The organism is Micromonospora sp. AMSO1212t, from assembly GCF_008868145.1.
GTDB lineage: Bacteria > Actinomycetota > Actinomycetes > Mycobacteriales > Micromonosporaceae > Micromonospora > Micromonospora tulbaghiae.
This window is the reverse complement of sequence record NZ_WBKS01000035.1, coordinates 1-47,662: the sequence shown is the minus strand read 5'-3', so window position 1 is coordinate 47,662 and position 47,662 is coordinate 1. Positions and strand designations below refer to the sequence as shown.

50 protein-coding genes and 1 pseudogene are annotated in these 47,662 nt (G+C 73.3%); 26 read left to right on the top strand and 25 right to left on the bottom strand.

The window, feature by feature from the left end:
• The coding region (locus F8279_RS12245; RefSeq protein ID WP_368668811.1) for a zinc-dependent alcohol dehydrogenase family protein at window positions 1-1,056 on the top strand (1,056 nt) is incomplete at its 5' end.
• 61 nt (window positions 1,057-1,117) lie between these two features.
• On the opposite strand, the gene F8279_RS12240 is transcribed toward F8279_RS12245, so the two are convergent.
• A complete protein-coding gene (locus tag F8279_RS12240) occupies window positions 1,118-4,348 on the bottom strand; it encodes an Ig-like domain-containing protein (protein ID WP_151499979.1) in 3,231 nt (1,076 codons plus the stop codon).
• Window positions 4,349-4,605: 257 nt separating this feature from the next.
• Window positions 4,606-5,157: a winged helix-turn-helix domain-containing protein gene (locus tag F8279_RS12235; protein WP_091423474.1), complete on the bottom strand. Its 552-nt coding sequence runs from the start codon at window positions 5,155-5,157 to the stop codon at window positions 4,606-4,608.
• A gap of 259 nt (window positions 5,158-5,416) precedes the next feature.
• On the opposite strand from F8279_RS12235, the gene F8279_RS12230 reads away from it, so the two are divergent.
• On the top strand, window positions 5,417-9,814 hold the full coding sequence (locus F8279_RS12230) for a S8 family serine peptidase (protein ID WP_151499978.1): 4,398 nt from the start codon (window positions 5,417-5,419) through the stop codon (window positions 9,812-9,814).
• Window positions 9,815-9,986: 172 nt separating this feature from the next.
• Here F8279_RS12230 and F8279_RS12225 read toward each other — a convergent pair whose 3' ends face one another.
• On the bottom strand, window positions 9,987-10,478 hold the full coding sequence (locus tag F8279_RS12225; protein ID WP_091423469.1) for a winged helix-turn-helix domain-containing protein: 492 nt from the start codon (window positions 10,476-10,478) through the stop codon (window positions 9,987-9,989).
• A 242-nt stretch (window positions 10,479-10,720) separates the two neighbouring features.
• Between F8279_RS12225 and F8279_RS12220 the strand changes: the two are divergent.
• Window positions 10,721-10,954: pseudogene (locus F8279_RS12220) on the top strand (hypothetical protein); the annotation flags it as partial.
• A 30-nt stretch (window positions 10,955-10,984) separates the two neighbouring features.
• Here the strand turns inward: F8279_RS12220 and F8279_RS12215 are convergent.
• Entirely contained in the window at window positions 10,985-12,019 is a 1,035-nt protein-coding gene (locus F8279_RS12215; RefSeq protein WP_091423466.1) for a sigma-70 family RNA polymerase sigma factor, read from the bottom strand.
• A gap of 96 nt (window positions 12,020-12,115) precedes the next feature.
• Here F8279_RS12215 and F8279_RS12210 point away from each other — a divergent pair, with 96 nt between their 5' ends.
• Both F8279_RS12210 and F8279_RS12205 read left to right on the top strand, forming a co-directional pair.
• Complete coding sequence (locus F8279_RS12210; RefSeq protein ID WP_151499977.1) at window positions 12,116-12,937, top strand: alpha/beta fold hydrolase; 822 nt, start codon at window positions 12,116-12,118, stop codon at window positions 12,935-12,937.
• A gap of 73 nt (window positions 12,938-13,010) precedes the next feature.
• Window positions 13,011-13,238 carry a hypothetical protein gene (locus tag F8279_RS12205; protein ID WP_091423461.1) on the top strand — a complete coding sequence of 76 codons (228 nt, stop codon included), beginning with the start codon at window positions 13,011-13,013 and terminating at the stop codon, window positions 13,236-13,238.
• Between the two features lie 52 nt (window positions 13,239-13,290).
• Here F8279_RS12205 and surE read toward each other — a convergent pair whose 3' ends face one another.
• From surE to F8279_RS12180, 5 genes are all read right to left on the bottom strand, one after another.
• On the bottom strand, window positions 13,291-14,121 hold the full coding sequence (gene surE, locus F8279_RS12200) for a 5'/3'-nucleotidase SurE (protein ID WP_091423458.1): 831 nt from the start codon (window positions 14,119-14,121) through the stop codon (window positions 13,291-13,293).
• Complete coding sequence (locus F8279_RS12195) at window positions 14,111-15,052, bottom strand: 1-phosphofructokinase family hexose kinase (protein ID WP_225853242.1); 942 nt, start codon at window positions 15,050-15,052, stop codon at window positions 14,111-14,113. Before F8279_RS12195 ends, surE begins: the two co-directional genes overlap by 11 nt.
• A gap of 42 nt (window positions 15,053-15,094) precedes the next feature.
• Window positions 15,095-15,307, bottom strand: a complete 213-nt coding sequence (locus F8279_RS12190; RefSeq protein ID WP_091423456.1) for a hypothetical protein — start codon at window positions 15,305-15,307, stop codon at window positions 15,095-15,097.
• Window positions 15,308-15,461: 154 nt separating this feature from the next.
• Window positions 15,462-16,004, bottom strand: a complete 543-nt coding sequence (locus F8279_RS12185) for a hypothetical protein (protein ID WP_151499976.1) — start codon at window positions 16,002-16,004, stop codon at window positions 15,462-15,464.
• A gap of 63 nt (window positions 16,005-16,067) precedes the next feature.
• A complete protein-coding gene (locus F8279_RS12180) occupies window positions 16,068-17,012 on the bottom strand; it encodes an FAD-dependent oxidoreductase (protein WP_151499975.1) in 945 nt (314 codons plus the stop codon).
• A 156-nt stretch (window positions 17,013-17,168) separates the two neighbouring features.
• Here F8279_RS12180 and F8279_RS12175 point away from each other — a divergent pair, with 156 nt between their 5' ends.
• Genes F8279_RS12175 through F8279_RS12150 form a run of 6 tightly spaced genes read left to right on the top strand, consistent with a single transcriptional unit; the run spans window position 17,169 to window position 20,001 of the window.
• Window positions 17,169-17,582: a YbaB/EbfC family nucleoid-associated protein gene (locus F8279_RS12175; RefSeq protein WP_091423451.1), complete on the top strand. Its 414-nt coding sequence runs from the start codon at window positions 17,169-17,171 to the stop codon at window positions 17,580-17,582.
• Complete coding sequence (locus tag F8279_RS12170; RefSeq protein ID WP_151499974.1) at window positions 17,579-17,908, top strand: hypothetical protein; 330 nt, start codon at window positions 17,579-17,581, stop codon at window positions 17,906-17,908. Before F8279_RS12175 ends, F8279_RS12170 begins: the two co-directional genes overlap by 4 nt.
• Window positions 17,909-17,911: 3 nt before the next feature.
• Window positions 17,912-18,406: a hypothetical protein gene (locus F8279_RS12165; protein WP_091423448.1), complete on the top strand. Its 495-nt coding sequence runs from the start codon at window positions 17,912-17,914 to the stop codon at window positions 18,404-18,406.
• Window positions 18,399-18,926 (top strand): endonuclease, encoded by a 528-nt coding sequence (locus F8279_RS12160; RefSeq protein WP_091423446.1) that lies wholly within the window; start codon window positions 18,399-18,401, stop codon window positions 18,924-18,926. The genes F8279_RS12165 and F8279_RS12160 overlap by 8 nt, the downstream gene beginning before the upstream one ends.
• Window positions 18,923-19,468 carry an SUKH-4 family immunity protein gene (locus F8279_RS12155; RefSeq protein ID WP_151499973.1) on the top strand — a complete coding sequence of 182 codons (546 nt, stop codon included), beginning with the start codon at window positions 18,923-18,925 and terminating at the stop codon, window positions 19,466-19,468. The genes F8279_RS12160 and F8279_RS12155 overlap by 4 nt, the downstream gene beginning before the upstream one ends.
• Window positions 19,465-20,001, top strand: a complete 537-nt coding sequence (locus F8279_RS12150) for an SUKH-4 family immunity protein (protein WP_151499972.1) — start codon at window positions 19,465-19,467, stop codon at window positions 19,999-20,001. The genes F8279_RS12155 and F8279_RS12150 overlap by 4 nt, the downstream gene beginning before the upstream one ends.
• Before the next feature lie 2 nt (window positions 20,002-20,003).
• On the opposite strand, the gene F8279_RS12145 is transcribed toward F8279_RS12150, so the two are convergent.
• The 3 genes from F8279_RS12145 to F8279_RS12135 form a co-directional block, all read right to left on the bottom strand.
• Entirely contained in the window at window positions 20,004-20,897 is an 894-nt protein-coding gene (locus tag F8279_RS12145) for a hypothetical protein (protein WP_151499971.1), read from the bottom strand.
• A 47-nt stretch (window positions 20,898-20,944) separates the two neighbouring features.
• Window positions 20,945-21,559, bottom strand: a complete 615-nt coding sequence (locus F8279_RS12140) for a dihydrofolate reductase family protein (protein ID WP_091423438.1) — start codon at window positions 21,557-21,559, stop codon at window positions 20,945-20,947.
• 82 nt (window positions 21,560-21,641) lie between these two features.
• Window positions 21,642-22,178, bottom strand: coding sequence for a DUF664 domain-containing protein (locus F8279_RS12135; RefSeq protein WP_091423436.1), 537 nt, complete (start codon window positions 22,176-22,178; stop codon window positions 21,642-21,644).
• Between the two features lie 90 nt (window positions 22,179-22,268).
• Here F8279_RS12135 and F8279_RS12130 point away from each other — a divergent pair, with 90 nt between their 5' ends.
• Complete coding sequence (locus F8279_RS12130) at window positions 22,269-22,631, top strand: hypothetical protein (protein WP_043325166.1); 363 nt, start codon at window positions 22,269-22,271, stop codon at window positions 22,629-22,631.
• Window positions 22,632-22,679: 48 nt separating this feature from the next.
• Here F8279_RS12130 and F8279_RS12125 read toward each other — a convergent pair whose 3' ends face one another.
• On the bottom strand, window positions 22,680-23,417 hold the full coding sequence (locus tag F8279_RS12125) for a VOC family protein (protein WP_151499970.1): 738 nt from the start codon (window positions 23,415-23,417) through the stop codon (window positions 22,680-22,682).
• 143 nt (window positions 23,418-23,560) lie between these two features.
• Between F8279_RS12125 and F8279_RS12120 the strand changes: the two genes are divergently transcribed.
• A complete protein-coding gene (locus F8279_RS12120; protein WP_091423431.1) occupies window positions 23,561-23,986 on the top strand; it encodes an iron chaperone in 426 nt (141 codons plus the stop codon).
• A 25-nt stretch (window positions 23,987-24,011) separates the two neighbouring features.
• Here F8279_RS12120 and F8279_RS12115 read toward each other — a convergent pair whose 3' ends face one another.
• Complete coding sequence (locus F8279_RS12115; RefSeq protein ID WP_225853241.1) at window positions 24,012-24,362, bottom strand: FAD-dependent oxidoreductase; 351 nt, start codon at window positions 24,360-24,362, stop codon at window positions 24,012-24,014.
• 310 nt (window positions 24,363-24,672) lie between these two features.
• Between F8279_RS12115 and F8279_RS12110 the strand changes: the two genes are divergently transcribed.
• Window positions 24,673-25,812, top strand: coding sequence for a zinc-dependent alcohol dehydrogenase (locus F8279_RS12110; protein ID WP_225853240.1), 1,140 nt, complete (start codon window positions 24,673-24,675; stop codon window positions 25,810-25,812).
• A gap of 18 nt (window positions 25,813-25,830) precedes the next feature.
• On the top strand, window positions 25,831-26,400 hold the full coding sequence (locus F8279_RS12105; RefSeq protein ID WP_091423426.1) for a hypothetical protein: 570 nt from the start codon (window positions 25,831-25,833) through the stop codon (window positions 26,398-26,400).
• On the opposite strand, the gene F8279_RS12100 is transcribed toward F8279_RS12105, so the two are convergent.
• Window positions 26,397-27,119, bottom strand: coding sequence for a hypothetical protein (locus tag F8279_RS12100; protein WP_091423424.1), 723 nt, complete (start codon window positions 27,117-27,119; stop codon window positions 26,397-26,399). The genes F8279_RS12105 and F8279_RS12100 overlap by 4 nt on opposite strands.
• A gap of 215 nt (window positions 27,120-27,334) precedes the next feature.
• Between F8279_RS12100 and F8279_RS12095 the strand changes: the two genes are divergently transcribed.
• Genes F8279_RS12095 through F8279_RS12085 form a run of 3 tightly spaced genes read left to right on the top strand, consistent with a single transcriptional unit; the run spans window position 27,335 to window position 28,486 of the window.
• Window positions 27,335-27,667: a helix-turn-helix transcriptional regulator gene (locus tag F8279_RS12095; RefSeq protein WP_091423421.1), complete on the top strand. Its 333-nt coding sequence runs from the start codon at window positions 27,335-27,337 to the stop codon at window positions 27,665-27,667.
• On the top strand, window positions 27,664-28,140 hold the full coding sequence (locus F8279_RS12090) for an SRPBCC domain-containing protein (protein ID WP_091423419.1): 477 nt from the start codon (window positions 27,664-27,666) through the stop codon (window positions 28,138-28,140). Before F8279_RS12095 ends, F8279_RS12090 begins: the two co-directional genes overlap by 4 nt.
• A complete protein-coding gene (locus F8279_RS12085) occupies window positions 28,118-28,486 on the top strand; it encodes a nuclear transport factor 2 family protein (RefSeq protein WP_091423416.1) in 369 nt (122 codons plus the stop codon). Before F8279_RS12090 ends, F8279_RS12085 begins: the two co-directional genes overlap by 23 nt.
• Here F8279_RS12085 and ftrA read toward each other — a convergent pair.
• On the bottom strand, window positions 28,453-29,454 hold the full coding sequence (gene ftrA, locus F8279_RS12080; RefSeq protein WP_151499968.1) for a transcriptional regulator FtrA: 1,002 nt from the start codon (window positions 29,452-29,454) through the stop codon (window positions 28,453-28,455). The two genes, F8279_RS12085 and ftrA, sit on opposite strands and share 34 nt — an antisense overlap.
• 62 nt (window positions 29,455-29,516) lie before the next feature.
• Between ftrA and F8279_RS12075 the strand changes: the two genes are divergently transcribed.
• The gene (locus F8279_RS12075; RefSeq protein WP_151499967.1) at window positions 29,517-29,981 is read left to right on the top strand and encodes a rhodanese-like domain-containing protein; all 465 of its coding nucleotides are present in this window, start codon (window positions 29,517-29,519) and stop codon (window positions 29,979-29,981) included.
• 54 nt (window positions 29,982-30,035) lie between these two features.
• Window positions 30,036-30,614 (top strand): dihydrofolate reductase family protein, encoded by a 579-nt coding sequence (locus F8279_RS12070; protein ID WP_151499966.1) that lies wholly within the window; start codon window positions 30,036-30,038, stop codon window positions 30,612-30,614.
• Here F8279_RS12070 and F8279_RS12065 read toward each other — a convergent pair.
• Window positions 30,596-31,306 carry a helix-turn-helix domain-containing protein gene (locus F8279_RS12065; protein WP_091423402.1) on the bottom strand — a complete coding sequence of 237 codons (711 nt, stop codon included), beginning with the start codon at window positions 31,304-31,306 and terminating at the stop codon, window positions 30,596-30,598. The two genes, F8279_RS12070 and F8279_RS12065, sit on opposite strands and share 19 nt — an antisense overlap.
• A gap of 151 nt (window positions 31,307-31,457) precedes the next feature.
• Here F8279_RS12065 and F8279_RS12060 point away from each other — a divergent pair, with 151 nt between their 5' ends.
• On the top strand, window positions 31,458-31,922 hold the full coding sequence (locus tag F8279_RS12060) for a glyoxalase/bleomycin resistance/extradiol dioxygenase family protein (protein WP_151499965.1): 465 nt from the start codon (window positions 31,458-31,460) through the stop codon (window positions 31,920-31,922).
• A 46-nt stretch (window positions 31,923-31,968) separates the two neighbouring features.
• Here the strand turns inward: F8279_RS12060 and F8279_RS12055 are convergent, their stop codons facing one another.
• Complete coding sequence (locus tag F8279_RS12055) at window positions 31,969-32,862, bottom strand: sulfotransferase domain-containing protein (protein ID WP_151499964.1); 894 nt, start codon at window positions 32,860-32,862, stop codon at window positions 31,969-31,971.
• A 243-nt stretch (window positions 32,863-33,105) separates the two neighbouring features.
• Here F8279_RS12055 and F8279_RS12050 point away from each other — a divergent pair, with 243 nt between their 5' ends.
• Window positions 33,106-36,378 (top strand): hypothetical protein, encoded by a 3,273-nt coding sequence (locus F8279_RS12050; protein WP_151499963.1) that lies wholly within the window; start codon window positions 33,106-33,108, stop codon window positions 36,376-36,378.
• A 45-nt stretch (window positions 36,379-36,423) separates the two neighbouring features.
• Window positions 36,424-36,849, top strand: a complete 426-nt coding sequence (locus F8279_RS12045) for a VOC family protein (protein WP_091423387.1) — start codon at window positions 36,424-36,426, stop codon at window positions 36,847-36,849.
• A 3-nt stretch (window positions 36,850-36,852) separates the two neighbouring features.
• Here the strand turns inward: F8279_RS12045 and F8279_RS12040 are convergent, their stop codons facing one another.
• The 3 genes from F8279_RS12040 to F8279_RS12030 all read right to left on the bottom strand — a co-directional run bounded on the left by F8279_RS12040 (window position 36,853) and on the right by F8279_RS12030 (window position 39,571).
• Window positions 36,853-37,842: a BtrH N-terminal domain-containing protein gene (locus tag F8279_RS12040; protein WP_151499962.1), complete on the bottom strand. Its 990-nt coding sequence runs from the start codon at window positions 37,840-37,842 to the stop codon at window positions 36,853-36,855.
• Complete coding sequence (locus tag F8279_RS12035) at window positions 37,839-38,924, bottom strand: hypothetical protein (RefSeq protein WP_151499961.1); 1,086 nt, start codon at window positions 38,922-38,924, stop codon at window positions 37,839-37,841. The genes F8279_RS12040 and F8279_RS12035 overlap by 4 nt, the downstream gene beginning before the upstream one ends.
• A gap of 77 nt (window positions 38,925-39,001) precedes the next feature.
• Window positions 39,002-39,571 carry a DUF4240 domain-containing protein gene (locus tag F8279_RS12030; RefSeq protein WP_151499960.1) on the bottom strand — a complete coding sequence of 190 codons (570 nt, stop codon included), beginning with the start codon at window positions 39,569-39,571 and terminating at the stop codon, window positions 39,002-39,004.
• A 93-nt stretch (window positions 39,572-39,664) separates the two neighbouring features.
• On the opposite strand from F8279_RS12030, the gene F8279_RS12025 reads away from it, so the two are divergent.
• A complete protein-coding gene (locus tag F8279_RS12025) occupies window positions 39,665-40,606 on the top strand; it encodes an ATP-binding cassette domain-containing protein (protein ID WP_151499959.1) in 942 nt (313 codons plus the stop codon).
• A complete protein-coding gene (locus F8279_RS12020) occupies window positions 40,603-41,349 on the top strand; it encodes an ABC transporter permease (protein ID WP_151499958.1) in 747 nt (248 codons plus the stop codon). Before F8279_RS12025 ends, F8279_RS12020 begins: the two co-directional genes overlap by 4 nt.
• Here F8279_RS12020 and F8279_RS12015 read toward each other — a convergent pair.
• The 4 genes from F8279_RS12015 to F8279_RS12000 are packed head-to-tail and all read right to left on the bottom strand — an operon-like array spanning window position 41,333 to window position 46,373.
• Window positions 41,333-44,470: a BTAD domain-containing putative transcriptional regulator gene (locus F8279_RS12015; protein WP_151499957.1), complete on the bottom strand. Its 3,138-nt coding sequence runs from the start codon at window positions 44,468-44,470 to the stop codon at window positions 41,333-41,335. The genes F8279_RS12020 and F8279_RS12015 overlap by 17 nt on opposite strands.
• Before the next feature lie 51 nt (window positions 44,471-44,521).
• A complete protein-coding gene (locus F8279_RS12010; protein ID WP_091423369.1) occupies window positions 44,522-45,208 on the bottom strand; it encodes a hypothetical protein in 687 nt (228 codons plus the stop codon).
• Complete coding sequence (locus F8279_RS12005) at window positions 45,205-46,026, bottom strand: ATP-binding cassette domain-containing protein (protein WP_091423366.1); 822 nt, start codon at window positions 46,024-46,026, stop codon at window positions 45,205-45,207. The genes F8279_RS12010 and F8279_RS12005 overlap by 4 nt, the downstream gene beginning before the upstream one ends.
• Window positions 46,023-46,373, bottom strand: coding sequence for a PadR family transcriptional regulator (locus tag F8279_RS12000; protein WP_225853239.1), 351 nt, complete (start codon window positions 46,371-46,373; stop codon window positions 46,023-46,025). The genes F8279_RS12005 and F8279_RS12000 overlap by 4 nt, the downstream gene beginning before the upstream one ends.
• 133 nt (window positions 46,374-46,506) lie before the next feature.
• On the opposite strand from F8279_RS12000, the gene F8279_RS11995 reads away from it, so the two are divergent.
• Window positions 46,507-47,457, top strand: a complete 951-nt coding sequence (locus tag F8279_RS11995) for a hypothetical protein (protein ID WP_151499956.1) — start codon at window positions 46,507-46,509, stop codon at window positions 47,455-47,457.
• Window positions 47,458-47,662: the final 205 nt, after the last annotated feature.

The window sequence follows — 47,662 nt, the reverse complement described above, 5'->3', positions numbered from 1 at the left end:
ATCGGGGGCATGCGTGCGGTGGTGTTCGAACGGTTCGGGGTGCGGCCGGAGGTCCGGGAGGTGGACGACCCGGCGCCGGCGCCGGACGGGGTGGTCGTCCGGGTCGGCGCCACCGGCCTGTGCCGCAGTGACTGGCACGGCTGGCAGGGCCACGACCCGGACATCCGCCTGCCGCACGTGCCGGGGCACGAGTTCGCCGGTGTCGTCGTGGCAGTGGGCGCGGACGTACGCGGCTGGCGGCCCGGCGACCGGGTGACCGCGCCGTTCGTCTGCGCCTGCGGGCGGTGCCCGTCGTGTCTCGCGGGCGACCAGCAGGTCTGCGAGCGGCAGACCCAGCCGGGCTTCACCGGGTGGGGTTCGTTCGCCGAACTGGTCGCGGTGCGGCACGCCGACGTCAATCTGGTGCGCCTCCCGGACGAGCTGGACGAGGCAGCAGCCGCGGCGCTCGGCTGCCGGTTCGCCACCGCGTTCCGGGCCGTGGTCGCGCAGGGCCGGGTGGCAGCCGGCGAATGGGTCGCAGTGCACGGCTGCGGCGGGGTCGGCCTGTCCGCCGTGATGATCGCGGCGGCGAGCGGGGCCCGGGTGGTGGCGGTGGACGTCTCGCCCGGCGCGCTGGAGCTGGCCCGCCGCTGCGGCGCCGCGGTCGGCGTGGACGCGAGCGCTCTGGGCGGTCCCGGCGAGGTGGCCGCCGCGATCCGGGAGGCCACCGGCGGGGGCGCCCACCTGTCGCTGGACGCGCTCGGCAGTCACGCCACCTGTGTGGCGTCGATCGAGGGCCTGCGCCGGCGCGGCCGGCACGTGCAGGTCGGGCTGCTGCCGGCCGCGCAGGGCCGCCCGGCGCTGCCGATGGACCTGGTGATCGCGTACGAGCTGGAGCTGCGGGGCAGCCACGGCATGCCGGCCCACGCGTACCCGGAGATGCTGCGGCTGGTCACCGCCGGGGTGCTGCGCCCGGCCGAGCTGGTCACCCGCACCGTCGACCTGGCCGCCGCGCCGGACGCGCTGGCCACCATGGACCGGCCGGCCACCGCCGGGATGTGCCTGATCCGTCCCTGAACGGCACGGGCCGGCCCGCCGCCGGAAGACCCGGCGCGGACCGGCCCGCGAGCCTGCCCGATCAGTCGGTGACGGTCACCGTGACGGTACGGGGCGGCTGCTGGTACTGCCCCCGGTTGTCCATGCCGCGGACCGTCACCGTGTACGTGCCGGCCGGGATCACCGGCGACGTGTACGCGAAGTTCGACCCCGGCGAGCCCGGGCTGGTGAGGAACGTGGCGATCCACGGCCAGCTGCTCGGCGCGCCCGCGCGGCCGAACGTGCCGGCGGAGTTCATGCCCTGCCCGGCGCTGTTGCCGATCTGCACCTCGACCTTCTGCATCCCGCCGTCGTCCACCGCCCGGCCGGTGATCACGATCCGGCCTCCGGTGTACGCCTGCCCCTCGACCGGGGTGATGCTCGGCTCCAGCGTCGGGTCGGTGTCACCCGGGTAGACGAGGTAGCGGGCGGTCGCGCCGTTCGTCGAGTTGTCCTGCTGGCCCGCGGTGTCCACGGCCCACGCCTCGACGCTGTACGTGCCCCGGGTGGGAAGGTCGATCGAGAGCGTGAACGCGGTGCTGGTCGCGCCGGGCGCGGCGAGCGTCGCGTCGACTGTGGCGAACGCGGCGGCCATGGTGCCGTTGGGCTGCACGTACCGGCCGGTGTCGAGGTCGCGCAGCGCGATCCGGACCGCCCGGACCCCCTTGTCGTCGGTGGCGGTGCCGGTCAGGTCCAGGTGCAGCCGGTCGATGTCCTGGTTGGTGCCGGTGAAGCTGAGCAGCCCGTTCGGGAAGGCGTCGCCGGGTACCTGGGCGGTGACGGTGAGCCGGCCCATGTTGTTGCTGGACGTGGTCAGGCCGAGCTTGTCGGTCGCCCGTACCCGGAAGTCGTAGACGCCGGGGGTGAGCGGCACGGTGGTGAACGACCAGTCGAACGTCGCGGCGTCGAGGTTGGTCGGGGAGATCCGGTGGTAACCGGCGACCGAGTCGGCGCCCCACGTGCCGTCGCTGGCCAGCGCCTCGCGGGTGGTGTTGTTGCGCAGGTAGATCTCGACCGACTTGAGGGCGTCGTCGTCGTTGGCCGTACCGGCGAACGTGATCGTGCCGCCGGGCGCGACGGTGAACGGCGCCGGGTTGCCCGGCGGGGTCATCGCCACCGGGGAGGTGATCGCCACTGTTGGCGGTACGCCGTTGGCGGAGACGGTCCAGTCGCGGGTGTCGCCGCGCAGGTCGCTCTGCCCGGTCGTGTCGACGGCGGTGGCGGTCATCTTCCACTGCCCCTCGACGGGCAGCGTGACCTCGTACTGCCAGGTGGTGGACGTCGCGCCGATCACGTCCGGCTCACCGCGGAAGGTGTTGTAGACCGCGGCGACGGTGCCGTCGTCCTGGAGGTACCGGTTGTCCGCCGTGCGGAACGAGTAGATGAGCGAGTTGACGCCCTTGTCGTCGGTGGCGGTGCCGGAGGCCACGAACGTCTGCGTGGCGAGCAGGCCGGCCGACGGCGAGCTGATCCGGGTCGTCGGCGGCAGGTCGTCGAAGCGGAACGCCTCGATCTTCTTGACCGCCTTGGTGGTGTCGCCGGCCCCGTTGCGGTCGAACGTCTTGGCCTGCAACTGGTAGACCCCGGCCGGCAGCGTCACCGGCAGGCTCCACGTGGTGGAGGTGGCGTTCGGCGCGGCCACAGTCGTGTTGATCGCCTTGAACGCGCCCCAGGTGGTCAGGTCGGCCTGGAGGTACTTGCCGCTGTTGCGGTCCTGGATCTCCAGCTGGACGCGGGCCACGCCGGCCGGGGCGAGCGCCTGGCCGCTGATCGTGAACGACTCGCCGGCCGACTTCACCGCACCCTCGATCGGCGTGGTGACAGTGGTGTCGAGCGGCGCGGGCGCGGGCTCCTTGGAGAGGTCGAAGAAGGCCACCCGGCCGGTGGTCTTGCCGCCCTTGACGTTGCCGTCACCGCCGACGAGCAGGCCGCGCGAGGTGGCGAGCATCGCCTTCTCGCCCTCGTACGAGTTGGAGCCGGGGTTCCACTCCAGCGCGGTGCCGGTGAGCGGGTCCAGCGCACCGAGGTGGTCACGGCGGACCACCTGGTCGCCGAGGCCGTAGCCGCTGAGTCCCTGGCCGGTGCCGTAGCCGACGTTGTCCAGGCCGGGCCACGGCACGTTCGACGTGGGCGACTCCTGCCAGCTGAAGTGGCCGCCGACGTAGACGGCGGTGTCGGTGATCGCCACCGAGTAGATGCTGTCGAAGTGCCGGGAGATCCAGAGCGGCTCGACGTGGTCGTTACCGGTCAGCGGGTACGCGATGGCGGTGTCGTTGATCGGCGGGCGGTCGCCGCCCGAGCCGCTGGTGACCACGAAGTACGAGTCGTCGGGCGCGATGTCTCCAGCGAAGACCCGCTGGATGCCGCCGACGAAGGAGAGGTTGTCCTCCCACAGCCGGGTACGCCAGGGCAGCAGCGCCTTGCTCGCCGTACCGATGAGGGCGACGCCGTAGCGGTCCTGGCCGGCGATCTGGCGGCCGGTGTGCACGACCAGCAGCTTGCTGCGGTCGTGGGTGAGCTTGAGCTGCTGCACGGTGAGCATGCCGCCGACGCCGATGCCGCCGGTGAGCGGCAGGTTGAAGCCGGTGTCGACGGCACCGGTGGTGGGGTTGAGCGCGACCAGGCCGCTGCGGCTGACGCCGTTCACGGTGGCGAACTGGCCGCCGACGTAGACCGCGTTCGTGCTCACGGCGAGCGCGGTGGCCCGCGCGTTCGCGGTGGCGGTGAACGCGGCGACCGGTGCGCCGGTGGCCGGGTTCAGCCGGGCGATCTTGCGCTTGGTGACGCCGTTGATCGTGTTGAACGAGCCGGCGATGTAGAGCGACGAGCCGTCCGGCGACGCCTCCACCGCGGCGACCGCGCCGTCGATCGTCGGCTTGAACGCGGTGTCGACCTTGCCGGTGTCCAGGTTGTACGAGGCGAGGGACCGCTGCGCGATCGTGGACCCGCCGACGTTCGCGATCGAGGTGAACGTGCCGGCGATGAAGACGCGGTTGCCGATCACCTCGATGTCGGTGATCTCGCCGTTGTTGATCCGCGGCGTGTCGGTGCGGGGCGTGGTCGGCATCAGCCGGGTGTCCCCGGGGGTGACCAGCGCACGGGTCGCGGTGGTGCGCGCGGCGCCCAGCGCGGCGCTGCTTCCCGTCGCCTGTGCGCCGGTCTGGCCGGCCACGCCGGCGTCCCGCACGGTGACGGTGGCGGCGAGCGCCGGCACTCCCGCCACCACGACCGCGCCGGCGGCGAGCACCGCCACCGCGCGAAGCCAAACTCGCATCGAGACAACTCTCCCTGTCCGCCGGGACGGCCCCCTCGGGTGAATTCCCGAGTCCCCTCCGTCCGCGTGCCGGACGCCACCGTAGGAGGCAAAGACATCTCGCGATACGTGCCGCACCGGTAATCGACCGGTTGCCATCAATTCCGGCCACACCGGCAGCGCGGCTCCGCCGATCGGGTCACCGGCTGTCACCGTCCGGCCGTACGCGCCGCCCCGGGCCGCGACGTGCGGTGTTCCACAGCGGACCCAGGGGCGGGTCAGTCGCCCCGCACCCGGGGGTGGCGGTGGTCGGTGAGCCGCAGGCCGACCCCGCGTACCGCCGCGATGGTGACGCCGGTGCCCAGCTCGTCGAGCTTGCGGCGCAACCGCTTGACCAGGGACTGCACGTCGGCCCGGCCGTGCGTCGGCGCGTCGTGCCAGACCGCGTGGTGCAGTTCGGCGTAGCTCCACACCCGTACCGGCTCGGCGGTCAGGCAGGTCAGCAGGTCACGCTCCAGCCGGGTCAGGGCGGTCTCGCGGTTGCCCCACCGGGCGGTCGACCGGGCCGCGTCGATCACCAGCGCGCCGTCCGGCGCGGGCCTGTCCCGGGGTACGGGCGGGGCCGGCGCGTCGGCCGGGGCCGGCGCCTCCGTGATCAACTCGCGCAGCTCGTCCAGATCGGCGACCATCAGAAGGGGTGCGACGCCGTCCAGCAGCTCGGTCAGCCGCAGCCGCTCGGCCGGGGACGACGTCACCCCGATGACGAGCGAGAAGGGGCGCTCCGGCGGGTCGGTGCCGGAGTTCGCCGCGTTCGTGCCGTCAGTCGTCACCGCGCCCCACCGTGACAAAAACTGTCAACAGGCCGCCCGATCCGGGGGCCTGTTGGTGACATGTTGCTCACGTACGGTTATTGATCGTTCCTTACTGTCGATCATAGTGTCCACTCAGGCGTCCGGCGCAGACCCGCACGGCGCCTAGGGGGCCTGGGGGGTTCTTTTCACACCGGTGTAGCAGTCGGGAGAGCATGTCTCCTGGCCCTTCTGCCATGGCTCGATCATCCGCGGGTCATCGGAACAGGAGGCAGCACCGATGCTGAGACGTCCACACAGATGGGGCCCGGCCCGGCGGCTGGTGAGCGCGGGCGCCGCCCTGGTGCTCGCCGCCACCGCGCTGGCCGCTACCGGCACGGCGGCACAGGCCGAGACGGGCGCGGGCGCGTCGACCGGCGACAAGATCCGTCCCGAGCTGACCCGTCAGCTCCAGGGCAAGAGCGAGGGCGACTTCTGGATCCACTTCGCCGCCAAGGCGGACCTGAGCAAGGCCACCGCGATCAAGGACTGGAACGAGCGCGGCGCCGCCGTCGCGGCGGCGCTGAAGAAGACCGCCGCCGACAGCCAGTCGAAGATCCGCGCCGAGCTGGACCGCTCGGGCACGAAGTACCAGACCTTCTGGGCGACGAACGCCATCAAGGTCACCGACGGCTCGCTGACCATGGCGCAGAACTTCGCCGCCCACTCCGAGGTGGACGGCCTGTACGCGCCGGTGGAGTACAAGCTGCCGGAGACCACTCCGGGCACCGACGAGAAGTCGGCGAACGCCCTGGAGTGGGGCATCGCCAACATCAACGCCGACGACGTCTGGTCCCAGTACGGCGTCAAGGGCGCCGGGATCACCGTGGCGAGCATCGACAGCGGCGTCCAGTTCAACCACCCGGCGCTGGTGAACGCCTACCGCGGCAACAACGGTGACGGCACCTTCGACCACGACTACAACTGGTTCGACGCGGCCGGCGAGTGCGCCACCGCGCCGTGCGACTCCGACGGCCACGGCACGCACACCATGGGCACCATGGCCGGCGCCGACGGGGCCAACCAGATCGGTGTCGCCCCCGAGGTCAAGTGGATCGCCGCGAACGGGTGCTGCCCGTCCGACGCCGCGCTCATCTCCTCCGGGCAGTGGATGCTGGAGCCCACCGACCTCAACGGGCAGAACCCGGACGCCAGCAAGCGGCCCAACATCATCAACAACTCGTGGGGCACCACGGCGCCGTCCAACGAGCCGTTCATGGAGGACGTCACCGACGCCTGGACCGCGTCCGGCATCTTCGGCGTCTGGTCCAACGGCAACAACGGCCCGTCCTGCCAGACCAGCGGCTCACCGGGCAGCCTGGCGAGCAACTACTCGGCCGGCGCGTACGACGTCAACAACAACATCGCCAGCTTCTCGTCCCGGGGCACCGGGCAGAACGGCGAGATCAAGCCGAACATCTCGGCGCCGGGTGTGAACGTGCGCTCCAGCGTGCCGACCAACTCGTACGCCAGCATCAGCGGCACCTCGATGGCGGCACCGCACCTGGCCGGCGCGATCGCGCTGCTCTGGTCGGCGGCGCCCACACTGGTCGGCGACGTCACGGCGACCCGCGCGCTGCTCAACGACACGGCGATCGACAAGGGCGACTCGCAGTGCGGCGGCACCACCGACGACAACAACGTCTACGGTGAGGGCCGCCTGGACGCGCTCGCGCTGCTCGCCGCCGCCCCGATCGGGGACAACGGCACCCTGGCCGGCAAGGTCACCGACGCCGCCACCGGCGCGGGTATCGCCGGGGCGACCGTCACGCTGACCGGCCCGACGGACCGCACGCTGACCACCGGCGCGGACGGGACGTACTCCTCGCTCCTGCCGGCCGGCGACTACCAGGTGGTCGTCTCGGCGTTCGGGTACGCGACCCGCACGCTGTCGGCGACGATCACCGCGAACACGACCAGCACGCTCGACGTCGCGCTCACCGCGGTAGCGAGCGTCACGGTCAGCGGGCAGGTCACCGACGGTTCCGGGCACGGCTGGCCGCTGTACGCGAAGGTGAGCGTCGAGGGCACGCCGATCTCCGACTACACCACGCCGTCGACCGGCCGCTACAGCCTGTCGCTGCCGTCCGGGGCGACCTACCGGCTCAAGGTCGAGCCGCAGTACGCCGGCTACCTGACCACCACCAAGGAGGTCACCGTCGGCACGGCCAACGTGACCGCCAACATCGCGGTGCAGGCGAACCCGGAGGCGTGCACCACCGCCCCCGGTTACACCGTCAGCTCCGACGGCGAGTACGAGACGTTCGACGGCACCGGCGTCCCGGACGGCTGGACCGTGGTGGACAACGCCGGCACCGGTCAGGTCTGGGAGTTCACCGACGCCGGTGAGCGCGGCAACCTGACCGGCGGCAGCGGCAACTTCGCCATCATCGACAGCGACAACTACGGCAGCGGCGGGCGGCAGGACACGTCGCTGGTCAGCCCGGTGGTCGACCTGACCGGCGTGACCACGCCGGTGATCCGGTTCAACCAGGACTACAACTGGCTCAACAGCGACCGCGCGGACGTCGACCTGAGCCTGGACGGCGGCACCACGTGGAGCAACGTGCTCCGGCAGGCCGCCGACGTACGCGGCCCGCGGGTGACCGAGGTGCCGATCCCGCAGGCGGCCGACCAGTCGCAGGTGCGGGTGCGCTTCCACTACTACGAGGCGAGCTGGGAATGGTGGTGGCAGGTCGACAACGTGCTCATCGGCAGCAAGCTCGTCTGCAAGCCGGTCAAGGGCGGCCTGGTCCTCGGCCACGTCCGTGACAAGAACGACAACGGCTACGTCAACGGCGCCACGGTGACCAGCAAGGACCGCCCGGCGGAGAAGGCCACCACCGTCGCCACGCCGGACGACACCGAGCTGCCCGACGGCTTCTACTGGATGTTCTCGTCGCTGACCGGGACGCACCCGTTCACCGCCAGCGCCGGCAACTACGTGAGCCAGACCAAGCAGGTGGCGGTCGAGGAGGACTGGGCCACAGCGGCCAACTTCCAGCTCGCCGCCGGCCGGCTGTCGGTGAAGCCGACCTCGATCACCGGCACGGTCCGGATGCCCAGCGGGAAGGTCAGCAAGACCTTCACCGTGACCAACACCGGCGGGGCCCCGGTCACCGCCGAGTTCAGTGAGCGCGACGGCGGCTTCGTGCTGCAACGGGCCGACGGCACCCAGTTGTCCGAGCAGGCGCTGCTCGGCTCCACCGGCGCGCCGGTCCAGCGGCTGACCGCCGCCACGTCGTTCGCGGCGCGCTCGTCCGGCAAGTCGTCGAACGCGATCACCGCCGCCGCACCCCAGGCGGACCCCTGGACCACCATCCCGGGCTACCCGGCGAACGTGATGGACAACCGGGTCGTCAACGTCGACGGCACCGTCTACTCCATCGCCGGTGGCGACGGCACCGCGTCGAGCGCCAAGAACTACAAGTACGACCCGATCGCCCAGACGTGGACCGGGATCGCCGACCTGCCCGGCGCGCGTAACGCCATGACGGTCGGCGTGATCGACGGCAAGATCATCGCCACCGGCGGCTGGGGTGCCGCCGGTCCGGACGCCGCCACCTTCTCGTACGACCCGGCGGCGAACACCTGGACCCGCAAGGCCGACAACCCGGTGCCGCGCGCGGCGGCCGGCCAGGCGGTCGCGGACGGCAAGCTGTACGCGATCGGCGGCTGCACCACGGCGAGCTGCACGCCGATGGCCAACTCGGTGGTCCGGTACGACCCGGGCACCGACGCCTGGGAGACGCTGCCGGCGTACCCGAAGTCGGTGGCGTTCCTGTCCTGCGGCGGGATCGACGGGACCGTCTACTGCACCGGCGGCAACGACGGAACCACGTCGCAGAAGGTCGGTTACGCCTTCGACCCGGGCGCAGGAGCCTGGACCGCCATCCCGGACGCGCCGGCCGACAGCTGGGCCGCCTCGTACGCGGTGGCGAACGGCAAGCTCCTGGTCGTCGGCGGGTCGCAGGGGGGCGCCATCACCAACGCCGGCTTCGCCTTCGACCCGGCGACCAACTCGTGGGCCAACCTGCCCAACGCCAACGCCCCCCGCTACCGGGGCGGCGCGGCCTGCGGGTTCTACAAGGTCGGCGGTTCGTCGGGCGGCTTCACGGCCACCAAGGACAGCGAGGTCCTGCCCGGCTTCGGCGAGTGCGCCGAGGGCGCGGCGGACGTGAGCTGGCTGACCGTCGACAAGTCGAAGGTCACGCTGGCGCCGGGTGAGAAGGTCACCGTCACGGTCGGCATGACCGCGAACGTCGACCAGCCCGGCACGTACTCCGCGTCCGTGGTGATCAAGGAGAACACGCCGTACACGGTGGAGCCGGTGGCGGTGACCATGATCGCGCAGCCGCCGACCACCTGGGGCAAGCTGTCCGGCACGGTCTCCGGCAAGAGCTGCCAGGGCGCCACCGCGCCACTGGCGGGCGTGACCGTGCAGGTCGACTCCTGGGCGAGCTCGTACACCTTCACCACCGACGCCCAGGGCCGGTACGCCTACTGGATGGACCGGCGCAACAACCCGCTGACGCTGATCGTCGCCAAGGACGGCTGGAAGCCCCAGACGCGCCAGACGAAGATCAACAGCAGCACGCCCACCGTTGAGGACTTCACCCTCTCCCCCACCCGCTGCTGACCCGGCACCCGACGAGGACGGCCCGCCCGGCGCAAGCGCACCGGGCGGGCCGCCCCACGTTCTCGGCCCCCGCTCCCGCTCCCGCTGATCTTGCACTTACTGCCCGGACAAGGCACATAAATGCCCCACCCTGAGGGCCGCAAGTGCAAGATCGACGGGGAGAGCGGGCGCGTCAGGGGGTGAGGCGGAAACCTACGCCTCTCACCGCGTGGATGGTGGCGGGGGCGTCCAGGCGACCCAGCTTGCGGCGGAGGCGGCGTACCACGGAGTGCATGTCCGAGCCCCGCCCAAGGTGGTCGTTGCCCCATACGGCGCGGTGCAGCCGGGCGTACGTCCACACCTGGCCGGGCGTACCGGTGAGACAGACGAGCAGGTCGTGCTCCAGCGGCGTCAACCCGATCTCCCGCTCCCGCCAGCGCAGCACCCGCCGGTCGGAGTCGACGGCCAGCCCCCGCCCGGGCGGCTCGGCCGGCGCCTCGTCGGCCACGGGCGGATGCGGCGCCGGGGCGAGTGCCGGCCGGCGTACCAGGTCGAGGAAGCGGCGGGCCTGATGGGCGCTGGACACGATCAGGAACGACTCGGTGCCGCCGAGCAGTTGGGCGAGCTGCCGGCGTTCGGCCGACGAGGACGCGATGCCGATGACCAAGGACGGGAGCCCTGTCATCCGTTCCCACCTTTCCGGCAGGCCGAACCACAACGCCGGGCGGTCGCCAGGCACGACGATGCGGAGGCGCCTGGCTTGCGGAGTTCGACCCGAGGGGTGCGGGAGCTGCGATTTCGTGAGGCTTCGGGGTGAACTACCGGGATCATATAGCCGAGCACCGATGATTGGTATAGCAGTTAACGTCGATGTAACGGCCTGCAACAAGGTGTTCGAGGCAAATTGCGCGGGCATCGCGCGTACCGATGAGAGCCGGGACGTACGGCGGTCCAATGCGTGTGATCACCCACATGCTCTGCCTGGGCGACGGGACGCCGACCCGCGCGGACATCGCGGCCCGCTGCGCCGAACTGGCCGAGGCGCTGCGCGGCCGCGACCGGGGCGTGGTGGTGTGCGACGTGTCCGCGGTGACCGCGCCCGACCTCGTCACGGTCGAGGTGCTGGCCCGGATGCGCCTGACCGCCCGGCGGTTCGGCTGGCGGCTGGAGGTACGCGGCGCGGGCGACGAGCTACGCGAGCTCGCGGGCCTGCTCGGGCTGGCCGGCGCCCTCCTCCAGCCGGGCGGGCAGCCCGAACAGCGGGAACAGGCGGTCTACGTCGAGGAAGTTGTTGAGCGACGTGATCCGGCCGCCGGAGACGCCGATCACGATCAGCGCCCAGGGCACGTGGCCTGAGCCGTCGGGGTCGCGCCGGTAGTGCCCGAACGCCGGCATCCCGTTGGCGGCGGTCGGCACCAGGCGGGAGCCGCGGCAGCCGCTACCGGTGCCGGCCATCCACGCGGCGATGTGCTCGGGACCGCGCAGCCACAGCGGCAGCGGCGGCATCGACAGCGTCGCGTCCTCGTGCAGCAGCGCGGTGAGCGCCGCCAGGTCGTACGCCTCGAAGGCGCGCACGTAGCGGGCGAGCAGCGCCTGCTGCTCGGTGTCCAGCGGCCGGCGCACGTCGGCCCCGGTGTCGGCCGAGGCGATCGTGGCGCGCGCCCGTTGCAGCGCGCTGTTGACGCTCGCCACCGACGTGTCGAGCAGGTCGGCGACCTCCTGGGCCGACCAGGCCAGCACCTCGCGCAGGATCAGCACGGCCCGCTGCTTCGGCGGCAGGTGCTGCAACGCCGCGACGAACGCCAGCCGGACCGACTCCCGGCCGGCGACGACCTCGGCCGGGTCGGCGACCTCGGGCAGCACCCGGCCGTCGGGCGCCGGGCCGAGCCAGATCTGCTCCGGGCGCGGCTCGCCGGGATGGGTGGCGGTGCCGATGCCCGCCGGGCCGAGGTCCATCGGCCGGACCCGGCGCTGCGCGCTGGTGGACATGGTGAGGCAGACGTTCGTGGCGATGCGGTAGAGCCAGGTCCGCAGCGCGGACCGCCCCTCGAACTTGTCGAAGTTGCGCCAGGCCCGGACGAACGTGTCCTGCACCGCGTCCTCGGCCTCGAAGGCCGAACCCAGCATCCGGTAGCAGTAACCGGTCAGCTCCGACCGGTACGCCTCGAGTTGCGCCTCGACGGGGACGCTCGCCACCTCGCTCACCTGGCTGAAACTAGCCCACATGCTGCGTCGACGCGAGCACGTTCGAGCCCGTGCCGATGAGTACGCCCCGCCCGCCCGGTCCGACAGTCGTCAGGTCACCACGTCCGAGGAGCACCGATGACCACAGCGCAGCGCGACGAGACCCACGCCCCGGGGCGGTACGCCGACGTAAACGGCGTTCACCTCTACCACGAGACGCACGGCGAGGGCCGGCCGATGATCCTGCTGCACGGCGGGCTCTGCTCCGGCGAGATGTTCGCGCCGATCCTGCCCGCGCTGACCGCTAAGCACCAGGTGATCCTGGTGGACCTCCAGGGCCACGGCCGCACCGCCGACGTGGACCGGCCGCTCGACATGGCGCTGATGGCCGACGACGTCGCCGCGCTGATCGACCACCTCGGCCTGGACCGGCCGGACGTGGTCGGCTTCTCCCTCGGCGGCGGCGTCGCCCTGCACACCGGGTTCCGGCACCCGGAAAAGGTCGGGCGGCTGGTCGCGGCGTCCGCGCACATCCGCCGCGACGCCGTCTACCCGGAGCTGCTGGCGCAGCAGGGCCAGGTCAACGCCGCGGCCGCCGAGTACATGAAGGACACCCCGATGTACGAGCTGTACCAGCGGGTCGCGCCCCGCCCGGAGGACTTCCCCCGGCTGCTCGACAAGATCGGCGAGGCGATGCGGAAGGACTTCGACTTCACCGAGCAGGTACGCGCCCTGCGGGTGCCGACGCTCGTCGTCGCCGCCGACGCCGACATGGCCCCGCCGAGCCACTTCGTCGAGGTGTTCGGGCTGCTCGACGGCGGGCGACGCGACGGCGGCTGGGCGGGCGAGGGCCGGCCCGCGGGCGGGCACGCGCTGGCGATCCTGCCCGGCCTGACCCACTACGACATCGACCAGTCGCCGCTGTTCGCCGCGGTCACCCTGGCCTTCCTCGACCGCTGACGCCGGCCCCGCGCGGTTGCCGCATCCCGTCCCGGGGTACCGCTTCACCAGGAGCACCGGTGAGGAGGACGAGATGACCGACCCCAGGTACGCACCGATCGGGCTGGCCACTGCCGGGCAGCTGGTCCCGGACGACGGGCAGACCGGCGGCGGTGAGGTCGTCGGCGCTGACGACGCGGCTGCCGACGCCGCCCGGGCCGGCGCCGACGTGGATCTGTCCCGGGCCGACCGGGACAGCGACGGCACCCCGGTGGGCGCCGCCGACGCCGAGGCCGACCGCCGCCGCGCCGCCGGCGAGTGAACGACCGGTTCCGCCCCGCCACCCGTGTCACGGTGGCGGGGCGGAGCCGTCCTCAGCCGTCGACCGGCAGCTCCACGTCGGGCAGGTGCCCGAGCGCCCGGATCGCTGTGACCGCGGCGTACCCTTCGGCCAGCCACGCGATGTCGGTGCCGGGGACCGCGCGGACCGCGTTCTCCTCCACCGCCGTACGCACGAAGCCCTCACCGCGCTCGGCGACCGACACCTGTACCTGACCGAACGGGGCCAGCGTCGCCTGGCGCAGACCGGCCACCTGATCGGCCGGCAGGTCGGGCACGTTGAGGTTGAGCACGGTGCCCGGATCCGCGGCGGCCAGCCAGGGCAGCAGCGTCGCGGCCAGCTCGGCGGCGGTCGACCAGTGGCGGGACTCGTCGTCCACGCTGTCCAGCACCGCGATCGCCGCGCCACCGCTGCCGGCGCTCGCCGCCGCCGGGGTGAGCACGTCGAGCGACACGGCGAGCGCGCGGATGCCGTTGTTGCCGGCGGTCAGCGCCGCGCCGACGGTGCCGGAGTGCAGGACCGCGTGGCCCGCGTTCGCGCCCCGGTTGATGCCGGACAGCAGCAGGTCCGGTACCGGCCCGAACACCCCGAGGCCGGCCAGCACCGCGATGTACGCCGGTGAGGCGGCCACCGCGTACGCGGGCACGTCGGGCAGGCCGTCCAGCTCGGTCTCGCGGAACACCAGCCGCCCGTCCTCGGTCACCGCGGACAGCGCCGCGCTCATCCCGCTCGCCTCGGCCTCCGGCGCGGCGACCACCACGTCCAGCCCACGCTCGTACGCGGCCCGGGCCAGCGCGCGGATGCCGGGGGCGTGCACGCCGTCGTCGTTGGTCACCAGCACCCGGGGTGGCCGGTCAGCCGTCATCGTCGCCACCGTCCAGCGGGGTCAACCGCACCCGGCCGGCCAGTTCGCGTACCGCCTCGGCCCGGCCGGTGCCGAGCCCGTGCCGGGTCACGTTCAGCGCGCCGGCGGCGGCGCCGACGTGCAGCGCCTCCCGCATGTCCCCGCCCCGGGCCAGCACGGCGGCGACCCCGGCGGTCATCGAGTCACCGGCGCCCCGGTGGTCGGCCAGCTCCAGCGGCGGGGCGTGGACCAGCAGCGCCTCGCCGTCCTCCGGCAGCGCCAGCGCCGGCTCCCCCGCCCGGCTGATCAGCACCGTCCGCGCGCCCCGTTCCTGGCAGCGGCGGCCGGCGTCACGCAGCGCCTCGACGCTGTCGTCCTTGGCCAGGCCGTCGTCGAGCAGTTCCTCGTGGCTGACCTTCAGCACGCTCACGCCGCCGTCGAGCACCGCTTCCAGGTACGGCCCGGAAAGGTCGGCCACCACCGTCCCGCCGTTGGCGCTCAGGTCGGCGGCGAGCCGGCGGTAGATGTCCGGATCCACCACCTGCGGGTCGGCCGGTCCGCTGAGCACGCTGACCGGCGCGCGCAGCCCTTCGGTGAGCGTCACCGTGTACAGCTCGTCGATGTCGTGCCGCACCATGGGCGCACCCGGGTGCTCGGCGATCTCGGTCCGCTCACCGTCGCGCCGGTCGTGCACGTACCAGCCGGTGCCGGACTCCCGCCGCACCACCCGTACCGTGACGTCCTCGTCGTCGAGCAGCTTGCGGACCGCGTCGCCGACCTCGCCGCCGAGGCCCACGCACATGGTCACCGGCACACCGAGCGCAGCGATCATCCGGGTCTGCCACACCCCCTGCCCGCCCGGGTGCAGATGCAGCTCGGTCGCCTCCCCCTGCTGCTCGATGGTCACTGTCAGCAGCGGGGCCGGGGCGAACACCATCACCTTCTGGTCCATCCGCCAGTGTTGCCCGCTGACCGGCCCCGGTAATCCCCCAGGTCAGCGCGGGCGTGCGGCGGCGCGGCGACGCCGCAGGTACGGCAGCGCGAACAGGTAGAGGCCACTGATCAGGAGCAGGGCGAGCGGGAGCAGCGGCACGTAGGAGACCCACACGATCGGGTCCTTCTGGGCCAGCGCCACGAACGTGACCACGACGGTCACGGTGAAGGCGACGGAGAACCAGCGGTGCAGCTGACGGATGCGTGCGTCCATGGGTCGGCGACCTTTCCCCGGTGGCCGCCCCGGCGGGTGGCCGTGCCGGAAACGCTAGGTCCGCCCGCCCGCGCGATGCTTCTCGATTCCTGACCGGTCCACGCCGCGCTGCTCCTGGTCAGTCAGCCGCCAGCCCGCGCGCCTGAGCGGCAGGTCACTCCCGTCCCGCCGTGCCCGCGGACCAGTCGTCCACCCGCATCCGCCGCGACGCCGGGCTCGCCGTGTGAGAGCGCCGCACGAACCCGGCGACGGCGAGCGCGCTCATCGTGGTGGCCACGGCGGCGGCCAGCACCAGGAGGGTGGTCTCCACCTGCACCGTACGCATGTACTCGCCGCCGTTCGCGGTGGCGGACGCGTAGCGCACGGCCGCGAGCGGGTTGAGCAGCACCGCGGCGATGCCGGCGGTCCACGCCGCCCTCGGCAGCCGCTCGTCGTCGGGACGGACGGTCCGCCGGGCGGCCCAGGAGCCGAGGGCCGCGAACGTGACGAGCAGCGTGACCGGCAGCAGCCAGAGCACGGCGGGCAGCAGGTCGCGGAGGGGCACCACGGCGTCGAGCAGCTCCACCGGGAAACTGGCGCCGTCGTGGGTCACCACGCCGATGCGGTGGCGGTAGGCCGCGAGCGCGACCAGGGTGCAGCCGATATGGACGGCGATCAGGGCGACGAGGGCGGACAGTGCGGCGCGGCGGGCGGACACCGGGCCGAGGTTACCGCCCGCGCGCTCCGGCGGTGGGCCGCCGGCCTGCCTGCGCCGAGACGGTCAGACACTCAGGGCGAGATCGGCGACCTCTGCGGCGCAGCCCCAGGACAGCGTCACCCCCGCGCCGCCGTGCCCGTACGCGTGCACCAGCCGCCGGTCCGCCGCGTCCACCTCGACCCGGGGGCCGCCGTGCCGGGCCGGGCGTAGCCCGATCCGCTCCCCCAGCACCGGCGCGTCCGCGAGCTGCGGCACCAGCGCCACGCACCGGCGCCGGATCGCCGCCGACTCCTCCTGGTCGGGGCGGGTGTGTCCCACTCCGGCCTCGTAGGTGCCGCCGAGCACCACGTCGTGGCGGCGCGGGTGCACGTACGTGATGCCGACCGGGTCGTCCTCGTCGCGTACCGAGACGGTCAGGCCGGGGTTCGCCACCAGCAGGACGTGCCCGCGCGCCGGGTACACGGCCGGGTCGGCGGCGAGGCGGCCGGCGGCCAGGCCGGTCGCGTTCACCACGACCGGCGCGACCTCGTACGCCTCGGCGAGCGCGCCCAGCGCGCGTCTGACGATCCGGCCGCCGCCCGCCTCCAGGCGCTTCCGCAGCCAGGTGAGATAGCTGGTCATCTCCACCGACGGGGCGGTGAACCGCAGCAGCGCGGTGTACGGCGGCTCCGCCGGCTCGGCCACCAGGTCCCCGCAGGCGTCGGCCCACCAGGGCGGCCCGGCGTAGCGGTGGCGCAGCCACATCCGGGTGGCCCGGTCGACCACCCCCGGCACGCCGTCGGCCGCCTGGCGGCGCAGCTCGGCGTGGGTGTCCCGAGCCCAGCGCAGCACCCGGGGATCCTCCTCGGTGTGGCTCGGGTACCAGACGGCCGCGGCCACTGTCGACACCGTGTCGGCCGGGTCGTGGGCGGTCAGCACGGTGACGTGTGCGCCCCGCCGCTGGAGCGTGAGCGCGGTCGTCATCCCGATCACCCCGCCGCCGACCACCACCACGTCCGCCTTCGTCATGATCCGCTCCCTCGTCCGTACCGCAGTCGTCCCGCCGATCGTCGCTGCCCACCTGCCCGGTGTCCAAGACGGATCGGGCGCCGTCGGGCAGCACAGGGGCGGAATCGCTTTGTCCCTCTCGGTTACGCTCGTGGCGTTTGGCCTTGGGGAGGGCTCATGAGTGCGGATCCTTCGATGAGCGGCGACTTCACCCGCATGCTCGACGCGACGATGGCGGCACTTCGGACAGTCGGTCCGCCGCCGGCGGAAGAGGCGGAGACGCCGGCGGTGGGCGAGGCCGCCGACGGGCAGGTACGCGCCGAGATGGGGCGCGACGGCAAGCTCCAGTCGCTGCACGTCGAGCCGCGGCTGATGCGGCTCGGCTCCGAGGAGCTGACCGCGCACATCGTCACCGCCGTCAACGCGGCGATCGACGGGCTGCGGACCGGCCCGGCGCCGCAGGTCGCGGACACGTCGCAGTTGCGGGAGCAGTTGCAGGAGGTACGGGACACCGCCGTACCCCGGCTCGGGTCGTTCCTCGACGCGCTCACCGAGGCGCAGGAGCGGCTGGCGCGCGGCGGGCAGCGATGAGCGGCGACGGCTTCGAGGTGCACCCGCCGCTGATCCGGGCCGCCGGGCGCGGCGTCACCGACCTCGCCAAGCGGTTCAACGGCGAGCTGGAGGCGTTCGAGGCACGGATGCAGGGCTACGGCGAACCGTGGGGCGCCGACGACATCGGCTCGCTGATCGGCATCGCCTACACGGAGGTGGCGAACTACATCTTCGACTGCGTCGGCATGGCGGCCGACGAGTTCACCTCGGCGGGCGTCGACATCACCGGGATGGCGGACGCGTACGAGCGGGTCGACGAGGACGGCGCGGGCACCATGCGCTCGCTCGCCGGCGGGCTGGGGTGAGCCGTGGGACTGCAACTACCCGGTGAGCTGATCACCGCGCTCGGCTGGATCGGCTACACCTGGCCGCAGGCCGACGAGGAGAAGCTCTTCGAGATGGGCCAGGCGTGGCTCGAGTTCGGCGGCCGGATCGGGTCGGCGGCCGGTGAGGTGGACGCGGCGGCCGCACAGGTCTGGACGCAGAACGTCGGTCCGGCGATCGCGGCGTTCCAGAAGTGGTGGGGCGGCGAGCAGAACGGGCCGCTCGTGCTGCACGACAGCATGCCCGCCGCCATGCTGCTCGGCGCCGGGCTGATCATCTGCGCGGCGATCGTGCTGGCGCTGAAGATCGCGGTGATCGTGCAGCTCGCCATCCTCGCGTTCGAGGTCGCCCAGGCCATCGCCACCGCCGTGGTCACGTTCGGCGCCTCGCTGGCCGAGATCCCGATCTTCCAGATCATCACCCGGGAGATCGTCGGCGCGCTGATCGACCAGGTCATCGGAAGACTGCTCGATGCCTAGCCCGAAGCGCGGCCGGGGCGCCGCCGCGAAACCGGCGGCCGGCAAGATCGTCCGCAAGGCGGTCGAGAAGCTGGAGAAGCCGATCGTCCGGGTCACCGGGCCCAACCACAGCCTGCCCACCAAGGTCGTGCGGGTGGAGCGCAAGAACTTCCACGCCACCGCCCAGTTCCGGCGCAAGATGGCCGCGCTGAAGAAGCTCAGCGACGAGGGCAAGCTCTACAAGGCCACCAACCCGGTGCAGCGCGACAAGAGCATCACCGACGGGTACAAGGACCGGATCCGGCAGAAGATCTGGGACAAGTACTGGCCGCACGACAAGGACCTCGCCAACCGGCTCAGTCAACGGCTCAGCGACTACCATCCCGACCACGTGTGGGAACTGCAGCTCGGCGGGCCGGACACCGTCGACAACCTCAAGCTGCTGCATGGTAGAACCAACACGGACATCGGCTCCCAGATCTGGGGCCAGATCCAGAATCTGCCGGACGGAACCCCGATCCGAATAGAGGTAGTGGATTGACTTCCGATCTCGCGCAGCTTCTCGCCGAACTCCGCGCCGACCTGGCCGCCGACGAGCCGGCCAGTCTCGCGTACGCGCAGATCGGCGACCCGGCCGACGACGGTGACGTGCCGGCGGAGCTGCCGGCGGGCCTGCGCGACCTGCTGCTCGCCGCCGACGGCCTGCGGGCCGGCGCGTTCGAGCTGGCCTCGGCAGGCCGGCTGGCGGGCGTGCAGTACTTCCTCGACTACGCGCCCGACTTCTCCCCGATCCCGCAGGACAAGACCGGCTGGCTGGTCGTCGGCACCCGCAGCGACGAGCCGATCTTCCTGGAGCGGGCGACCGGCGCGGTCTGGTACTTCCCGCCGACCGGCACCGAGTGGTTCATGGGCGACGCGTTCGAGGAGCTGGCGCCCGACCTCGACTCGTTCGTGCACTACTACGTGCTCGGCCCCGGCTACGCCGAGCTGGTCACCGACGACGACGGGTGGTACGCGTTCCTCGACCGGCAGGGTCTGCTCGACGAGTCGGACGACGTGGACGAGGACGAGGCGCAGCCGTGACCGTCACCCGGGAGCAGCTCACCGCACTCTGGGGTGAGCGGGGCGTCATCTACTTCCCCGACCAGCGTTTCGACGCGATCCTCGGGCCGCTCGGGCCGGAGTTCTTCCCGCCCGACGGGGCGCTGCCGGTCGAGGTGCCGATCCTGTTCACTGTCGACGTCTCGGTCCCCGACGTCGAGCTGTTCTCCACGCTGTCGATCGAGCTGGGCGACCAGGGTCCCCGCCCGTACGTCGTGCTCGGCGCCTCCCCGGAGGACCCGGCACTGCTGTTCTGCCTGGACGCCGGCACCGGCGCGGTGATCCTGCTGGACCTGGAGACACCGAACCTGGAGACGGTGAACAGCACGTTCGCCGCGTTCGTGGAGTTCCTCTACCGGCTCGGGCAGCTCATCGCCACCGACCCGGGCGGGCGGGAGCGGGCCGCGCGCGCCGCGGCGATCCGCGACGACCTGCGCCCGGTCGATCCGGCCGCGTTCGCGGATCCGGAGTCGTGGTGGAACATGGCCTTCGACGAGCTGGAGTCGACCGCCTGACGTCAACCGGCCGCCGCCGGGGCGGGCACCGCCGCGCGGTGCGAACCGGTCAGGCCAGCGACGAGCAGCAGGTACGCGGCCAGCTCCACCGCCGCCGTCAGCGCCGCCACCGGCTGTGGCATCGCCGCGGTGGGTGTGATGGCGTACCAGGCGAACAGGGCGGTGCCGTCGGCCTCCAACGGATGCGGCACCGCGGCCAGCGCCGCGTCGAGCAGGGGCAACGCGAGCACCGCCAGCAGTGCCGCGCCGGTCGCGGCGAGCCGCCGGCCCCGCCCGGCCAGCAGCACGGCGAGCACCAGCGCGGCGAGTGCGAGCGCCAGCGGCGGCAGCACCGCGAGGACGAGCGCGGGCACGACCTCGGCCCGGTCGTACCCCGGGCCGCCCACCCGGGTCAGCGTGGTCTCGGAGCGGACCTCCACGACCCGGGTGCTGGCGGCCACAGCGGCGCCGACGTCGGCGACCCGGACGGCCGTATACCCGACGACGGGCGTGGCGGCGACCGTCGCGGCGATCAGGTGCCGGCGCCGTCCACGCCCCCGGAACGCGACCAGCAGCACCGCCACCGCGACCAGCGCCGCCCAGCTCCCGGCGAACGCCGCGTCGAAGCCGGCCGTGACGTCGAAGCCGCTGTCGCCGCTGCCGTACACCGTCCAGCCGAAGTCCCCGGCGCCCGGCTCGGCCGGCATGGTGCGGACCGCGTCCACGAGCAGCGGTACGAGCGCCGCCGGCACCGCCCAGCGCGGGACCGGCAGTCCGGCGGCGACGGCGTAGCCGAGCAGCAGCGCCAGGCTCAGCACCTCGGCGCCGCGCCAGAGCGGTGCGGCCACCAGGACGCCGACGACGTGGGCGACGGCGGACACCGCCGCGAGGATCAGCAGCAGCGGAGCGCGACGCACCGGCGGATCCTTTCACGACACACCGGCCCGTCGCCGCCCCGTGATCGTCAGCTTCCGGCCGGCACCTGATCCTTGACGTCGTCGTAGCCGACAGCGCCCGGCGCCGGCGCGGGGGTGTAGATCACCCGGATCACGCCCGTCGGGTACGCCTCGGTCGCGGCCACCCGCAGGTGGTACGGCGCGTCGCCCTCGTCGAACAGCCGGCGGCCCTTGCGGGCGGCGACCGGGTGCACGAGCAGCCGCAGCTCGTCCACCAGACCCGCGGCGAGCAGCTGCTGCACCACCGAGATCGACCCGGGGATGAGGATGCCCTTGATGCCGCTGTCCGCCTTGAGCGCGCGCACGGCGTCGGTCAGGTCGCCCTGGATCAGCTCGGAGTTGCGCCAGGAGAACTCCAGCGGCTGGCGCGACACGACCACCTTGCGCATGTCGCCGAGCTGCTTGGCGAATCCGGCGTCCTCGCCACCGGCGGCCTCCCGGTCGGGCCAGGCCCCGGCGAAGCTGTCGTACGTCTCCCGGCCGATCAGCAGCACGTCGGAGGTGTCGTAGTCCTCGGTGACGGCGCGGCCCATGTTGTCGTCGAAGTACGGGAAGTGCCAGTCGGGGTCGATCTCGGCGACACCGTCGGCCGAGATGAACAGCGTGGAGATGACTTTGGCCATCGCGGTGCTCCTTGTCAGTGGGTTCGACGGGTTGACCGCCGCACCGTGTCAAACTCATCGACCCGCGACGACGTCACCGGCGTCAGAACGTGAAATCCGGCGGAGCGCCCTCGCCCACCCGCCCGTCGACCGCCTCGCGGAGCAGGTCCGCGTGCCCGGTGTGCCGGGCGTACTCCTCGATCACGTCGAGGAGCATCTTGCGGACGGTGGGGGAACGCCCGTCGGGCCAGGTAAACGACGACGGCCCAGCCAGTCCACGTTCGGCGACGACGGCATCCATCAGCCCGCGCGACCGCTGCACCGCGGCTCGCCACAGCGCGTACACGTCGTCCGGCGCGGCCTGCGCGCCGAAACGCCACTCCCAGTCGGGTTCGGCGTCGAAGTCGATGCCCTCCCACGGCGGTCCGTACCCCTGACCGGCCACCTTCACGGCCAGCCAGTCCGTCTCGACCAGGGCCATGTGCGCGATCAGGCCACCGAGCGTCATGGTGCTGGCGGCGGTGACGGCGCGCAGGCCCGCCTCGTCGAGCCCGTCGGTCTTCCAGGCGAAGGTTCGCCGGTTGCGTTCCAGGACGGCCAGCAGCGCCTCGGCCTCGGTCTCGGTGGTCGCGTCGTCCATCGCCGAAGCATAGGCAGCCGGCGAAATCCGTGGGGGGCGGCGACGGTCCGCCGGTACGGTGCCCGGGACGGGACGCGAGAGGGGTACGTGATGACGGAGACGACGACGCTGTGGCGCCCGACCGGCCCACGGGAACTCGACCTCGTCCGCGCCTCCGGCTGGCGGGCCTGGCCGCCGCGGCTGCCGGACCAGCCGATCTTCTATCCGGTGCTCAACGAGCAGTACGCCGTCATGATCGCCCGGGACTGGAACGTGCCGGCGTCCGGCGCCGGCTACGTGACGCGCTTCCACGTCGAGCGCGCGTTCGCCGCCCGCTACCCGGTCCGGCAGGTGGGTGGCCGGGACATCCTGGAGCTGTGGGTGCCGGCCGAGGAGCTCGACGAGTTCAACCGGCACATCGTCGGGCCGATCGAGGTGGTCCACGAGTTCCGGGCGGAGAATCGGCCGGCCTGACCGGCGCCGGGCGGGCGGTCGTACCCGCCCGGCGCCGCGGTCCGCGGGTCAGCCCGGGGTGAGCAGGCAGAACTCGTTGCCCTCCGGGTCGACGAGCACCCGCCAGTGGATGTCGGCCCCACCCACGTCGGCGGCGGTGGCGCCGAGCGCCAGCAGCCGGGCCTCCTCGGCGTCCAGGTCGTCGCCCGGGTAGGGGCGGACGTCGAGGTGGACGCGGTTCCAGCCGGTCTTCGCGTCGGTGCTGCGGGCGAACCGCAGGTACGGCCCGACGCCCTTGGCGGAGCGCAGCACGGCCTGCTGGTCGGTCACCTCGTGCACGGTCCAGTCGGTGGCCCGGCTCCAGAAGCCGGCCATGGCGCGCGGGTCGGCGCAGTCGACCACCACCTCGGCGATCGGCCCGGTGTCCGCGTGCCGCGGGTCCGGCTCCCGTACGCAGAACTCGTTGCCTTCCGGGTCCGCCAGGACCGTCCACGGCACGTCGCCCTGGCCCACGTCGGCGGGCGTGGCACCGAGCGCGGTCAGGCGCGCGACCACCTCCGCGTGGTGCGCGGCCGAGGTGGTCGCGAGGTCGACGTGTACGCGGTTCTTCGCCGTCTTCGGTGCGGAGGAGACGACGAGGTCGATGCAGACCGCGCTGGGGTCCGGGTAGTTGAAGCCCACGGGTTCGAGGTTCGTCACGCCGGGTGCCTCGCTGGAGATCTCCCAGCCGAGCACCTTCGCCCAGAAGTCACCCAGCGCCACCTCGTCGTGCGCCTTCATGTTGATCTGTACGAGCCGGGTTGCCATGGCCGCGATGTTAGGACCCTGGCCGCGCCGGCGTGGTCCCGGCAGGTGATCAGGAATCGAGAAGCGCACCGTCACCGCCGCGCCATAGCGTTGTCCCCGGGCGGTCGGCACCACGCGGACCGCGAGCCACGAGGGGGATCGAGATGTCCGACGGTTTCAGCGCCGAGGAACGCGCCGCGATGAAGGAGCGTGCGGCCGAGCTGCGCGCCGAGGGCAAGAAGGGCGCGAAGAAGGCCGACGACCTCCAGGCGGTGCTCGACCGGATCGCGCAGATGGCGCCGGAGGACCGCGAGCTGGCCGAGCGCGTGCACATGACCATCACCTCCGCCGCGCCGGAGCTGGCGCCGAAGACCTGGTACGGCATGCCCGCGTACGCCGACGCGGCCGGCAAGATCGTCGTCTTCTTCCAGGACGCGGGGAAGTTCAAGTACCGCTACTCGACGCTTGGCTTCCAGGAGGCGGCGAAGCTCGACGACGGCGACATGTGGCCGGCGTCGTTCGCGCTGGTGAAGTGGAGCCCGGAGGTGGAGAAGAGGATCACCGAGCTGGTGCGGGCCGCCGTCTCCTGACCGTGCCGCCGGACCGGCGGCCCCGTCAGGCGGCGGGCGCCGCGCCGAGGGCGAGCGCCGCGGCGTCACGGGCGCAGCCCCAGGACAGCATCACGCCGTTGCCCGCGTGGCCGTAGTTGTGCACGACGAGCGCGTCACCACGCCACTCGGCCGCCACCCGTGGCGCTGCCCGGCCGGGACGCAACCCGACGCGGTGTCCGAGGACCTCGGCACCGGCCAGGGAAGGTTCGATCGCGGCGCACCGGGCGATCACGTCAGCCTCCTCGGCCGGGTCGGGAGTCGTGTCGTCGCTGCGCCGCTGCCCGCCGCCGAGCACCACGTGGTCGCCGTGCGGGAAGATCGACGCCCATGTCGGCGCCACGTCGAGCGAGCCCACCGGCGCGACCGCACCTCGCCGCCCGCGTCGCGGAAGCGCTCCAGGAGGTACGCGAGGTAGACCGGCATGTCGACCAGTGGCAGCCGGACCGGTGCTCAGCCCGCTGACCCCGGCGCCGATGACGACAACGTCCGGGCGTGTGGTCATCGCGGGCTCCATCCGCTCGACGATCGTGGCCGCCGGCCCATTCTGCACCCGGCGGACCCGCCTGTTTGTCCCCGATCCTCGCGGGTAGGCCTTCTCTTGCGCCGGACGATCCGGGGCGAGTCGAACAGCGGCACGGGCATCCGGGAGGCGTCGAGTGCGAGCAATGGTCTACCGCGGTCCGTACCGGGTGCGGGTGCAGGAGAAGGACCGGCCGGTCGTGGAGCACCCCAACGACGCGATCGTACGGGTGACACGGGCCGCCATCTGCGGCTCCGACCTGCACCTCTACCACGGGATGATGCCGGACACCCGGGTCGGGATGACGTTCGGTCACGAGTTCGTCGGCGTGGTCGACGAGGTCGGGCCGTCGGTGCGCAACCTCAAGCCCGGCGACCGGGTGATGGTGCCCTTCAACGTGTACTGCGGGTCGTGCTTCTTCTGCGCCCGGGGCCTCTACAGCAACTGCCACAACGTGAACCCGAACGCCACCGCGGTGGGCGGCATCTACGGCTACTCGCACACCTGCGGCGGCTACGACGGCGGCCAGGCCGAGTACGTCCGGGTGCCGTTCGCCGACGTCGGGCCGAGCCCGATCCCGGAGTGGATGGACGACGACGACGCGGTGCTGCTCACCGACGCGCTCGCCACCGGCTACTTCGGCGCGCAGCTCGGCGACATCGCCGAGGGCGACGTGGTGGTGGTCTTCGGCGCCGGGCCGGTCGGCCTGTACGCGGCCAAGTCGGCGTGGCTGATGGGCGCCGGCCGGGTCATCGTCATCGACCACCTCGACTACCGGCTGGAGAAGGCCGCCTCCTTCGCCCACGCCGAGACGTACAACTTCGCCGAGTACGACGACATCGTCGTACACATGAAGAAGATCACCGATCACCTGGGCGCGGACGTCGCGATCGACGCGGTCGGCGCGGAGGCGGACGGCAACCTGCTCCAGCACGTCACCGCGGCGAAGCTGAAGTTGCAGGGCGGCTCGCCGGTGGCGCTGCACTGGGCCATCGACTCGGTACGCAAGGGCGGCACGATCTCGGTGATGGGCGCGTACGGGCCGATGTTCAGCGCGGTGAAGTTCGGCGACGCGATGAACAAGGGGCTCACGCTGCGGACGAACCAGTGCCCGGTGAAGCGGCAGTGGCCGCGCCTGTTCGAGCACATCCGCAACGGCTACCTCAAGCCCAGCGACATCGTGACCCACCGGATCCCGCTGGAGCACGTCGCCGAGGCGTACCACATCTTCTCCGCCAAGCTCGACGGCTGCATCAAGCCGCTCATCGTCCCGAACGCCGCCTGAGAGGACCGGGTGCCGACCATGCCGTACACGCCGGACAAGCCGAAACTCGCCGAGTCCCCGGACGAGCTGCGTGCCCGTATCCCCGGGTGGGGCGCCGACCTCGACCCGGCGGACCGGCCCGCCGTACCGAAGGAGCGCTTCGCCCCGGAGATCACCGGCGCGCACTGGGAGTTCCCCGAGCGGCAGCCGGAGAAGTGGCCGCGCGAGCGGTCGATCGAGCACAAGTTCCTCACCCCGGTCTTCGGCACCTCGTGCCCGCCCAAGGGGCTCTCCGGCGTGATCCGCCGCTACTCGTACCGCCGGTTCAGCGAGGGCCGTGCGGCGCACTGGCTGCTGCTGCTCGCCGCCGACCGGGTCGACACCGCGGAGAGCAGGCTGGGGTCGCTGTTCAGCCGTAACCCGGACAACCCGGTGGCCGAGACGGGCGTACGCAGCGAGTTCACCCACCACGGGCTGTCGTCCCGGCGCGGCAACCGGGTCGACAAGGTGCACCACCCGCTCGACCCGGTCGTGGTCGCCGCGCCCTGGGTGCTGGCCGGAGGCGTCGCGTTCCTGCTCGTACGCCGGGTGGCGCGCCGCCGTCGCTAACGCTGCCAGGAGTCGAGGCCGCGGACCGCGGCCCGGGCGACGTCGTCGGCCAGGCCGGGGTCGTTACTGGTGCCCTCCCAGCCCTGGTCGTGCACGACCGTGACCGCGTCGGCGACCCTGATCACGAGGATCTGGCTGGTGGTCCGGCCCTCGGCCGGGCTGCCGTCCAGGCCGGTCGCCGGCCGGCTCACTGTGACCAGCAGTGCCTCGTCCCCGGTCCCGGCCATCGGCTGGGACCGGACGGTGACGGTGCCGCCCGAGGCCTGGAACGACCGGCAGTCCGCCACCGCGCCGCGGACCCGGCGCAGGTAGTCGGCCGCGCCGGTGCCCTCGAAGGCGAAGACGGTCTGGTGCAGCGTGCCGTAGGGGACGTTCTCCGGCGGGTCCTTCGGCTGCTTGTAGGCGCTCGTCATGGCGGCGCTCGCGGTGACCGACCGTCCGCCGCTGCGGAACTCCTGGTCGCACAACCCGGGCAGCGCGTCGGTGACCTCCATCGGCTGCGCGTCGGACTTGCGCAGTTCCGGCGGCAGGTCGGCGAAGGCGGACTTCGGGATCGTCACGCGCCCGCCGGACGACTGCGACGCCGACGGCGTGGCGGCCGTGGGCGCCGCGGCCGCCGAGGTCGCGCCCGGGCCCGCGTCGCCGCCGCCGTCGTCCTCACCGCCGTCGCCACACGCGCCGGCCAGCAGCGCGGTGACGAGCAGGGGTACGCCAAGCATCCGCCTACGGCGGCTCGGTGTCCTCACGTCGACCTCCGTCCCGTGCCCGTCCCGACGACGTTCCCGATGCCACGCCACCCGAAACGGCACCTCCCGTCCCCCTGCTTCCCCAACGCCCACACCCCCTGCCACGTTCCGGCGCGGAGGTCACTCGCCGGTCAGGTATTCGCAAAGGATTGTTTGTGCAAGCGCGTGTTTGCGATAGTGTGCGGGGCATGCGCTCCGATCCGGTCCTCGACCTCGCCTTCGCCGCCCTCGGCGACCCGGTCCGCCGCGCCCTGGTGACCCGCCTGGCCCAGGGTGAGGCCACTGTGGGCGAGCTGGGCGAGCCGTTCGACCTGACGCCGCAGGCCATCTCCCACCACGTCGGCGTGCTGCGCCGGTGCGGCCTGGTCGAGCAGCGACGGGAGGGCACGCGGCGACCCTGCCGGCTGCGCGTCGACCGGCTCGCGCAGCTGAGTACGTGGATCGACGAGCAGCGCCGTGCCTGGGACGACCGTCTCGACGCACTCGAAACCCACCTCGCCGATCCGGAGGCGACCCGGTGAGGGCGCGCACCGAACGGCACGGGGACGAGCTGATCGCCCGGCGCCACCTGCCCGCCGGCCCGGATCGGGTGTGGACCGCCTTCACCTCGCCGGCGGGCATCGCCGCGTTCTGGGGCGGCTCGCACGCCACGGTGCCGCGGGCGTCGGTGACTGTCGACCTGCGACCGGGCGGGGAGTTCGCGCTCGGCACCCGCGCCCCGGACGGCCGGACCGGGCGGCTCCGGTTCGTCTATGTACGCATCGACAGGCCACGTGAGCTGGTGTTCGACGAGCCGGTCACCGGGCTGCGCACGACAGTCACGCTGCGGCCCGCCGGGGACGGCACCGACCTGACGGTGCACCAGCGCAAACTCCCGCCCGAGTTGCGCACCGACCAGGCCGCCGACGGGCTCGCCTCGATCCTCGACGCCCTCGCCGCCCACCTCCGACACCACGACGATGGAGACCACAGTGACCCGAGCAACCCAGCGTGACCTGGTCGCCGAATACTTCGCCGGCTTCCGGGCCGGCGACCACGAGCGCATCCTCGCCACGCTCACCGACGACGTCGAGTGGGTCATCCACGGCCACCGGACCACGCGGGGCCGGGCGGAGTTCGACGGCGAGATCGAGAATCCGGCGTTCACCGGCAGCCCGCGGCTCGACGTCGAGCGCGTGCACGAGGACGGGCCGGTCGTCGTGGTGACCGGCGAGGGCCGGGGCGTCAGCGTCGAGCACGGGCCGTTCCGCTTCGCCTTCAACGACCTGTTCACGTTCCGGGACGGGCTCATCGCCCGCGTCGACTCCTACGTCGTACCGCTGGGGGCCGCCGGGTCCTGAGAGCGGCGGACGCCGGGCCGGGTGAAGGCCCGGCGGTACGCCGACGGCGAGGTCCGCATCGCGGCGGTGAAGTGGTGCCGGAACGTCACCGCCGTCTCGAACCCGACGGTCGTGGCGACCTCCTCGACCGGCGCGGTGGTCGTCTCCAGCAGCGGCAGGCTGGCCTGCACGCGCCGGTCGATCAGCCACCGGATCGGTGTGGTGCCGGTGGCCCGCGCGAAGTGCCGCAGGTAGGTACGGGCCGACATGTGGGCCTGCCTCGCCAGCCGGTCGACGGTGATCGGGGTATGGAGGTTCGCCAGCGCCCAGGACATGCTCGCGGCGAGCCGGTCGTCCTCCGGGTCGCCGGGCACCGGCGCCTCGATGAACTGCGCCTGGCCGCCCTCGCGGTGCGGCGGTACGACCAGCCGGCGCGCCACCGCGTTGGCGATCGTCGGGCCGTGGTCGCGGCGTACCAGGTGGACGCAGAGGTCGAGACCGGCCGCGCTGCCGGCGCTGGTGAGGATGTCGCCGTCGTCGACGTAGAGCACGTCCGGGTCGACGCGTACCGTCGGGTGGCGCCGGGCGAGCAGGTCGGCGTACCGCCAGTGGGTGGTGGCGCGGCGGCCGTCGAGCAGGCCCGCGCCGGCCAGGGCGAACGCGCCCGAGCAGATCGACACGATCCGGGCGCCGCGCCGGTGGGCCGCACGGAGCGCGCCGGTGAGCGCCGGTGTCGGGTCGGCGTGCACGTCGGCGACCCCGGGCACGATCAGCGTGCCGGCGGCGGCGAACGCGTCGAGGCCGTGGCCGGTGTGCAGCGTGGCGCCGCCGACCAGCCGCACCGTGCCGGGGGTCTCCGCGCAGACGGTCAGCTCGTACCAGGGCACGTCGAACTCGGGGCGGGGCAGGCCGAAGACCTCGGTGACGATGCCGGTCTCGAACACCGACATGCCCTCGTACGCGAGCACCGACACGGTGGTGCGGTTCATGGCGGGATCTTAGCGAAGGGTGTCGCTCGCGCCACTGGAGCGGCCGGACGGCGGCCACCACGATGGGTGCCATGTCGAACGTTCTGCGTACTCCCCCTGCCCGCCCCGCCGAAGCCCTCGCCCACTTCGCGGCCCGGCTCTCGTTCGAGGCCGACGTGAGCGACGTGCACGCCGACCTGGAGGCGGGCGTCCCCGGCCTGGTCGTGGTCGACTCGCGCTCCCTTCCGGCGTGGCGGCAGGGGCACATCCCCGGCGCCGTACACCTGCCCACCGCGGAGATCGCCGCCCGGGCGGGCGAGCTGGTCCCGCCGGACGCCACAGTGGTCACCTACTGCTGGGGGCCGGGCTGCGACGGCGCCACCCGCGCGGCGCTGGAGTTCGCCCGGCTCGGCCGCCCGGTCAAGGAGATGATCGGCGGGTACGAGTACTGGGTGCGGGAGGGCTTCCCGGTACGCACCGAGGCAGGGCTCGTGCGGCGGCCCGCCGACGACCTCACCGCGCCGGCCGGCGCGTCGTGCGGCTGCTGAGGCGTGTCGGTTCCGTACAAGACGCCGGCCGACGGCCGTTCCTAGCATGGCCGCATGCGTGATCTTGTCTACACCGGATTCATGTCGCTCGACGGCGTCGTGGACTCCCCCGGCGGCGGCCCGGGCGAGGAGCACCGCAGCGGCGGCTGGGTCGTCAAGGACGTCGAGTTCCTGCCGGAGGCGTTCTCGCTCAAGGGCGAGGAACTGGCGCAGACCACGGCGCTGATGTTCGGCCGGCACAGCTACGAGGCGTTCGCGCCGACCTGGCGCGACTCCGAGGACCACGCCGCCTACCGGGACCTGCCGAAGTACGTGGTGTCGTCCAGCCTGCCCGAGGAAGCGCTGGTCGACGGCTGGGGGCCGACGACGGTCCTGCGCTCGACCGCTGACGTCGCCGCGCTCAAGCAGGGCGACGGCGGCGACGTCTTCATCCACGGCAGCGCGGAACTCGCCCGCCGTCTCGCCGAGGCGGACCTGATCGACAGGTACCACCTGCTCGTCTTCCCGGTGCTGCTCGGCGCCGGCAAGAGCCTGTTCAGCCAGGCCGACCGGGACAAGCAGGCGCTGCGGCTGCGCGACTGCGCCGCCTACCCCAACGGTGTCGTCAAGCTGATCTACGACGTGACCCGCTGAGCGGGGTCCAGCGCTATCGCACCACCGGCGCCCGCGCGCAGCTCACCGGCCGTCCGCCCGACGTACCGGCGCAGCGCGCGGGCCAGGTGCGGTTCGTCCACGTACCCGAAGGTGGTGACCGCGTCGGCGGGCTGGCCGCCGGCGGCCAGCAGCACGGCGGCGCGGCGCACGCGGTCGATCTGCCGCACCGCGCCCCGGGTCAGCCCGGTCGCCGCGCGAAAACGGCGTTCGAGGGTCCGCGGTGAGGCCGGTGGGCGGCCGCCGCGCAGGGTCTCGGTGACGAGCGGGTCGCGGACCACCACGCCGGCGCGGACCAGCCGGTCGACCAGGGCCTCGGCGTCGTCCGGGCCGGGCGTGGCCCACCGGCCGCCGTCGAGGCGGAACGTCCGGCGGCCCACGTCGGGCAGCTCGGCGCCGCCGTCGACCAGCGCGGGCGTGGGTACGGCCCGCAGCGAGGTGCCCACCGCGAACTCGATGCCGACGAATGTCGCGCCCTCGGGCACCGGCGCGGTGCCGGTAGCGGTCTCGGGGCCGGACACGGCCGCGTACGAGCGCCCGTCGCGCTGCCAGAACACCAGTCCCCAGCACGGCGTCGCCACCGAGGTCATCTCGTCGACCCGATCGCTGGTGCAGGTCCACACGGTGTCGATCCAGGCCGAGTCGGACGCCCGCGTGGTGAACCGCAGCTCCACGGCAGGAGCATACGGCGACCCAGGTGGGGATCATTCGCTCACCGCCTCGCACGGTCCTTCGCATTCCGGAAAGGACGGTCGAGATACGGAGGTGGAATGGACCGGTTGGGCGAGCGTTGCGCGCAGTGTGCCGAATCGCTAGCGTCGCGGGATGACCGACGAGCCACCGGTACGGATCGCGCTGCGGGTCAATGACGTCACGGCGGCCTCGACGTTGTATCAGAGTTTCGGTTTCGTCTCGGTGGGCACGGTGCCTGGCGCTGATGGTGGTCTCGCCATGGCAATCCTCCGGCGAGGTCCGTTGCAGTTACTGGTCGACGCGCTGGTTGGCATCCCGTTCCCGGACAGCGCCCGGGAACGTCAGACGAAGACCGGCCCGCGCGGGCTCGGCGTTGTCATCGGTCTCGAGGTTGACGACATCGACGAAGCGGCCCTGCGGTGTGAAGCTGCCGGCTGCGTCATCAGTGCCGGTCCGGCGAAGGCGCCGTGGGGAGAGAGGTACGTCGAGTTCGAGGACCCGTTCGGCTATGCGTGGAAGTTCTTCCGGGTGACCGACTCGACGCACGACGGCTTGCAGTCCGTCCACGATCTGTGGTTCGGGCAGGCGGGCTCGTGATGCGCCCTCTTCCGGGCAGTACGAACACCGTACCGCCGTCGTCGCACTACCGGGCGGCGGACTCCTGCCCGTTCCGCTCCTCGTCCCGGGCGGGGTAGCCGAGGATCTCGGCGAGGTCACCGGCGGCGGCCGTGTACGCGGCGTAGATGTCGTCGTCGAAGTGGTTGCGCCAGTCGCCGGACGCGCCCTTGCGGTAGTGGGAGATCCGCCCGGGCGTCTCCTTCGACTTCTTCATCTTGCTGAAGCTGTAGCGGGTCAGCAGCGCCTCCAGCTCGGCCGGCGGCAGCGTGATCCCGCAGTGCCGCATGAGCTGGTCGACCTCCTCGGTCTGCCGTTCGCCGGTCAGGTCCTCGTAGCGGAACAGCCGGAACGTCTCGTCGCTCGGCGCAACCCCCCAGGACCGCATCTGTGCGAACTGCTTCTTGTCGCGCAGCCGGTCGATGACGTAGAGCATGCCCTCCTTCTTCGGCAGTTCCTGGAGGGCCTTGCGCGCCTGGGGGATGTCGCCCATCGGGGCGTGCGAGTTGCGCAGCGAGAAGTAGCTGGACACGACCACGTCGCGCGGATCGCGGATCACGAAGAACGCGCGGTAGCTGCCGGCCTTGGGGACGGCCTCGAACCGCTTGTGGGAGAGGAAGATGGCCAGGCCCACACGCCCGGCCGGGACCGGCGCGGTCGCGCCGCCGGAGTAGAAGCGCGGGTCGTACGGCAGCAGCCCGCAGTGGCGGTAGACGGCCGGGTCGCTGAACAGCGCCTTGATCCACTGGCTGCCGGTCTTGCGGACGGTGCAGTGGAAGATGTTGTCGAACTCGCTGCGTTCCACCACCGGAACGGTGAGTCGCATACGGGCGTTGCGTGCTTCCATCTGTGCCCGCCGGGCCTTGACCCGCAGAGAATTCGGCGAATTGTGCTTGGCGAATTCGACGGCCCGATTAATCATTTCCCAACCTCATCCGGACCCCGCGGAGCAGGGGCAGCACGAACACCTTTCCGCACGTCACGCAGGTGAAGTCCGCAGACCTCGCCTGCTCCGCCCCGCGCCCCGACGCGCCGCTAGGAATATCCCCGACGGTCCGATTGATGTCAATCCCGGACAGCTGGGAGAAAGCTGAAAATCTACAATTTCCATAGGAATTGCGGAATAAGCGTGAGGGACAGCAGCGCCCGCCCGCACACCGGCACAATGAGCGCCGTGCCCACCGCCACCCGTGATCTGCTGACCGCCCTCGACCCGCTGCCCCACCGCGACCGGACGCGGCACCTCGTGGCGTGGGCACGCACCGCGCCCGAACGGGCGCAGGTCTGCGCCGACCTGCGCCGGCACGGACCGTACGAGCGGCGTCTCGCGCTGCTCGCCGCGCTGGCGACCCGGGACACCGCGGCCGCCCTGGCCGCGACGTTCGATCCGGACCCGTCGATCGCCGCCACCGCGCTGAGCGCCGCCGTGCGGGCCGGCGTGACGCCCTCCGACCTGACCGACCGGCCGGCGAACGCGCGGCGGTGCGTCTACCGGGCGCTGCGCCGCGACCCGGCGCCGGCCGTCGCCGACGCGCTGATCATCGGGGTACGCGAGCGGTTCGGTGACCACGAGGCCGCCGCGTTGCTGCCGGCCTGCGGCCCCGAGACGGTACGGGCCTGGCTGCCCGACCTGGAGCACGCGCTGAACGCCGAACGGCTGATGCGGTCGCACTCCGACATCGTGCTGGCGCGCACCGGTGAGCGGATGGCCGTGGCCCCGCCGGAGTCGCGCGGGCAGATCTGGGCGGAGGTCGCCGGCGCGGTGCTGCGCGGCGATCCGGCGCGGGCGCTGGACCTGCTCGACGGGTACGCGCCCGAGGAGTCGCTGCCCGGCCCGCTCGTCGCGTACGGGCGGCTCGCCGCATACGACGCGCGCCGGGTCGTACGCCTGCTCACGTCGCCCGCCCGCGCGGCCTGGCTGGCACGGACCACGCTGCCCCGGGCGCTGCTGCACCGCCTCGCCGCGCTGCCCACGGGCGAACTGGTCCCGCTGGCCGCCCGGCTGCGGGAGCACGATCGCGCGCTGGCCGCGTTGCTGCGCGCCGTCGCACCGAGCCGCCGCGCCGAGCTGTACGACGGGGCGCTGGCCGACACCGACACCACGGCGTCGCTGCCCGGCGCCCAGGTGATGGAGGTGCTGCCGGCGGCGGTACGGGCGCGCGAGGCGGCCCGGGTGCTGACCCTGCCGTCGGTCCGCGAGCGGGAGGAGCAGGTGCGGTTCTGGAGCGCGTACCTGCCCTGGCCGGAGGCGTCCGCGTCGGCGAGCGCGGCGCTGCGCTCGGGCGACGCGGACGAACGGGCGGACGGCTGGCGGCTGCTGGTGGCGGCCGCGCGACGCTCCCGCGACCCGCGCACGGTGGCCCAGGTGGTGGTCCGGCTCGGCCGGCTGCGCAACGAGCAGGACCCGGTACGGGCGGCCGCGCTCACCGCGCTCGCCACTGTGGCGCCGCTGCTCACCGCCACGAGTGCCGGTGGGCTGACCGGGCTCACCACCGACGCGGTCGACGCCCGGGACACCTCGGCGACCACCACCACCGGGTTGAGCCGGCTCGCTGTCGACGTCCTCACGCATCACGTGGACGTGCCGGAGCTGGTCGAGTGGGCACTGCTCACGATCGACGTGGTGAGCAGCGACGCGACGGTGCCGGTGCTGCGCCGGCTCGACACCGTGCTGCGGCACGGCCAGGAGGCGGTGGTGTTCGACCGGCTGCGCGGCCGGATCGAGGCCGGCATGGCGCGCGGCCGGTACGGGTTGCTGTTCGCGTTCACCCACGCGCTCGGCCGGCGGGCCTGGCGTCTGCCGGAGCTGCAGGACATGCTGCGCCGGACGATCGGGCCGGACACCCTGCCCTCGGTGGCCCGTACGGCGGCCGGGCTCTGGCTCGCCGATCCGCGTACCCGCTCGCGGCGCGTCGCCGAGGTGCTCGACATCGACGCGTCGGCGATCGCGATCGGCGAGGTGTGGGCGGTCGTCTGCGCGTCCCGCACCGACCTGCTCGACCGGGTGCTGGACCGGCCCCCGCGCGGCCGGTTCGTGGAGAACGGGAAGCGGTGGGTCCCCGGCCCGGCGCGGCACGCGCAGCGGTGGCTCCCCCGCCACCAGGAACGCTTCGTGGCGCTCCAGGCGCGCGTCGTCGCCGACTCCGGTCACCGGGTGTGGCGGCGGGCGGCGGCGATCCAGGCCGCCGCCGGGGCCGGACCGGCCGGACGCGAGCTGGTGCTGCGCCACGTTGACGCGTCCGAGGTGCCGGTCGCCGAGGCGGCGCTGGGCGCGCTGGTCTGGACCGACCGGCCGGACGAGGCGTTCCCGGTGCTGCTCGGGTACGCCGACGGCGATCGGGCACGCGTCGCGCTGTACGCCGCCGGGCGGGCCGCCCGGTACGTCCCGCCGGCCCGGCTGGCCGAGCTGCTGGGCGGGGTGCTGACCGGCGCCGCGAAGGTCACCAGCCGCAAGGAGGCCGCCCGGCTCCTGGCCCGCTACGCGCACGTGGACGTGATGGCGGCGCTCGGTGAGGCGTACGCCGATCCGGGCACGCACCGCGACGTGCGCGCGGCGATCGTCTCCGCCGCCCGGCAGCGGCTGGGCTCCGAGGCGGGCTGGGCGGTCCTGCGCGCGGCGGTGCACGCCGGCCGGGAGGAGCGGCGGGCGGTGCTCGGCGCGTACCCGTCCGGGATCTCGCAGCGCCACCGCCGCACCTACGCCGCGTTCGTGGTGCAGGCGTGCCGGGCCGACGACCGGGAGGTCCGCCGCGCGGCGTTCGACGCGCTCGGCGAGTGGTGGCCGTGGCTGACCGGCGTCACCGACCTGGTCGTGGACCGGCTCACCGACCCGGACGAGACGACGCCGGGCATCGGGGTGGCGCACCTGCTGCGGGCCGGTGGCGACGCCGCGTTCCGGGCCGCGCTGACCCGGCTGGTGGAGCGGGACGCCGCCGACGACGACCCGGGCGGTCCCGCCGCCGACCGGCCCGCCCGGCGGCGCGTCGAGCTGCTCGCGGAGGGCGCGGCCCTGTGGTCCGACAGCCGCCCGGCCGCCGCCGACCGGGCCGGGCTGGTCGAGGCCGCGCGGTGGCTCGCCGGCCGGGACACCTTCCTGGGTACGGCCACCGGGCTGCTCGTCGATCTCGGCCGCCTCGACGACCTGGACGAGGTCGCCGCGCTCTGCGCGGGCCGGCCCGTGGTCGCGGTGCGCACCGCGCAACGCGTCGGCGACCGCCTGCTCACCATGCGGCGGCGGCCCGACCCGGCGGCCCTCGCCGGCACGGTGGCCCGCCTCGCCGGGCGCGGCGACCTGGCCGGCGGGCTGTTCGCGGTGGCGCTCGTCGCGCACGGGTCGGAGTTCGGCTGGAAGACGCCGTGGCGGGAGCTGCTACTCGGGTTGCGCCGGCACCCGGACGCCGACGTGCGGGAGGCCGCGTACACGCTCGACATGAGCTGACCACGCCGGACGTCGCCCTATGCTCGGGGCGTGACGCTTCAGCGGATGGACCACGTCAGCGTCGTGGTGGACGACCTGCCGGCCGCGATCGCCTTCTTCACCGAACTCGGCATGGAGGTGGAGGGCGAGATGCCGGTCGAGGGCGCCTGGGTGGACCGGGTCAACGGCATGGACGGCGTCCGGGTCGACATCGCGATGATGCGTACGCCGGACGGCCACGGCAAGCTCGAACTGACGCGGTTCCGGGCGCCGGCGCTGGTCGCCGCCGAACCGGTGGACGCGCCGCCGAACACGCTGGGCCTGCGATCGGTCATGTTCGCCGTGGACGACGTCGACGACACGGTGGCCCGGCTGCGGGCCCACGGCGGCGAGCTGATCGGTGAGGTGGCGGACTACGGCGACGTCTACCGGCTCTGCTACCTGCGCGGCCCGGCGGGCGTCATCGTGGCGCTGGCCGAGCAGCTCGGCTGACCGCTACCCGGCGTCCACGGCGGCCAGCACCGTCATCGCCTCCCGTTCACGGACGGCCAGGTCGGCCAGGACCGCCGACGCGCGGGTCAGGTGGGTGGCGTCGCCGGTCCGGCCGGCGGTGGCGACGTGGTCGGCGACGGCGGTCCACAGCGGCGCGATGTCGGCGTACATCCGCTGTGCCCGCCGCACCCGCGCGTCGCCGGTGACGGCGGCGGCCTCGGCGAGGTAGTCGCGGTACACGGCACGGAACAGCGCGCCGCCGGTGCCACCACGTTCCATGAGCGTCGCGGCGAGCGGAAGGTCGCGGGCCGGATCGGCGGCGCGGTCCAGCCAGCGGGTCACCCGGGCGGCGGCGGTGGCGATCCCCCGGTGGCCGAGGTTGGCGATCGGCGGGTCGAGGAACGCCCTGGCGTTGGCCCGTACCGCCGCGCGGACGGCGGCGTCCAGGTCCGGCGGGGCGCCGGGCGCGGTGAGCGTGTACGACAGGTGGCGCGCGGTCATCGGTCCGCGCGCGGCGCGCGCCCGCGCCAGGCTCTCCAGCGTGGTGGTCACCGCACCGCCCTGCTGGGCGGTGTCGACCAGGTGGGCGTGGGTGTCGTCGTAGCCGTACATCGCCACCGTGTGCCCACCGAAGTGGACCTTCGTCGTGAAGTAGTCCAGGTGGTACGAGTCCAGTTGCAGGCCGACCGGATGCCCGGCGTCCAGCGCGTCGGTGACGTCGCGCCACGCCTTGGCCGCCGACGTCGTCTCGCGGACGCGCAGGTCCAGGCCGAGGCGGCCGGCTGCGGCCCGGGTCACGCACAGCGGCTTGGTGCGCCCGCCGAGGAACGGCACGTCCATGCCCTTGGCGTCCCAGTAGACGAAGCCCAGCCCTTCGCCGAGGCCGAACAGCATCGGCTCGGACAGGTCCAGGCCGGCGTGCCGCGTCAGCACGCCGAGCGTGGTGGTCTCGCAGTGCGCCCCACCGGTCGGCGTCACGTCGTCGAGGATCACGTCGACTCCTGTTCCGCCGTCACGGCGTCCGGGTCGTGCGCCACGGCTGCGGCGCCCGCTTCGTGCGTTGCGACGACGGCGCCCGGGTCGTGGCCGGGGGCCGGGGACAGCAGCGGGCGCAGCGGCCCGTCGCCGGGGACGCCGGGCATCCGGCGGGCCACCCCGGCGAGCAGGTCGGCGGCCTGGACGCGCGGGTCGTCGCGCGAATCGGTCATCACCAGCCCGGCCAGCGGTGACGGGCCGGCCGGATCGCCGGCGGCCAGTGCCGCCTGCAGGCGGCGCAGCCGGTCCTCGGTGAGCGCGCTCTGCTCGTCGTGGATCACCAGCACCCGCCGGCGGCCGCCGCTCCAGTGCAGGACGGTCTCGGCCAGCGCCGGCAGCAGCGGCTCCAGCGGCGGCGGGATCGTCCGGTCGCCCGCGTACAACCGGGCCTGCACGGCTGCCACCCGGGCCGGGTCGAGCGCGTCGAGAACCGCGCCGGCCTGCGCGTCGTCGCGGACGTGGCGCCGCAGCGCGTCCCGCGCGGCGAAGAATCGTGCCACGCTCCGGTCGTCCGCCCGGTCCCGCCGCTTGGTGCGCAGCATCTCGACCACGGCGGCGAGGAAGACCGCCCAGTCGGGTCCGGCCGCCCGCCCGGCCCGGTGCAGCGCCGTCGCGGCCGGACGCCGGTCACCGGCGAGGCGGGTGCCCGCCGCGTACGACGGGTCGGCCAGCAGCAGGTCGACGACCCGGGTGGCGAGGAAGAACTCCTTGTCGACCAGGTGCACGTGCGCCCGGCCGCGCAGCGCCGACAGGAACCACTCCACCGCCTCGGCGGCTTCGCGGCGGCGCAGGAACTGCCGGGACTTGACCTCGTCGGGCGAGAACCGGAACCCGGAACGCAGCGTACCGATCAACGCGGCCGCCTCGTCACGGCTCAGGTCGACGCTGGCGTGGACGATCACCGGGGTGGCCGGGTCGAGCAGATTGGTGCCGGAGAAGCCGGACTCGTCGCAGGCGATCTCCAGCACCGCGCCGGTCAGCGCCTCGCCGGGTGGCAGCCCGCCCTGGAGCGGCAGCCTCGCACCCGTCGACCCGGCCATGCCGACCATGCTCGCCCACCCGGCCCGCGGCGGACCAGCGGTTAACCCGGATCGGTTCGGCGGCGGGCCGTGACGCCTCATTCCACCGGCCGGTAGATCGCGCTCAGGCGCGGCAGGCGGGCGCGCATCTGCTCGTCGTCGTCGAAGTCGAAGTCCTCACCGGCCGGGTCGGCCGGCGCCTGGACGGGAGCAGCCCGGTCGGCGGCGTCGAGCGCCTCCCAGAACGCGTCGGTGCCGCCGCCGGTCGCCTGGGCGTAGGCGTCGCCCGCCGCGCTCAGTACCGTCTCGCACTCGACCGCGTCGTCGTCCGGGTCGACGCCGGCCCCGGCGAGTGAGTCGGGATCGGCGACGGCCCGCTCCCAGACCGCCCGCCCCTGCGCGACCAGCCAGCCGCGGAAGTAGTCGAACCCGTCGTCCGAGCAGCCGCCGCGCATCAGGTAGGCGGCCGCCCACAGGTCCCAGCGCCACCCCTCCTCGGTCACGTCGTCGTATGCCTGCTCGAAGCCCACGATCGCCGCCGGACTCAGCACCGACAGCTCCGCGACCAGGTGCCGGGCCACGACGTCGGCCCCCTCGGCGGTGACCGTCTCGCGTCCCGCGGCACGGCGCGCCCGCTCCACGATGTCCCAGAACGTCTCCCGATCCACGGCGGGACCGTACGCCGCCCCACCGACAAGCTGTCAGCGGCCGTGTCAGCGCCGTGTCAGGGCGGTGGCGGTACGGCCGCCCATGGTGGGCGCATGACGAGTTCAGCGATAGCGGTCTCCGGACTGCGCAAGGCGTACAAGGACCGGGTGGTGCTCGACGGCATCGACCTGGACGTCCCCGCCGGGACGATCTTCTCGCTGCTCGGCCCGAACGGGGCCGGCAAGACGACAGCCATAAACATCCTGACCACCCTGATCCGCGCCGACGCCGGGTCGGTGCGTGTCGCCGGGCACGACGTGGTCACCGAGGCCAAGGCGGTGCGCGCGGCGATCGGGGTGACCGGGCAGTTCGCGGCGGTGGACGAACTGCTGACCGGGCGGGAGAACCTGCAACTCATGCTCGACCTCGGCCCGCGCAACCGCGTTACCGGCAAGCGGGTCGTCGCCGAGTTGCTGGAACGGTTCGACCTGGTCGAGGCCGCCGACAAGCTGGTGTCGACGTACTCCGGGGGCATGCGCCGCAAGCTGGACCTGGCGATGACGCTGGTCGGCGAGCCGCGGATCATCTTCCTGGACGAGCCGACGACCGGGCTGGACCCGCGCAGCCGGCGCACCATGTGGTCGATCATCAGGGAGCTGGTGGCCGGCGGCGTGACGGTCTTCCTCACCACCCAGTACCTCGACGAGGCCGACCGCCTCGCCGACCGGATCGCGGTGCTCGACCAGGGCCGGCTGGTCGCCCAGGGCACGCCGGAGGAACTGAAGCGCCGGATCCCCGGCACGCACGTGCGGTTGCGGTTCGGCACCGTCGCCGAACTCGACGCGGCGGCGCTCGTGCTGCCCGACGCGGTACGCGACGAGGAGGCGCTGGCACTGAGCGTGCCCACCGACGGCGGGACCGCGGCGCTGCGCGCCCTGCTCGACCGGCTCGACGCGCACGCGATCAGCGCCGGCGACCTGTCCGTACAGACCCCCGACCTCGACGACGTCTTCCTGGCCCTGACGGGCCGCGCCCCGGAGGTGGCCGCGAAATGAGCAGGAACCACTCGGTCGTCATGCTGCGCCGCAACCTGACGCACCTGCGCCGCAACCCGACCTCGGTGTTCAACGCGGTGCTGATGCCGATCATCGTCATGCTGATGTTCGTCTACATGCTCGGCGACGCGTTCTCCGTCGGCGTCGACTACGTCGACTACGCGACGCCGGGCCTGATGCTGCTGGCGGTCTGCTACGGCCTCGGCGGCACCGCGACCTCGGTCAGCTCCGACATGACCAAGGGCATCATCAACCGGTTCAAGGTCATGCACGTCTCCCGGGGCGCAGTGCTGACCGGCCACGTCGTCGCCACCGTGCTCACCAACGTCCTCGCGGTCGCGGCCCTGGTCGGGGTGGCGTTCCTGCTCGGCTTCCGCCCGGCCGCCGATCCCCTGCACTGGCTCGGTGCGGCCGGCATGGTGGTGCTGCTCAGCGTCGCCGTCAGCTGGTTCACCGTCGCGCTGGGCCTGTTCGCCAAGTCACCCGAGTCGGCGGGCATGGCCGCCGTGCCGCTGGTCCTGCTGCCGTTCTTCAGCAGTGCGATCGTGCCGGCGGACAAGATGGGGCCGGGACTGCGGCAGTTCGCCGAGTACCAGCCGTTCACGCCGATCATCGAGACGCTGCGCGGCCTGCTCGAAGGCGCGCCGTCGGCCGGTGACGTGATCCCCGCGATCGCCTGGTGCGCGGGCATCGCGGTGATCGGCTACCTGTGGGCGCGGTCCACGTTCACGAAGCGAGCGTGATCTCGACCAGCCGCTCCCAGCCGGTCTCCCGGCCCTGTGCGACCGCCTCGGCGAACCCCGCGTCGCCGAGGCGGTCGCGCGCTGCCGCCTCGATCCGGGGCACGTCGGGGTGGGCGCGGTCGGGCAGCCCGCGTACCGCGGTGGCGGCACCGAGCAGCCGCGCCGCCTGGTCCGGCCGGTCGAGCCGCACCGCCAGGTCGGCGACACCGACGAGCACCTGCGCGGTCAGCGGCGCGTAGCCGCCCTCGCGCGCCGCCCGGCACGCCGCCGCCCGATGGGTACGGGCCTGCTCGACGTCCTCGGCCAGGTAGCCCAGCAGATCCTGGGTGCCCGCCCGGACGCCGGCCAGGTCCGCCTCGTCGCCGAGCAGCGCCGACACGGACCGCAGTTGCGCGTACGCCTCGTCCGCGTCGCCGTCGTGGCGGGCCAGGTACGCCCGGACCAGCGCCAGCTCGGCCAGCGCGCCCGGCCAGGCGACCCGGGCGGCGAGCCGGTGCGCCTCGGCCACGGCGGCGGCGCTCGCGGCCTCCTCGCCGCCCAGCCGGTACAGCCAGGCCAGCCGCGCCCGCATCCGGATCACGTCCTCGACGGCGCCGACCTCGGTGACCGCCGCGACGGCCTGCTCGTAGTACGCGCAGGCGGCGGCGACGTCACCGCGTACGGCGATCAGCTCGGCCAGCTCGCTGAGCGCGAACGAGATCCCGAAGCGTTCGCCCACCTCCCGGAACTCGGCGAGCGCATGCCGCAGGCACGCCTCCGCCTGCGCCGCCTCGATGCCGAGGATGACCCGCAGCTTGCCCAGGTGCAGCCGGGCCAGCGCGCGTACCCACGGGTCCTCGTGGTCGAGCAGCGACTCCCAGGCGGGCAGCAGCGCGTCCGGCTCCCGCAGCATGCGCTCCATCGGCACGACCAGGGCCAGCTCCGGGTGACCGCCACGGCCTTCCCCGCTCAACCGGTACGCCTTGTGGATCCACTCGGCCGCGTGCTGCGCGTCGCCCGGGCCGGAGCTGAGGAACAGCACCACGAGTCCGTACACCACGGCGCGGATGTGGTCGGGCACGTCGCCGGGCGCCTCGGTGGCCGCGATGATCAGTTCCATGCCCTCGGTCCGGTGGCCGCCGAGCCACCAGTACCAGCCGGCGCCGGCCGCGAGCCGCATCGCCTCGCGCCCCTCACCCGCGGCGAGCGCACCGCGCATCGCGGCGGTGATGTTGTCGTGCTCGGCTTCGAGCCGGGCGAGCCAGGCGAGCTGGTCGGCGCGGCGCAGCCGCGGCTCGGCGGTCTCGGCCAGCTCGGTGAAGTACGCCAGGTGCGCGTGGCGCGCGAGGTCCTCCTCCCCGGCCTCGGCGAGCCGCTGCGCGGCGTACTCCTTGATCGTGCCGAGCATGCGGTAGCGCGGCGCGACGTCGCCGGCGGCGACCAGCAGCGACTTCTCGGTCAGCGCGGTGAGCAGGTCGAGCACGTCGCCCGGCTCGACGGCGCCGCCGGCGCAGACCCGCTCGGCCGCGTCCAGGCGCGCCCCGCCGGAGAACACCGACAGCCGGCGCAGCACCGCGCGTTCGGCGTCGGTGAGCAGTTCCCAGCTCCAGTCGACCATCGCGCGCAACGTCCGGTGCCGGGGCAGGGCGGTCCGGCTGCCACCGGTGAGCAGCCGGAACCGGTCGTCGAGCCGGGTGGCGAGCTGGTCGACGGACATGGCGCGCAGCCGTGCCGCGGCCAGCTCGATCGCCAGCGGCATGCCGTCGAGCGCGCGGCAGATCCGCGCCATCGTCATCGCCGTGCGGGCGTCGGACGCGAGGTCCCGGCGGACCGCGACGGCCCGGTCCCGCAGCAGGCGGACGGCGGGCGACGACTCGACCTCGGCGACCGCGGCGTCGCCGTCCGGCAGGCCCAGCGGCGCGACCGGCCACAACACCTCCCCGGTGATGCCGAGCGGTTCCCGGCTGGTGGCCAGGATCCGCAGCCGCCGGCACTCGCCGAGCAGCCGGTGCGCCAGCGCCGCCGCCTGTTCCACGACGTGTTCGCAGTTGTCCAGGATCAGCAGCATCTCCCGGTCCCGGATCGCCGCGACGAGCCGGTCGTCCGGCTCCGCGCTGCCCGCGTCGCCGAGCAGCGCGTCGCGCAGGCCGAGCCCGGAGATCGTCGCCTGTGCCACGTCCCCGTCGGCGCTGATCGCGGCGAACTCCACCAGCCACACGCCGTCCGGCAGGTCGCCCGTCATCCGGCGTCCGGTCTCGGTGGCCAGCCTGGTCTTCCCGGAGCCACCCGGGCCGGTGAGCGTGGTGAGCCGGTGCTCGGCCACCAGCGCGCCGACGGCGGTGAGGTCGGCGTCCCGGCCGACGAAGCTGGTCAGCTCGGCGCGCAGGTTGGTCCGGCGGGTGTCGTCGCGGCGTGCCGTCTCGCCCCGCAGCAGGGCGACGTGCAGCGCCGACAGTTCCGGCGACGGGTCGGCGCCCAGCGCGTCGGCGAGCGCGTCGGCGGTGCGCTGGTAGACCAGCAGCGCCTCGGTGTCCCGGCCGGCCGCGACGAGCGCACGCATCAGTGCCATGGCGAGCCGCTCGCGTACCGGATGGGCGGCCACCAGGTCGGTCAGCTCCGGGATCAGGTCCGCTTCCCCGCCGAGCCCGGTCTCGGCGTCGTACCGGTCCTCCGTCGCGGTCAGGCGCAGCCGTTCCAGCCGGGTCGCCGCCGCGTCGAGCGCGGGGCTGTCGGGCAGGCCGACGTCGCGCAGCGCGTCGCCGCGCCACAGGCCCAGCGCCTCGCGCAGCAGCCGTACCCGCTGCGGCCCGTCGCCGTCGCGGGCCCGCCGGACGAGACGTTCGAACCGCACGGCGTCGACGGCGTCGGGCTCGACGGCGAGCCGGTAGCCGTCCGGCAGCCCGTCGACGGCGCCCGCCGGCAGCGCCTTGCGCAGCCGGGACACCAGCCGTTGCAGCGCGTTCGCGGCGTCGGCGGGCGGCTGCTCGCCCCAGATCCAGTCGACGAGCGTCGCCTTCGGGACCACCCGGCCGGGCTGGAGCGCGAGGGCGGCCAGCAGTCCGCGCAGCCGTGCGCCCGGCACGTCGGCCGGTAGGCCGCCGTCCGTGGTGACCTGGAACGGCCCGAGCAACCCGATCTGCACGCGCCGATCCTGCCACGGCCGGCACCCCGGTCCGGTCCGCCGCCCCGCCGGTCAGGTGGCCAGGCGCAGATGCCGGCGCTGCCGCAGTCGCACCGCTGCGGCCACCACGACCAGCACCGTGAGCGCGACAGCGAAGACCAGCCCGTGGGTCAGGCCCCGGACGAGGTAGCCGCCGTCGGTGTGGTCCACGGCGTACGTGGCGAGCTCGCGGCTGAACCAGAACGGCAGCGCCCGGGTGGCGCTGCCCGCCGGGTCCATCACCATCTGGAGACCGACCACCGTCAGCAGCACCAGCGTGCCCTCCAGCTCGCGCGGCAGCACGGCGCTCAGCAGCAGGCCGAACGGCACCGACACGAACACGGTCAGCGCCATGATCAGCGCGATCGCGCCGTACCGCACGTCGCGCTGGTCGGCCAGGACGAGCAGGAAGTACGGGGTGGAGAGCAGCACGCCGACGGTCCAGAGCGCGAGCAGCCGGCCGAGCACCAGGTGCCGGCTGCCGTAGCCGGAGAGCCGCAGGCGGGGTTCCATGCCCCGCGCCGCGCTGCCCGCGAACAGCGCGGCGGTGCTGAGCGCCCAGGCCAGGCCGAGACAGACGAAGCGGATCGACTGCCCGAGAAAGTCGCCGCGGCGGCTCAGGTAGAAGGCCAGCGGCATCAGCAGCAGGATGACCAGCACGGTACGGCGGCGCAGCAGCTCGCGCAGGGCGGCCTCGGCCACCACGAGGGTCCGGCTCATGCGTTCCGCTCCCCGGAAAGATCAAGCACGACGTCGACCCGGTCGAGCTGGTTGAGCAGGTGGGTGACGACCACGACGGCCTTGCCGGCGTCGCGCCACCGCCACACCTCGTGCCAGAAGTCGAGGTAGGTGCCCCGGTCGAACCCCTGGTAGGGCTCGTCGAGCAGCAGCACGTCCGGCTCGCCGAGCCGGGCCAGCACCAGGTTGAGCTTCTGTCGCGTGCCGCCGGAGAGGTGCCGGGCCTGGGTGCGCCGCGGCGGTGTCCACTCCAGCCCGGCCGCCTCCGCGCGCCCGGCCCGCCGCGCCGCCGTCCGGCCCAGCCCTCGGCCGGCGCCGATCAGCACGAAGTGCTCGTCCGGGCTGAGGAACTCGGCGGTGCCGCCGTCCTGCGGGCAGTATCCGAGCGTGCCGTGCACCTCGACGGTGCCCGCCTCCGGGCTCAGCAGACCGGCGCAGATCCGCAGGAACGTGCTCTTGCCGGCGCCGTTGGCGCCGACCACCGCCGCGATCTGGCCGGCCCGGACGGTGAGGTCGACCCGGTCCAGGACGGTGCGTCCCCGGTAGCGCTTGGTGACGCCCCGGGCGGCGAGCCGCACCGGTCCGGGCTGGCGGCGCGGCGGCCGCACGTCGGGGCCGCCGAGGCTGTCGACCACCGCCCGGGCGTACGTCTCCGGCGCGCCGAAGACCCGCAGCGGCGATTCCCCGCTGTCGAGCAGGTGGGTGGCCGCCTCGGCGACGACGTGACCGGTCAGGTCGGGCCCCACCCCGTGCCGGCGCAGCTCGCCGGTCAGGGCGGCGAGCCAGGGTTCGTGGTTCACCGCTTCGGCTCCTCGCGCAGTATCGTGCCCACGCTCGACGCGAAGGCGCTCCAGTCGATCGCGGCGGCCCGCAACGCCGCGCTGCCGGCCGGGCTGATCCGGTAGTACTTCCGCGCGGGCCCGGTCCCGCCCTCCCGCCAGTGCGCGGTGAGCAGGCCGGAGCGCTGCAACCGCAGCAGCACCGGGTAGAGGGTGCCGCCCTGCACGGTGCCCAGCCCGTGGGCCCGCAGCGCCTGGGACAGCTCGTAGCCGTAGGACTCGCCGCGGCTCAGCAGCGCGAGCACGCAGAGGTCGAGCACCCCGCGCAGCCACTGCGCCCGCCGTTCCTGGTTCATTCCGCTCCGCACTGTCCCGATCGGACGACATCCGGCGATGACGGTAGCGCCGCCATCTAGGTAGCGCAACCATCTAGTGGGCCTCCTCCGGCCCGGCGAGGCTGATAGGTTGCGCGCTCCGCACGGGTTCGACGGGGGAATGCGCATGTCCGACACGGGGGCCGGATCCGAGCAGGGACCGGCGGGGGACGCGGAGCAGCGGGGAGAGACCCCCGGGATGCGGCCGGCCGGCGAGCCGCCCGGCGTTCCCGGGCCGCCACCACCGCCCGCCACCGGGCCGGGTCACGGGTCGCCCGATCCGGGTTACGGGCCGCCCACCGCTGGTCCGCCGTACGGGCCGTACCCGCCACCCGGCCCGCCGTCGTCCGGCCGCGGCCGCGCTCTGGTCGTCGCCGTCGCGGTGCTGAGCGTGCTGCTGCTGGTGGCGTGCTCGGGCCTGATCGGCGGCGCGTTCCTGCTGGGTTCCTCGCCCCGCGAGGTGGCCGAGCGGGAGCCGGCCGCGCCACCGGCGGCGCCCTGGCGGTCGTCCGGCGCGACGCCCACGCCGGGTGCGACGGCGAGCGCGGAGCCGTCGGCGCGCGGGCCGCAGCCGAGCGACTTCCCGGCGGCGCAGATCTCCGATCTGAACGACGTGTGCGACGGGGTTCTCTACTTCCCGCAGTCGCCGAAGCGCACCGGAGCGGCGCCGCACCCGGTGGCACTGCTCGTCGGCACCGACCTGGGCACGGGCAGCCGCCGCCACGACCAGGTCTACTACTACGACGAGGGCCTGTCGAAGCGGGTGGAGCGGACCTGGGCGTCGGAGGACCCGAAGGTCGTGCAGATGGTCGCCTGCCTGGATCGCACGAGCACCGGCACGACGATCCGCAAGTGCCGCTACGACGACCCGGAGCCGGACACGCTGACGCTGCTGAAGGCCACCTACCGCCTGCGGGTGTACGAGGTGGCGACCGGTCGCCGGCTGCTGGACAAGACCATGGGCGGGGACGACCAGCAGTGCCCGTACGTGGTCCTGTACGGCCAGGACAAGAAGATCTACGCCGAGGTCAGCCACCGGTCGATCCTCGGGGCGCTGCGCAACCTGGTGAAGCGGTAGGCGAACGGCGACGAGCGACGCCGGCCCCCGGATCGGGCCGGCGTCGCTTGCTGTCGGCCGTCAGAGTGTGGTTTCGCTGGTGAGGCCGAAGTAGTCGTGCCATTTGGTGCTGGGGGCGAAGGTGGTGCCGGTGGAGAGGGCGACGTAGATGTCGTTGGTGGTGTTTTTGGTGAAGACGATGAGGTCGTGTTTGCCGTCGCCGTTG

What these genes read in the sequence shown, in the direction of transcription:
- F8279_RS12240 (WP_151499979.1), bottom strand. Translation starts at nt 4,348, where the DNA reads ATGCGAGTTTGGCTTCGCGCGGTGGCGGTGCTCGCCGCCGGCGCGGTC.
- F8279_RS12230 (WP_151499978.1), top strand. Translation starts at nt 5,417, where the DNA reads ATGCTGAGACGTCCACACAGATGGGGCCCGGCCCGGCGGCTGGTGAGC.
- F8279_RS12225 (WP_091423469.1), bottom strand. Translation starts at nt 10,478, where the DNA reads ATGACAGGGCTCCCGTCCTTGGTCATCGGCATCGCGTCCTCGTCGGCC.
- F8279_RS12215 (WP_091423466.1), bottom strand. Translation starts at nt 12,019, where the DNA reads ATGTGGGCTAGTTTCAGCCAGGTGAGCGAGGTGGCGAGCGTCCCCGTC.
- F8279_RS12210 (WP_151499977.1), top strand. Translation starts at nt 12,116, where the DNA reads ATGACCACAGCGCAGCGCGACGAGACCCACGCCCCGGGGCGGTACGCC.
- F8279_RS12205 (WP_091423461.1), top strand. Translation starts at nt 13,011, where the DNA reads ATGACCGACCCCAGGTACGCACCGATCGGGCTGGCCACTGCCGGGCAG.
- surE (WP_091423458.1), bottom strand. Translation starts at nt 14,121, where the DNA reads ATGACGGCTGACCGGCCACCCCGGGTGCTGGTGACCAACGACGACGGC.
- F8279_RS12195 (WP_225853242.1), bottom strand. Translation starts at nt 15,052, where the DNA reads ATGGACCAGAAGGTGATGGTGTTCGCCCCGGCCCCGCTGCTGACAGTG.
- F8279_RS12190 (WP_091423456.1), bottom strand. Translation starts at nt 15,307, where the DNA reads ATGGACGCACGCATCCGTCAGCTGCACCGCTGGTTCTCCGTCGCCTTC.
- F8279_RS12180 (WP_151499975.1), bottom strand. Translation starts at nt 17,012, where the DNA reads ATGACGAAGGCGGACGTGGTGGTGGTCGGCGGCGGGGTGATCGGGATG.
- F8279_RS12175 (WP_091423451.1), top strand. Translation starts at nt 17,169, where the DNA reads ATGAGTGCGGATCCTTCGATGAGCGGCGACTTCACCCGCATGCTCGAC.
- F8279_RS12170 (WP_151499974.1), top strand. Translation starts at nt 17,579, where the DNA reads ATGAGCGGCGACGGCTTCGAGGTGCACCCGCCGCTGATCCGGGCCGCC.
- F8279_RS12160 (WP_091423446.1), top strand. Translation starts at nt 18,399, where the DNA reads ATGCCTAGCCCGAAGCGCGGCCGGGGCGCCGCCGCGAAACCGGCGGCC.
- F8279_RS12140 (WP_091423438.1), bottom strand. Translation starts at nt 21,559, where the DNA reads ATGGCCAAAGTCATCTCCACGCTGTTCATCTCGGCCGACGGTGTCGCC.
- F8279_RS12135 (WP_091423436.1), bottom strand. Translation starts at nt 22,178, where the DNA reads ATGGACGACGCGACCACCGAGACCGAGGCCGAGGCGCTGCTGGCCGTC.
- F8279_RS12130 (WP_043325166.1), top strand. Translation starts at nt 22,269, where the DNA reads ATGACGGAGACGACGACGCTGTGGCGCCCGACCGGCCCACGGGAACTC.
- F8279_RS12125 (WP_151499970.1), bottom strand. Translation starts at nt 23,417, where the DNA reads ATGGCAACCCGGCTCGTACAGATCAACATGAAGGCGCACGACGAGGTG.
- F8279_RS12120 (WP_091423431.1), top strand. Translation starts at nt 23,561, where the DNA reads ATGTCCGACGGTTTCAGCGCCGAGGAACGCGCCGCGATGAAGGAGCGT.
- F8279_RS12110 (WP_225853240.1), top strand. Translation starts at nt 24,673, where the DNA reads ATGGTCTACCGCGGTCCGTACCGGGTGCGGGTGCAGGAGAAGGACCGG.
- F8279_RS12105 (WP_091423426.1), top strand. Translation starts at nt 25,831, where the DNA reads ATGCCGTACACGCCGGACAAGCCGAAACTCGCCGAGTCCCCGGACGAG.
- F8279_RS12100 (WP_091423424.1), bottom strand. Translation starts at nt 27,119, where the DNA reads ATGCTTGGCGTACCCCTGCTCGTCACCGCGCTGCTGGCCGGCGCGTGT.
- F8279_RS12095 (WP_091423421.1), top strand. Translation starts at nt 27,335, where the DNA reads ATGCGCTCCGATCCGGTCCTCGACCTCGCCTTCGCCGCCCTCGGCGAC.
- ftrA (WP_151499968.1), bottom strand. Translation starts at nt 29,454, where the DNA reads ATGAACCGCACCACCGTGTCGGTGCTCGCGTACGAGGGCATGTCGGTG.
- F8279_RS12075 (WP_151499967.1), top strand. Translation starts at nt 29,517, where the DNA reads ATGGGTGCCATGTCGAACGTTCTGCGTACTCCCCCTGCCCGCCCCGCC.
- F8279_RS12070 (WP_151499966.1), top strand. Translation starts at nt 30,036, where the DNA reads ATGCGTGATCTTGTCTACACCGGATTCATGTCGCTCGACGGCGTCGTG.
- F8279_RS12060 (WP_151499965.1), top strand. Translation starts at nt 31,458, where the DNA reads ATGACCGACGAGCCACCGGTACGGATCGCGCTGCGGGTCAATGACGTC.
- F8279_RS12055 (WP_151499964.1), bottom strand. Translation starts at nt 32,862, where the DNA reads ATGATTAATCGGGCCGTCGAATTCGCCAAGCACAATTCGCCGAATTCT.
- F8279_RS12050 (WP_151499963.1), top strand. Translation starts at nt 33,106, where the DNA reads ATGAGCGCCGTGCCCACCGCCACCCGTGATCTGCTGACCGCCCTCGAC.
- F8279_RS12045 (WP_091423387.1), top strand. Translation starts at nt 36,424, where the DNA reads ATGGACCACGTCAGCGTCGTGGTGGACGACCTGCCGGCCGCGATCGCC.
- F8279_RS12035 (WP_151499961.1), bottom strand. Translation starts at nt 38,924, where the DNA reads ATGGCCGGGTCGACGGGTGCGAGGCTGCCGCTCCAGGGCGGGCTGCCA.
- F8279_RS12025 (WP_151499959.1), top strand. Translation starts at nt 39,665, where the DNA reads ATGACGAGTTCAGCGATAGCGGTCTCCGGACTGCGCAAGGCGTACAAG.
- F8279_RS12020 (WP_151499958.1), top strand. Translation starts at nt 40,603, where the DNA reads ATGAGCAGGAACCACTCGGTCGTCATGCTGCGCCGCAACCTGACGCAC.
- F8279_RS12010 (WP_091423369.1), bottom strand. Translation starts at nt 45,208, where the DNA reads ATGAGCCGGACCCTCGTGGTGGCCGAGGCCGCCCTGCGCGAGCTGCTG.
- F8279_RS11995 (WP_151499956.1), top strand. Translation starts at nt 46,507, where the DNA reads ATGTCCGACACGGGGGCCGGATCCGAGCAGGGACCGGCGGGGGACGCG.